Consider the following 57,671-nt stretch of genomic DNA (forward strand, 5'->3'; position numbering starts at 1 on the left):
TATTTTTCATTTTTCTGTAATTTCTCGATTAACTTTTGACGAGTTTCTGCAGAAATATCATCCAAACCATCAACAAAAGCAATCAGTGCTTCTTCGCCAAATTGACCAGTGAAACTGCTCATTGTCTGATTTAACAGAGATAGTAAGACATTTTTCTGTCTAACTGCTGGTTTATAGACGTGGGTTTTTCCTTCCAGTTTTCGTTTCAGTAAACCCTTGTCTACCAGGCGGGTCATAATAGTTTGGATGGTGTTGTAAGCAATCTCCCGATTCTGGTCCAAGCACTCGACAACATCTCGGGCAGTGCAATGCTGCCTTTTCCAAATACAACCCATTACTTCCTGTTCCAATGGTCCCAATGAGACATTTTTCATATTTACAAGTGTAGGACTTTATAGTTAATTATTCAATAGGAATGAAGACTTCTTTTGTATATCGCCACAAACTGATAGAAAGTTTATTGCTATTTTATTTTTCCTTTATTAGACTGTAGCTATTAGAAAGTAAAGGCCTAACGAAACAATCGGGGCTAGTTCCGGAGACAATCAAAGTATCAAGAGTCTTATTTATAGATAAAACAGCTATGTCAGACATAACAAGACTAATCGAACCATTTGAATTAAACCATGGCTTTGGAGAGAACCCTGCAAATTATGTCCGCTTTGGACTGAAAGGGCATAATGGTTGGGACTTAAAGACGAAGTTTCCAGATAACACCTCAAGGTTTTAGAAACATTTTGTCTTCTTGGCCATCCAAATTTTATGTTCAAGGCAACGAAGGGAATGATGGCTTCGGTCTGTACTTTGAAGTAATTATCCAGCTATATAACACTTATAAATTAACTTATGCGCACTGTAAGTCTATTGAGAGTTTTGAGAATAGAAACGAAGGCGACCCGATGGCTATTAGTGACAATACTGGCAACAGTACCGGAAGTCACCTGCACCTAACAGTGAAGCGAGGGCAACTCTCAAACGGTAAGTTCACAAGTGATAACTATAACAATGGATACTTTGGAGCAATTAACCCACAAGAATTCTTTGACGAGTTAAGAAAGTATAAAGTTGTAGCTTTCTGGTCAGTTGTTGTTAATACAGTCAGAAAATGGCTAACAGCAGATGAATATATTGAGAACTAATTTTCTATGAGCAATAAACCAGTTGATACCGTCAGTATGCTAGAACGCGTTGCTAAACTCGAAGAACGAGTTGGACGTAGTTTTTCGTTTCCTATTTAAAGGTTTGGAAAAACTGCAAGATTTCATTCGAATTAAAGTTTGATCAAACACTATACGAGCATGAAGTTGTCGGAGTTATTTTCAGAGCAAAAGATTTAGATAACTATTTTATGATCGAGATTAGAGGAGATAATCCTAACGGCTCATCTAAGCCTAAATCTTTAACTCCGCATATAAGGTTTAAATCCGGTTGGAAAGCAACTATAGATAAAGAAATCGTTCAATTCGATTTTAAAAAGTTTAGAAAAATTGAAATTCATATTTATGAAAAAGAGGCAAAGTTCTTTAATAAAAAACTTTTCTGGAATGGTAGGTTTCAGAGCGCATTGTGACGGCCAAGGAGGTATTGTTCGTAATCTATAAATAGAACCCCTACTTGACTGATTAAAGATCTTATAATTGGAGATAGTTTTTGATACCAATATGGCTCTTTAGTGTAGTGAGTTGTAAAATTAAGTCTGGAGTAACTAAATTTCGTAGGTTCAAGCGAAATACGGTTACCCGCTTACGTATTACATATCTTTGTTTTACGTGTAACTGGGTTATTTTGTTTAAAACCGGGTTTTAAAATAAACGGAATTTACTCTAACCCGAGGGTTGGGGTAGGGCTTGTTTTGGCTCTATTAAAAACTGGGTTTTTAATAAAATATCTTGTATAAATGGTGGCTGACCCTAACTCACTAGTTATTTTAAAACCGGGTTTTAAAACAAAGTTTGGGCTGTATATAAGCTACACGTAACCCCGGGGTTGTAAATAAGATTATGGTGAATAGGTCTTTCCATAGCATCCTTTGGACTTGATGTATTCTTTGGCTTCGGCGGCTTTTTCTGAACAGAACCATTCTTCGTCAATATCTAGCTGCACAATAGTGACGGAGTATACACCACACCCAGGAAACATATAGGTCTTTTGATGAACCTGCCTGATTAATATTAACCTTGATAGCGCACTTTGGATCAGGTGTCACCTTCTGACTACAAACTTCAGAATATAACCCAATCTTACCTTGTCTAGCTATATCTCCTTCTTCTCTTAAGTGTTTAGCTTGAGTAGTATAAGTACTGGTAACCCTCCCATATCCCTCTCTTGCCATAACCTCATTAATCAACTTATCACCCACATGCACCAAAGCAATTGACCTCTCATGTGATCCTCTAAAAATCTCACTCAATTTCACCCTCTTACCTCCTACCAGCTCTTCCAATCTATCCTTTGCTTCTTCCCCATAACAAAACTCTAACTCAGGAGTGTTAATATCAGCTAGTCTCACCTTTAATCCATCGGTGGTCTCAAAAGTATCTCCATCAATAATCCTTGCAACTTCTAATGTATTTTGCTCACTTCATAATTTGTTATTGTTAAATAGCAATCCCAAATTAAGAAAAGCTGAAACCAATAGAACAAGCCATATAATTATAGTCTTGCTTTTCTTTTTCCTTGCCACTTAAGTTAATTATAGCTTTATTATTCTTTCTGTTCCTAGTACTTTCACGCTATTGCTATCTTCTACAGTAATTGCTTCGCCGTCTTTTAGGAGATAGAGTCTACGGCCCGCTTTCCAGTGGAATTTGATTTGTTCTAGTTGCTCTTCTCTGTAATGAGGGTAGATCTCAAAATCTATTAGGCCTAAGCCTGGGAAGATGCTTGCACCTATCTCTGGATCATCAAGGAAGAGCTCTGAGGTGTACTGGGTTTGGGAACAGACCATGCTACCAGCACTGGACCCAACATAAATAACTCCCTTACTAATAAGTTTGGGAATTAGCTTATTAAGCTCGAGCCTTCGGAGCCAGTAAAGCAGGTATCCTGGCATGCCTCCTGCCATCCAGATAAGATCTGCTTGTTTTAGCTTAGATGCTACGTCTACCTTGTGGTAGTTTTCTAGTTCTAATATCTCCAGGCTTTTGGATATAGATTTTGCAACAGTAATTGATTCACTAGTTTTCCAACTACCCCAAAACTCTCCATTGGCGGCTGTAGGGATATATGTAATATGTTTGCTTGATAAATCACCGGCAAACTCTTTAAGTTTTTTTATACTATCAGGATGCTTTGCAGTAGATGCGAGAAAAAGCTTCATTTTGAAATTTTATCACACCAAAATATTTGGTAAAATGCGGGTATGACCCAGAAATATCCATCTAACCAAGAGTTAGCTCAGACTTTGGGTAATGTGGCGGCTGTTTATGAGATTATGGGAGAGAGTTTTTTTAAGATCCGGGCGTATAAGAATGCGGCGGACGCTGTCGAACAATCAAACGAAGAGATAAAGGATATCTGGGAAAAGGGAGCTCTCCAGAAAGTGCCAGGAATAGGAGCGAGCATCGCCCAACATATTGATGAGATTTTTAAAACGGGTAAAAGTCGCCATATAGAAATGGTGTTAGCAAAGGCACCAGTGACAGTATATAAATTACTGGAGTTACCAGGTGTGGGACCTAAAACAGCTGGTAGGCTAGCTTTTGAGCTAAAGCTTTCCAATCCAAAAACACTTTTTGCCGATCTAAAGTTGGCAGCTGACAATAACCTCATAGCTGGGCTTGAAGGCTTTGGCCAAAAATCCCAGGATGAAATCATTGAATCAATAAAACGCTTCAAAAAGACAAGTAAGCAAGAAAAAAGAGTACTTACATCAGATGCTTTAGCACTTGCTGATAGATTTGTTGAATATATGAGCAGTTGCCACGAGCTATCAGAAATTCAGGCTTTGGGCTCTTTAAGAAGACAAAAAACTACGGTTGGAGATCTAGACTTTGCTGTGGTAACAGATATACCCGGGAAAGTTGTAGAGCATTTTACAAGCTGGGGAGAGGTTCAAAAAATCTTGGCAGCAGGGGAAAATACTGCTAGGATTATTCATGTATCTGGAACCCAGATAGATATTAAAACAACCACTAAAAGTATGTATGGCTCAATGCTGCAGCACTTTACTGGATCTAAAGAGCACAACGTAGCTTTGCGCGAATATGCCCAGAAAAACAATTTATCTTTATCTGAAAAAGGCATAAAAGACTCTAAAAGCAAGCTTACAAAATTTAGTAGTGAAAAGGGGTTTTATAATTCCTTAGGGATGGATTTTATTCCCCCTGAAATGAGAGAAAATAGAGGAGAGATAGAGTTGGCTTTAGCTCATAAGTTGCCAAAATTGGTTGATCAAAAAGATATTAGGGGAGATCTGCATATACATTCTAATTTTCCAATTGAGCCTAGTCATGATCTTGGCAAGGATTCGATGGCTAGTATTATTAAGCAAGCGGAAGAGCTAGGATATAAATATATAGCTTTCAGTGAACATAACCCCCAAAAAGGACTATCTAATGAAGAAAAACTAAGACTAATAGTTAAGAAAAAAGCAGTAATAGATAAACTTAATACTGATATAGTTGTTCTAAACTCGCTGGAGGTTGATATTTTGCACGATGGGACACTGCCGCTTGACAATAAGGCTCTGATCCAACTGGATCTAGTGATAGTCTCACTCCACTCAAGTTTCAGGCAAAACAAAGAAGATATGACGAAAAGAATTCTCAAAGGGTTGTCGCATCCTAAAGCTAAGGTCATGGGTCATCCCACAGCTCGGCTGATTCAGCAAAGAGAAGGAGTGGATGCAGACTGGAGCAAGGTATTTAGATTTTGTGCTGAAAATGGCAAAGCTCTGGAAATAAACGCTAGTGGAGACAGACTTGATTTGCCTGAAGACCTGGTAAAGGAAGCAAAAGAATATGGAGTGATGTTTGTGCTAGGAACAGATGCGCACGAAGCGGCAGGCTTAATGAAGATGCCCGCAGCTATCTCAGTTGCACGCAGAGCCTGGTTAGAATCTAAAGATATAATTAATACCTGGCCAGTAGATAAGTTTAAAAAATGGTTGTATGATGAGAAGAGTTAGGGAAGGATGTGATATGAAATGAATACAGGATTATATATATTTATAGCAATAGTTGTAGTGGCAGGATTCGTCTGGAGTCTATACAATGGACTTGTTACCGTTAGAGAAAGAATCAAAGAAGCATGGAGCGGTATTGATGTTCAACTAAAGCGTAGAGCAGATCTGATTCCTAACCTTGTTGAAGCAGTGAAGGGATATGCAAAGCATGAAAGCCAAGTCTTTGAGAATGTGACAAAAGCACGCTCAGCGATCATGGGAGCAACAACACCAAAACAAGCAGCAAATGCTGATAATATGTTAACAGGTGCCCTAAAAAGCCTATTTGCAGTAGCAGAAAACTACCCAACATTAATGGCTAGTACGAGTTTTCAGAATTTACAGCGACAGCTCGAAGACACTGAGGATAAAGTGGCATTTTCACGCCAATTTTATAACTCAAACGTCTTAGACTTTAATACCAAAATTAAAGTGTTTCCAAATGTATTAATTGTTGGAATGCTTGGATTTACTGCGGTTGAGTTTTTTGAAGCAACAGAAGTAGAGCGAGAAAACGTTAAAGTTAAGTTTTAAGTCACAGGCTCATAAATAGTGAATATACACCAGCAAATTGCAGGTAATAAGCGTAAAACATACATCGTGATGGTGTTATTTGTGCTGTTTATATCAACTATGGCCTATGTATTTGGGGAGGCAGGAAGTGGCTATGGTTGGATCTACGGAATAATTGCCTTAGTGTTTTCTGTATTTGGGAGCTTTGGTAGTTATTTCTATAGTGATAAGGCTGTACTGGCTCTTTCTAATGCCAAACTAACGGATAAAAATCGTGACTATGATTTCTATACAGCTGCAGAGAATATGAGGATTGCTTCAGGTCTTCCCATGCCAAAGCTATATGTCATTGAAGATCAGGCTCTAAACGCCTTTGCTACGGGTCGGGATCCTGAGCATGGTGTAGTTGTAGCAACGCGTGGATTGCTTCAGCGTTTGGATCGCTCAGATATTGAGGGAGTGGTAGCTCACGAAATGAGCCATATTAAGAACTTTGATACGAGGCTCATGATGATAGTTGCCATTTTGGTTGGTTCAGTAGCGCTTCTAGCTCATTTTTTTATGCGCAGTATGTTTTGGGGTTCTGGAAACAGGGATAAAGGAAAAGGTGGAGGGATAATGATTGTGCTTGCAATAGTTTTTGCAGTATTAGCGCCCATTATTGCTACGCTTATTCAGTTAGCTATCTCGAGAAGACGTGAGTATTTGGCAGATGCATCAGCCGCTAACATGACTAGGAATCCTGAGGGATTAGCAAGTGCTTTGGAAAAAATATCTGTTGATCACGCTGTTTTGCAAACTGCTACTTCTGCAACAGCTCATCTTTTTATTTCCAATCCATTTAGATCAAAAGAAGCGCGCTCCTGGTTTACTAATTTTTTCAATACCCATCCACCTATTGAGGAGAGAATCAAGATTTTACGGGGAATGTAGTTAGAGTGAGGGAATTATTTCGTCAGATAACTGCCCACAAAATCCACATTTAGCAACTAGTGGCTCAATTGATGAACCAATGAGTCTTTCGTCAATTCCAGCTTGTCTTTCTAAAAGCGTAAGTCTTATTAATTGATTTGAACCGAGACAGTGCTCTCCTAGGGGGTTATTGTGTTCAGGTATAATGTACGCAGTATTTGAACATTCTGGTTCAGAATATTCAGCACAGAACTCAGGACTAACACTTACTGGTCTTAATTTGAAACCCATTCAGAGTATTATATAACCAATTCTGGAGTTATGGCGTTACTAGTGTATTAAAGGCTAAGCCTTCCATTTCATGAAGGGCTTAGCCTTATACTCGCATATTTTGTTAGATTATGAATGGTTATTTGTAGCACTCTAGACAAATGAGTGCTAATATGTTATAGTTTTTTTTATGGAACCAAATAAGTTTACACAAAAGTCGCAAGTTGCTTTAGCCCGTGCCCAGGAACTTGCACGTGAATACAAGCATAGTGAAATTAATGATCTGCACTTATTAGCTGGCTTGTTAGGTGAAGGAGAAGGGGTTATAGCTGAGATTTTTACCCATCAGAAAATAGCTATTAATAAAGCGTTACAAGAAGTTATGGCTGCTATTGGGGACCTTCCAGCACTTTCTGAAGCACAGGATGTTAGTGTTATATCTCCAGCGCTGCGAGATGTTTTAGCAGAGGCGGAATCATCCTCTAAAAAAATGGGCGATGAATATATCTCCCGAGAGCATCTTTTACTGGCAATAATGGAAAAAGGGGCAAATGGTCAGCTCATGCTTAATAAACTAGGTCTTGAGATAGATGCTGTTAAAGAGGCGCTTGAGGCAGTGCGGGGATCACAGAAAGTAACAACTGCCGACCCTGAGGGCACATATAATGTGATTGAGAAATATACAACTGATCTAACAAATTTAGCTCTGAACAATAAACTGGATCCAGTAATTGGTAGGGATGAGGAAGTTAGACGGCTTATGCAGGTTTTAGCAAGGCGAACTAAAAATAATCCAATTCTTTTGGGTGATCCAGGGGTTGGTAAGACCGCTATAGTTGAGGGAATGGCGCAGAGAATAGCTACGGGTGATGTTCCAGATGTGCTTAAAGGAAGACATATTATTGCGTTGGATATGGGAACTTTGCTGGCAGGAGCTAAGTTTAGAGGAGAGTTTGAGGAAAGACTTAAAGCTCTACTAGCTGAAGTTGAAAAAGGGAAGGGCAAATATATTCTTTTTATTGATGAGGTGCATACATTGGTGGGCGCTGGAGCAGTAGAAGGAGCAGTTGACGCATCCAATATGCTCAAGCCAGCCTTAGCTCGTGGTGGATTACATGCGATTGGAGCAACCACAGTTAGCGAATATCGAAAGTATATTGAAAAGGATGCGGCACTAGAGCGCAGGTTCCAGCCTATTAATGTAGGAGAGCCCACAGTTGAAGATACTGTAGCAATACTTCGAGGTCTTAAGGAGAAATATGAACTTCATCATGGAATAAAAATAACAGATGAAGCTGTGCTGGCAGCAGCGACTTTATCTGATAGATACATAGCAGATAGATTTTTACCAGACAAGGCGATTGATCTTATTGATGAGGCAGCTGCAAGGCTTAAAATTGAAACCCAGAGCATGCCTGAGGAACTGGATAAACTGCAACGCAAGATTACTCAGCTAGAGATTGAATACCAGGCAGTAAAGAAAGATAAGGATAAAAGCGCTAAAGTAACAGAAATAAACAAAGAATTAGCTGATCTAAAAGAAAAACAGCAGGGTTTGTCAATGCGCTGGGAGGCACAAAAAACGATTATTTCGGGTGTACAGGAACTTAGAGAGCAACAGGATAAATTGCGTATTGAATTAGAAAATGCTGAGCGTGATGTAAAGCTAGAGGAAGCAGCTGAAATTAAGTATGGCAAATTGCCAGAACTAGATAAAAAGCTTAAGGAAAAAGAAGCAGAGTGGAAAAAGATTCCTGAAGATCAACGCCTTCTGCAAGAAAATGTCACCGAGCAGGATATTGCCAGAGTTGTTTCCCGTTGGGTAGGCGTACCTGTAACAAGGTTGTTAAAATCGGAGGCAGATAAACTTGTTAACCTTGAACAGGAATTACAAGAGATTGTTATTGGGCAGGATCACGCACTGACTCAAGTAGCAAAAGCTGTTAGGAGAAGCAGAGCCGGTATTAGTGAAGAAGGGAGACCAGTAGGGGTATTCTTATTTTTGGGTCCCACAGGAGTTGGTAAAACTGAAACTGCCAAAGCATTAGCTGAAAAATTATTTGGAGATGAAAAATTGCTTACAAGAATAGATATGAGTGAGTATCAGGAGTCACACACAGTAGCGAGATTAATTGGAGCACCTCCTGGATATGTTGGGCATGACGAAGGTGGACAGCTTACAGAAGCAGTAAGGCGAAAACCTTATTCAGTTATTCTGCTAGATGAAATAGAAAAAGCAAATCCTCAAGTATTTAATGTTTTTTTGCAGTTGTTTGATGATGGAAGACTTACAGATAGTAAGGGTAGAACCGTGGATTTTTCTAATACGATTATTATTATGACTTCGAATATAGGGAGTGATCTTTGGAAAGAAGGTAAAAATGCATCTGACTTTGAAAGTGAAGTAATGGAAAAAGTTAACCATACTTTTAAACCTGAGTTTATTAATCGTATAGATGCGATTATTCTCTATAACAGCCTATCTAAAGAAATGCTCTTTAAAATAGTTGAGGTAAAGCTAAAAGCTGTCTATGCGAGACTAGCAAAGCAGGGAATAACGGTAGAGATAACCATGGCAGCTAAAAATTACCTCTCTGAAAAAGGGTTTGATGAAACGTATGGGGCCAGGCCCTTAGCAAGGCTGATAGAAAATGATATTCTTGATGAGTTGGCTCTGCAGATTGTTGATGGAACCATTAAAGAGGGTGACAAAGTAAAAATCGACTCTAAGGATGGAAGAATCGTATTCTCTTAGATAAATAACATATGAAGATCGGATCTTTATGTGAACTTGTTCGGTGGGGGTAAAGAGGGTACAATATGGGCATGAAGGCTAAGATAACTCCTGATGAAGTAAAGCATATTGGAGAGCTTGCGAACCTTAAGATAGCTACAAAAGATCTAGAGAAATACGCGAGTGATTTAAGTGAGGTTATTAGTTATGTTTCTAGAGTTCAAAAGGCTGATGTTAAGGGAGTTTTGCCAACAAATCAGGTTACAGGGCTATCTAATGTGTTTAGGGAAGATGTTGTTGATTCCTCAAGAATGCTTACACAAAGCGCGGCTTTATCTAATGCAAAGAGAAAACACGATGGATATTTTGTAATAGATTCAATCTTCTAATATGCTTCTTGACGAAACAATATCAAATCTATCAAAAAAACTAAGATCTAGAGAGCTTTCTTCGGTTGATTTGGTTAAAGATGCATACAAAAATATAGACAAATATAATAGCAAGATTAACTCCTTTATAACACTGCAAGATAAGAATGATGTTTTAAAAGAGGCTGAATTATCTGATAAAAATAGAGATATAGATTCCTCTCCCTTAAATGGTATCCCATTTGTGATGAAGGATTCTTATGTAACTTGTGGGATTAGGACTACTTCTGCATCTAAAGTCTTGGAGGATTATGTACCACAATACAGCGCTACTGTTTATCAGAAACTTCTTGATTCTGGAGCAATATTAATAGGAAAAAACAATATGGACGCATGGGGACACGGTGGAACAAATGAGAATTCTGATTTTGGGCCTGTCAAAAACCCTTGGGATGTTTCGCGCGTAGCTGGGGGATCTGGAGGAGGAACAGCTGCTTCTGTATCTATCAGAATGACTGCTTTTGGGATTGGAGAGGATACGGGAGGTTCAATCCGTAACCCGGCAGCCTGGACAAATACGACTGGTTTAAAGGTAAGTTATGGGCGTGTGTCCAGATATGGCTGCATTGCTTATGCTTCTTCTTTTGATACAGTTGGACCAGCGGCAAAAACAGTTGAAGATTGTGCTTATGTTTTGCAAGAAATAGCTGGTGTTGATTCTAAGGATGCAACTAGCTCACCAGTAGAAGTGCCTAACTATTCTAAAGATTTAGCTAAAAGCATTAAAGGAATGACAGTCGGAATCCCTGAAGATTTTTTTAGTGAGGGATTAGATCAGGAAATTCACAAAGCTATAGATGAAGCTGTAGAAGTATATAGAAGTTTGGGGGCCGTAATTAAAAAAGTAAAGTTTTCGCTACTAGATTATGCAATACCAGTCTACTACTTAATTGGTCCCAGTGAAACTAGTTCTAATTTGGCCCGCTTTGATGGCCTGCGTTTTGGAAATGGAAGAGATAAATTTACAGATGAAACAAGTAGAAGAATAATGATAGGTACCTACAGCCTATCTTCTGGTTATTATGATGCATATTACAGACGAGCTCAGTGCGTTCGAACACTATTTATTAAGGAATATGGCGAGATGCTTTCTAAATGTGATGTACTTTTGGCTCCAGTGACGCCATATGCTCCAACAAAAATAGGAGAATTGGTAAGCGATCCTTTACAGAATCTTTTGGTAGATATTTACACAGTAACTACAAATCCTGTAGGTATACCGTCTCTTGCCTTGCCCTGTGGATTCGATACTAATAAATTACCAATAGGTATGCAGATTATGGGATCAATGTTTAGTGAAGATTTGTTACTAAGGATGGGGCACGCTTATCAAATGGAAACAGATTGGCATAAAGTTAAACCGCCAATACTGGATAAATAAGATGACTAATAGCAAATATACACCAATAATAGGGTTGGAGATACATATTGAGCTGGGGACGGCGAGCAAGATGTTTTGTGGCTGTAAGAATGATCCCTTTGGGGCAGAAAAACCCAATATTTACACCTGCCCAGTTTGCCTTGGTTTGCCGGGAGCGCTACCTGTACCAAATAAAAAAGCAGTTGACTGGGTGATAATGTTAGGTCAGGCCTTGGGTTGTAAGATCGCTAAAAATTCAAGGTTTGACCGAAAGAATTATTTTTATCCGGATTTACCAAAAGGGTATCAGATTAGTCAATACGATGAGCCACTGGCAGTGGGTGGTGAACTTGCTGGTGTACATATAACCAGAGTTCATTTGGAAGAAGATACGGGAAAATTAATACATGCAACAGTTAAGAATAAGAAAGTTAGCCTTGTGGATTTTAATCGGAGTGGAGTAGCATTGGTAGAGATAGTAACAGAACCAGATATTAGAAGTAGTGAGCAAGCAGTGATGTTTTTGAAACGATTGCGCCAGATTGTGCGTTACTTAGGTATATCTGATGCAGATATGGAAAAGGGGTCGATGAGGATAGAGCCAAATATCTCTCTTTCCAGGTATGTCAACTCAGTACATTCCAGGAATGTACAGGAATTGCCTAATTATAAGGCGGAGGTGAAGAATATTAATTCGTTTAAGTTTGCAAAAAAAGCTATTGATTATGAATTAAAACGACATGAGGAGATTCTAGAAAAAGGCCAAACACCAAAACAAGAAACCCGTGGCTGGGATGAGAAGAAAAATATTACTGTTTCACAGAGACTTAAGGAGGAGGCGAATGATTATAGATATTTTCCCGAGCCAGACATTCCTCCTATGAACTTTGCTAAGCCCTACCTGGATAGAATAAGAGCAGAGATTCCTGAATTGCCAGATCAAAAATTTAACAGATATATTAAAGAATATGGGCTTTCAGAATATGATAGTGAAATATTGTCTGTAAATCGAGAAGTAGCATTATGGTTTGAAGAGTCTGTTGCTGCATATGTTCAGACTGTTACCTCGGGGATAAAACAGAAGAAAAATGTGCAACCATCCGCTTATGCAAAAGTCATTGCAAACTGGATTACCGGAGACTTGGCTAATTTGCTTAAAAAAGATAAAGTTAAGATTGGTGAGATAAAGTTATTGCCTGCACACTTAGCGGAGTTGCTTTATCTTGTAGATAAGGGTGAGATATCTTCAACAGCAGCTAAAAGAGTATTTATCAAAGTATATAAAACCGGTGAAACTCCCTCTAATATAGTTAAAGAACTAGATTTGGGAATTGATCAGAATAGTTCTGCTCTTAAAAAAATAGTTGAGGAAGTAATGAACACAAATTACAAAGCAGTTGAAGAGCTTAAGGCCGGAAAAGGGGCAGCTATCGGCTTTTTAATTGGGCAAGTGATGCAAAAAATGAAAGGCAAAGCTGATGCAATAACAGTGAGTAAGCTAATTAAGGAGTTATTGGTAAATAAGTAATGAGTAAATTTGTCCATCTACATGTCCATAGTGAATATTCCCTTCTTGATGGCTTGGCTAAACTTCCAAAATTAATAAAGAGAACCAAGGAACTTGATATGGATGCTGTTGCTTTAACAGACCATGGCGCTATGTATGGGGCGTATAATTTTTATCGTGAAGCAACAAAGGCAGGAATTAAGCCAATCATAGGATGTGAGGTTTATCAGGCGGAAGGATCAATTTATGATGAACCGCCACCGGGTAAGAAAAAAGATAGATATCATCTGTTGCTTTTGAGCAAAAACGAAACAGGATACAAAAATCTTATGAAACTGACGTCAATAGCTCACCTTGACGGATTTCATTATAAGCCTAGAATCGACCTAGATGTTTTAGCAAAATATAGTGAGGGTTTAATCTGTCTCTCAGGCTGTCTGCAAGGTCTTTTAAACCAATATATATTGCACGATGAAGATAACAAAGCAGAAGAGCTTGTGCAGAAATTCATGAAGATATTTCCAGAGGACCATTATTATCTTGAGTTGCAGAGGCACCCGGGAATTACTGAGTTAAATAAGGTGAATGATAAACTTCTGGATCTATCGAGAACCTATGGCATTCCTGTTGTTGCGACTAATGACGTTCACTATCTTAAAAAAGAGCATGCAGAGGCTCAGGAGATTCTGCTGTGTATTCAAACCCAGAGTACCATGCTCGAAAAAAATAGACCACTTTCGATGATAGATACACCAGATTTTTATATGAAATCCGCTCTTGAAATGCAAGAGCAGTTCCAAGATATACCTGAGGCGATAGAAAACACTGTAAAAATTGCAGAAATGGTAGATATTAAGATTAAAGAGGGTAAATTGATTCTACCTCCATTTGAGGTGCCAGATGGCTCAAAACCTAGAGATTATTTGCGAAAAATAAGCTTAGAAAAATTACCATCTAGATATACCAATGCTAGTGAGGAAGTAAAAAAAAGACTGAAATATGAGTTAGAGGTGATTATTAGCAAGGGATATGCAACTTATTTCCTGATTGTGGCAGATTTTGTGAATTGGGCTAAAAAGCATGGCATCGCAGTTGGTCCAGGTCGTGGGTCGGCGGCTGGATCATTAGTTGCCTACTTGCTTGGAATAACTGCTCTGGACCCAATTGATCTCGAACTGCCTTTTGAGAGATTTTTGAATCCTGACCGCCCATCCTCGCCAGATATTGATTTAGATTTTGCGGATAATAGAAGGGATGAGGTTATTGAATATGTTGTTAAGAAGTATGGAGAAGATCATGTAGCGCAGATAATCACATTTGGGTCCATGGATGCTCGACAGGCAATTCGTGATGTAGGTCGGGCACTAGGAATGCCATACTCTGCGCCTGATCGAATTGCTAAATTGATTCCACCAAACTTTCAGGGATTTAAAAAGACAATTGACGACGCACTTGAGGAGTCTAAAGAGCTTAAGATGGCGTATAGTAGTGAAGATGAAACCAAAAAATTACTTGATTTAGCTAAGCAACTTGAAGGTGTATCTAGACACGCATCGGTGCACGCTGCCGCGGTTGTTATAGCAGATAAGGATTTGACGGAATACACACCACTCCTTCGAGAATCAAAAGGAAATAAGATTATTACACAGTACGATATGTATGCTTTGGATATCAATGCTGATTCAGACGGGAGAGCTATTGGGCTACTTAAAATGGACTTTTTAGGTTTACGGACCTTAACAATTCTCCAAAGTACAGTTGAGTACATTCAACAGACTCGGGGGAAAACACTCGATGTATATAAATTGCCAATAGGCGATAAAAAAACATATGAAATGATCTCAAGCGGTGAAACGACGGGAGTATTTCAACTTGAAAGTAGGGGAATGAGGCAATTAGCAAAAAAGCTAGAACCAAATAAGTTTTCGGACATATCAGCTATGGTTGCTTTGTATAGGCCTGGACCTATGCAGTGGATTAATGATTTTATTGCTGGCAAGCAAAATCCAAATAAGATTAGGTATCCGCATCCAGATTTAAAATCTGTGCTATCTGAGACATATGGTATTGCCGTTTATCAAGAGCAATGTATGCAAATTGCCAATCAGCTAGCTGGATATAGCATGGTTGAGGCAGATGCATTACGTTATGCCATCGGTAAGAAAAAGAAAAAAGCTATGCAGAAAGAAAAGATTAAGTTTATTGCTGGCTGCCAAAAAAATGGCTACAACAAAGAGGTGGCAGAAAAAATATGGTCTCTGATTGAAAAATTTGCTGCGTACGGCTTTAATAAGCCACATTCTGCTTCCTATGGACTTATTGCTTATCAGACAGCATATATGAAGACTCACTACCCTGTGGAGTTTATGACTGCTGTACTTTCCGCAGAGAGTCGAGCAACTTCTGGCCCGATTAGAGATGAAAAAATGGCACAAGCGGTTAAGGAATGTAAAAGAATGAAGATCAAGTTATTAACTCCAGATGTCAATAAATCAATGTCTGACTTTGCGATTGAGAATAATAATTCAATTAGATTTGGATTATCTGCTGTTAAAAATGTTGGCCGCGCGGCAATTGAGGTGTTATTGGCTGCAAGAATAAAAGGAGAGGATTTCAAATCACTTAGTGATTTTACACGTAAGGCTGACTTGTCTAAAGTTAATAGGAAGACAATAGAGAGCTTGATTAAAGCTGGGGCGATGGACAAATATGGCAATAGAATGGCGTTGCTTTCAGCTCTACCTGAAATTATGGCTAAGACTAATAGTTATAAAAAACAACAGGCATCTGGCCAATCAATGCTTTTTGGTGACGTGGCAGTTGAGGAAAATGATAACCTGCTTGATCTAGGAGAGCTAGACAGAAACCAACAATTGGTTCTGGAGAAAGAGATGTTGGGGTTTTACTTATCTGATCACCCTCTGAGCTTATATAGTGAAGCTTTGAGTAAGTTGGTGACACATAGCATAGCGGAAGTAGGGGAGGAGTTAGTGAATGAAAATATTAAAATTGGAGGAATTGTCTCAAGTCTTAAAAAAGTATATACACGGAAAGATAACAAAGAAATGGCGTTTGGAAGAATTGAGGATGAATCTGGAGCTGTGGATTTTGTAGTTTTTCCTAAATCATTTGAGAGGTATAAGTCTATTTTTGATTCTGATGGAATATTGGTAATTGCTGGTAAGGTAAATATGAGAGATGAAGGAATAAATGTAATGGTGGATAAAATCAAGACCCTGTAGACTTAAGTAAGGTTAAGCCTTACATTAAAAATGGCACGTAATATAAAATTTATGACAGGCAATTTTTATCATGTGTATAACCGTGGTGTTCGTAAATCTGATATATTTCTAAAAAATCAAGACTACAAAAGATGGGAGAAGCTTTTATATTGGTGTAATAATTATGACTACTCATATAGTAGGTATCTATCAAGACTGTTTCAAATTAAGAGAAAAGGTGGTTCTGTTGAGCAACTTAACGAATTAGTTAGAATGCATAAGCTAGATACTCCACTTGTGGATATCCATGCGTTCGTGGAGATGTCAAACCATTTTCACCTACTTTTACGACAGATAAGTGATGATGGAATAGCTAAATTTATGCAAAAGCTAGCTACTGCTTATGCAATGTATTTTAATTTAACAGTGGGTTTTAAGGGAGCTGTATTTGAGGGAAGTTACTGTGCGGTTGAAGTGCTATCTGATGCCCAGCTTATGCAATTATTTCGATATATTCATCTTAACCCTCAAGCTGCCGGACTAGTAGACATCGAGAATCTTTTGAGTTATCAGTGGTCTTCGCTTTCCAGCTATTGTTCGGGTTCAGATGACAAAGCGCTAACCAAAGATTTCTTCTTAGGTTTATTTAAAAGTAAAGATGATTTACTCGAGTTTATTGTATCAGCAGCGGTTGAAGGTAATCATGAATTGTTGAAAGATGTAGTGATAGATGATCACTCATGAAGGCCGTTAATTCAACCTCAAGTAAGGCTTAGCCTTACTTGAGGTGTTGTGGGAAATTATATGCTGAGTTTGGTATAATGAAATCTTCTTGACTAAGAAAGATTACATACATATAATAGACGTAGATAAGGGTAAAAGAAGTAGGGAGGTTGGAAAAAAGTCGGACGAGTCTCTAAATAGAGCTATGACACTTGCGTCAGAGCTTGGGATTCAGATAGCTTTTCCGATAGTGTTAGGCGTAGGACTGGGTTACTGGATAGATAAAGTACTGGGTAACAATCAACCTATATTTACACTATCTCTTTTATTTTTTGGAATAGTAGTAAGTTTTTATACGTTATTTAAAAAAGTTAAAACTTTATAATGGAAAAGGAAATACATATTAGTCTTCCCGCACAAACATTATTTCATATTGGTGGGTTACCCGTAACTAACACTTTGCTGATAACCTGGGTGGTAATGTTCTTTCTTATAGTTTTTTCATATAGAGTAAGTAGGAATCTAAAAAATAAACCAGGAAAGCTTCAGATGGTTGTTGAAATTGTAATAGGTGGTATATATGGATTGTTTGAAAAGATTACGGGTCACAATACAGCTAAATTCTTTCCGCTTTTAGCTACAATCTTTTTGATAGTGCTATTTTCAAATTGGACTGGTTTGCTACCAGGAATGGAATCGATATTTACCACAGTGATTGAACATGGACATGAGATTCATATTCCTATCTTGCGTGCTCCATCGACTGATTTAAACTTTACTCTCGCACTGGCGATTTCTGCAGTAGTCTTTATTCAGTTTTTTGGTTTGAGAAATTTGGGTATTAATTATTTGAGTAAATTTATTGATTTTAAAAACCCAATTAACTTTTTTGTGGGCATATTAGAGATAATATCTGAATTTGCTAAGGTTGTTTCATTTGCTTTTCGTTTATTTGGCAATATATTTGCGGGAGAAGTTCTTTTAATTGTAATAGCTTCTTTAGCTCCTCTTTTGGCACCGTTGCCCTTTTTAGCACTGGAGTTGTTTGTAGGCTTTATACAGGCGATTGTGTTTTCTATGTTAACAGCTGTATTTTTAAATGTGGCAGTGAGTAAACATTAGGGGTTGATAAAATGATATCAACAATGTATAAGTATATTTTAAATAAGAGGGAGGTGAATAAGTGTGGAATCTGATTTAAGTTCAATTGGTGCAGCGTTAGCTATCGGGCTTGGAGCTCTTGGTCCAGGGTTAGGTATAGGTATGCTTGGTAAAGGAGCAATGGAGGCTTTGGGACGAAATCCTGAGGCTGAAAGCCAAATTCGTACAAGTATGATTTTGGCAATTGCTTTTGCTGAGGCAATCGCAATTTATGCTTTAGTTGTTGCATTAATAATTAAATTCGTATAGGAATACTAGCTACCGGAGAAAGTTGTGCTTTGGCACAGACACGCTTATATAATAAACTATGCTTGAAAATATAGGAATAAATGGACGGCTGTTATCTTTTCAAATAATTAATTTTTTGGTACTTATTTTTATCTTAAATAAATTTCTGTATAAACCAGTTTTAAAAATGATTCAGGATAGGCAGAGTGAGATTAATAAGGGTTTAAGACTTACGGAAGATATGCAGATAAAGGAAGAAGGTTTAGTTAAAGATAGAGAGAAAGTGCTAAAAAGAGCTAGAGAAGAAGCTCAGGCTTTATTAGAGCAAAAAAAGCAGGAAGCAGTTAAGGTAAGAGAAAAGATTATAGCAGAGGCACGGCAAGAGAAGGAAGCTATTGTAGCTTCAGGAAAACGGGAGATTGAGGCAAATAGACGTGATATGGAAAAGAAACTGGAGCAAGATGTATTGGAGATTGCTTATGGTATGACAGAAAAAGTATTGCAGGACGTTCTTACAAAAAAAGATCATGAGGTAATTATCCATTCACAACTTAAAAAGCTTGGATTAATAAAATCTAAGAAATAATATATGTCAGTTGATAGAAAAGATAAATCGCAAAAACTTGTAAGTACACTTGTTGGCTTTTTGCACGAAAGAAACGAAGAAGTCCTACTAGCGGAAGTATCTAGTCAGCTTGATAAGTTATCCACTAAAGAGAGTGAGCGTGGCACAACAATTATCGCTACATCAGCAATAAAGTTAGATGAGGAAAGCAAGAAGCACATACAGAAGTTTTTTAAGGGAATTTTGGATAAACAGTATCCTGTTAAAAATATTGTAGATAAATCTACAATAGGAGGGGTTAGACTAGAATGGGGCGATCTATATTTAGACTTAACTTTATCGGGGAGGCTTGATTCAGTAAAGAGACAATTAGCAAGATGAAAAAAGATAATTCGAAAATTTTAGAACAGTTACAAAGTAGATTAAATAAGGTTGAGTTTCGTGAGCAGCCACAAAATACTGGTGTTGTTACGTCTGCGGGAGATGGCGCTATAACCATGAGTGGACTCTCTGATGTTTCCGCACTTGAAATGTTAGAAATGCAGCGAGGGCAAACTGCTTTAACGCTAAATCTAGAGCATGACAAGGTTGTGGGAATTGTTCTTGATGATTTTAGTGGTGTTAAGGTGGGAGACAAAGCAACAGCAACAGGTAAACTACTCTCTGTTGGTGTAGGAGAGGCGCTTTTGGGTCGAGTAATTGATCCATTAGGGGCGCCAATTGATGGCAAGGGTGAAATTAAAACAAAGGAGAGATATCCAATTGAAAAAGTTGCACCTGGTGTGATTTTTCGAAAACCCGTGGACACGCCAGTGCAAACTGGTATAAAAGCGGTTGATAGCATGATTCCGGTTGGTAGAGGACAGCGAGAGCTAATTATTGGAGATCGTAAAACCGGTAAAACTGCAATTGCGCTTGATACGATTATTAATCAAAAGAGTCAGGATATGATCTGCATTTATGTTTCGATTGGTCAAAAAACTTCCTCTACAGCTTTAACGATAGATATACTAAAAAAGAACAAGGCTCTAGATTACACAATTATAGTTGCAGCAGATGCGAAAGATCCTGCTGCCTTGCAGTACATTGCTCCATACACAGGTTGTGCTATTGGGGAGTATTTTATGGATAAGGGAAAAGATGTGCTTATCGTATACGATGATCTGTCCAAACATGCTTGGGCCTATCGTGAAATTTCCCTTATTCTAAAGCGTCCTTCTGGACGGGAAGCATACCCAGGCGATGTGTTTTATCTACATTCACGGCTTCTTGAGCGAGCTTGTAAAATGGATGATGAGTATGGTGGGGGTTCAATAACGGCATTGCCAATAATTGAGACACAGGCTGGAGACCTGTCAGCATACATTCCCACTAATGTTATTTCAATTACTGATGGACAGATCTTTTTTGACACGGATCTTTTCAATGCAGGTATTCGACCAGCTATTAACTCAGGATTGTCGGTTTCTCGTGTGGGAGGAGCAGCTCAGACTAAAGCAATGAAACAGGTAGCTGGTAAATTAAGGCTAGACCTAGCCCAGTACAGAGAGCTACAGGCTTTTGTGCAGTTTTCGACAGACCTGGATAAAGAAACAAAAGCTCGCATAGATATTGGAGCAAGAATGACACAACTTTTGAAGCAAAAACAGTTTAATCCATATTCAGTTGAAAAACAGGTCATAGTCTTTTGGGCAGGTATTAATGGATTTTTAAATGAAATAGAGATTGAGAAAATTACTGAGTTTGAAGAGGAATACCTTGGTTATATGGAATCTATGCATTCAAAAATTTTAAAAACTATTGCAAAGACCAAAAAATTGGATGAAAAGATTGAGAAAGAATTAAAAAAGGCAACCGAGGAATTTACCAATGGCTACATTAAGAGAGATTAAAAGAAGAGTAAAATCTGTTAAGAATATATCGCAGATAACTAGCGCCATGCAGATGGTTGCAGCAAGTAAAATGAAAAAAGCACAGCAAAAAGCAACGGGATTTGAGCCATACGCGCAGAGAATTTCTGAAGCGGTTAAAGAATTAGCATCTGGAGTGGATTCAGATTTGCACAGTTTATTATCTACTGGTAATCCAGAAGCAAGAGAATTAGTAATTATAATATCTACTAATAAAGGTCTTTGTGGAGGATTGAATAGCGGACTCTTTCGTGCAGTAAAAAAGTGGTATCTAAATTTAGATAAGAATGAATGCGTTACAGTGGGAAAAAAGGGGCAAAGTTTTGTGAGGTCAAACAGGGCTAAATTGGTGGCAGATTTTTCGGATGGTTCACCGATAAATAGTGTTTCTGCATTAGCTCACTATGGTGTTGAAGGTTTTTTAAGAGGAGATTATAGCAAAATAGTTGTTGTATACAATAAATTTGTAAATTCATTTACTCAAGAGCCAACCCGTTTTGAGCTTTTACCTATAACTTCCTTAGGTGAGATTAAGGAAAGGCTAGCTGATGAGAATAAATTTGCGGATTTTTTGGTTGAACCAAACCCAGTTAAAGTATTAGATGCATTGCTACCTGAATATGTAGAGAACATAATTAGAGCAGCTACACTTTCTGCTGAGGCAAGTGAGTATTCAGCAAGAATGATGGCAATGAAAAATGCAACTGACAATGCTGATGAATTACAGGTAAATCTAACACTGGAGTATAATAAGATGCGTCAAAGTGAGATTACAACTTCTTTGCAAGATATGATTACAGCTAGAATGACTACAGTGTAATATGGCAAAGCAAATAGAAAAACAAGTAGTGGGTAAAATAGTGCAAATTGTTGGTGTTGTTATTGACGTCGAATTTGACAAAGACACTGAGTTGCCATCGATTAAGTCAGCTGTAGAAGTTCTTTTAGCCGATGATAAGAGGCTGATATTAGAGGTTATGTTGCAACTAGACTCAAAAACTGTGCGTTGTGTGTCGATGGGCTCAACTGATGGACTTAAGCGTGGAATGAGCGTTATTGCTACAGGTGAGCCAATAACAGTTCCTGTTGGTAAGCAATCTTTGGGACGTATATTTGACGTTGTAGGGAATGCTATTGATGGAAAACCACAACCAAAAGGAAAGCGTTGGCCAATTCACCGCGAGGCACCTTCCTTAATAAGTCAAGATGTAAAACAGGATATATTAGAGACGGGAATTAAGGTTATTGATCTTATTGCACCTTTTGTTAAAGGAGGAAAAGTTGCTGTTTTTGGTGGTGCTGGAGTAGGTAAAACAGTTCTTATTCAGGAGCTTATAAGAAATGTTGCAACTGAGCATGGAGGAGTATCTGTGTTTGCAGGTGTGGGCGAGAGAACCAGAGAGGGTAATGATCTCTGGAGAGAAATGAAGGATTCTGGAGTTATTGATAAAACCGCTTTAGTATTTGGGCAGATGAATGAGCCACCTGGCGCTAGAATGAGGATAGCGCTGGCGGGTCTTACCATGGCAGAGTATTTTCGTGATGTGGAAGGCCAAGATGTATTGTTCTTTATAGATAATATTTTTAGATTTGCACAAGCAGGAAGTGAAGTATCGGCACTTTTGGGCAGAATTCCCTCTGCTGTTGGGTATCAGCCAACTCTAGCTTCGGATATGGCCGCTTTGCAGGAGAGAATTACTTCAACTGATAAAGGCTCAATTACGTCGCTACAGGCAGTGTATGTACCTGCGGATGACTATACAGATCCAGCTCCAGTAGCTACTTTTGCGCATCTAGATTCATCTTTGTCACTTGAGAGGTCTTTATCTGAGCAGGGACTATATCCATCTATTGATCCACTATCATCACAATCTAGAATTTTAGACCCTGCTATAATAGGTGAGGAACACTATAAAGTAGCGCGCGGAGTGCAGGAAGTTCTGCAGAGACATAAAGATCTGCAAGATGTTATTGCAATTTTAGGTATGGAAGAGCTTTCTGATGAGGATAAGATTATTGTATCTCGAGCCAGAAAAATACAGCGTTTTCTAACTCAGCCAATGTTTGTGGCGGCACAATTTACTTCTATGGAGGGTAAATATGCAACATTAGTTGAGACTATAAGAGGGTTTAAAGAAATCCTAGAAGGAAAACACGATGATAAAAATGAACAAGCGTTTTACATGAAAGGTAATATATCAGAAGTTAAGTAAGCGATTGTTATATTGTGTTATCACTATCAATTGTCACCCCAGAAAAAATAGCATTTGAAGGTGAAATCAAACAGGTAACTGTGCCTGGCGCTGATGGGCAGCTCACCATCTTGTCTAAACATGCCTCGCTCTTCGCTCAATTGATTGAGGGTGAGCTACAGATAATGGTAAGTAACAAGCCTATATATATGGCCATAGGTGGGGGCTTTGTTGAAGTTCATAAAGATAAGATGGTGCTGATGGTAACGAGAGCTATAAAGGAAGACGAGCTTAATGAAAAGGAAATTTTAAAAGCTAAGGCTCGAGCGGAAGAAATACTTAAAGACAAACTGGATCCTCAAGAATACCAGCAGACACATGCATTATTAAGAGCTCACTTAGTAGATTTAAGGGTATTGAAGCACAGTCGAAACCGAAGGTCTGCAAAAACGCAAAATATTTAAAGGCTAGGGGGTAAGTATAAACTGTATGATATGCATTGTAATATATGTTTAGACTGCAAGCAAAGAATTGGCATTCCGATAATCTACAAAAAAGAGAACAGACCAGCTGTCAGATTATTTGTAGGAGCAATTTATAAGAGAGGTATATAGGTAACATATAAGGACGGTCCTTATATGTTAAGTTTTTTTGCTTTCTGGGAGGCGAGATTTTTTCTTGTCTTTTATTCCTGATGTCTGGTGCTGTTTTAGATAATTTCAAGTAAGGCTAAGCCTTACTTTAAGATCAAAACTTAACGAATAAGTCCAATGAGTCACCAATAGGTAAACTATGAAACAACAGATAGGATAAGAAGCATACTACCGAACAATCGGGGATATAATTCCTGGATGAAAAAGGTTGTCTCAATGCATGCATTTGCAGACTCGGATACAGCTGTTTCATAGTTTACCTAGACCTTCAAAACTAAGTCATCAGCTAATGCTTTAAAAGTATCTCTATTTCTACAACAATGATAGAATCCATGAGGGCCTTGGTGATAAAACACCAGCAACTGTTCTAGGAAAGGAGATTAAAAGTCCAAAAGGTCCGTAGCCTAAACATGGGGTTGTGTAATATACATATAAATGGTATAAAAATGAGCAATGCTTAATGGTACTTTAGAGCTTGCAGATGGAACACAAATCCATGGTAGAAGTATAGGAGCACCGACATTTAGTTCTGGTGAAGTAGTTTTTACTACTGGAATGGTTGGATATCCTGAGGCTTTGACAGATCTTTCATACCGCGGACAGATTTTAGTTTTCACTTATCCCTTGATTGGTAGTTATGGCGTTAAGGACAAAACATATGAAAGTCAGGCAATTCAGGTAGAGGGGGTTATCATGTCAGAGGAGGTTAATAACTATAGCCATCATAGCGCTGTAAAAAATATAACTACATGGTTTGAGGAACAAGGTGTTCCAGCTCTATCTGGGATAGATACCAGGGCTTTAACTCTTAAGCTTAGAGAATCTGGAGTGATGGGTGGAAAGCTGTATTTTCATGAGGAAGATAAAAACAGAGAGATCGTAGATAATAACACTAGTAATCTACCAGCTGAGATTTCAGTTAGTAAGCCAATTACTTTAGGTAAGGGTAAGACTCATCTTGGACTAGTTGATTGTGGAACTAAGCAAGGCATCATAGACTCTTTACTTGCAGAGAAAGTAAAAATAACAATATTACCCTGGAACTGGAGTAGTTTAGAGGAATACGATGGAGTAGTTGTGGGTAATGGACCAGGTGATCCTAAGATGCTTACGGAAACTGTAGAAAATATTAGGTCATATATGAACTGCAAAAAACCTCTTTTGGGTATATGTTTGGGCAATCAGATAATCTCTCTAGCTGCAGGTGGAGATACATATAAGCTTGCCTTTGGCCATCGCTCACATAATCAACCTGTTTTGGATAGGTCAACTAATAAAGCTTACTTAACTACCCAAAACCATGGATATGCAGTTGATTCAAAAAAACTGCCTAGGTTGTGGGAAGAGTGGTTTGTAAATCTAAATGATCATACAAATGAAGGGATAAAACATAAAACACTACCCTTTATGTCTACGCAGTTTCACCCAGAAGGTAGACCAGGACCTGAAGATACTAACTGGCTATTTAGATATTTTGTGAAATTATGTTAAAAATTTTAATACTCGGTTCAGGAGCGTTGCAGATTGGCCAAGCTGGTGAATTTGATTACTCAGGATCTCAAGCTATAAAAGCTGTAAAAGAGGAAGGTAACAAAGTCATCTTAGTTAATCCAAATATCGCTACTATTCAGACCTCGAGAGGTCTTGCTGATAAGGTATATTTTTTACCAGTTACCCCAGAGTTTGTTACTAAAGTTATTATAAAGGAAAAACCTGATGCGGTTATGTTAGCATTTGGTGGTCAAACAGCCTTAAATTGTGGGCTAAAGTTGTATAGGCAGGGAGTATTTAAGAAACATAATGTCAAGGTGCTTGGAACATCTCTTAAAACAATTGAAATAACAGAGGATAGAGAGCTTTTTAAAAGAGAGATGAAGAGACTTAAGTTAGATGTGGCTATAAGCTCTACCGTAAACTCGATTAAACAGGCCCATAAAGTAATGCAAAATATGAAATATCCGGTCATGTTGCGTTCTGCTTTTGCTCTTGGTGGACTTGGTTCTGCAGTTGTTTACAATAAGCAGCAACTAGATAAACAGCTAAAAATTGCACTTTCACAATCCAAGCAAGTTTTAGTTGAGGAGTATCTGGGTGGTTGGAAGGAAATTGAGTATGAAGTAATACGAGATGCTAATGGAAATAAGGTGACTATATGCAATATGGAGAATATGGACCCTATGGGAATCCACACTGGTGAGTCGATTGTTGTTGCTCCTTCTCAAACATTAACTAATGACGAATATTTTGGACTTAGAAGAGTTAGTTTAGACTGTATTGAGGGATTAGGGATAATTGGTGAATGCAATATTCAGTTTGCTTTTAACCCCCACCCCAAAAATAGTAAGCTGGATTATAGAATTATTGAGGTTAATGCAAGGCTTTCGAGATCTTCTGCCTTGGCTTCAAAGGCAACTGGTTATCCTTTGGCATTTGTAGCTGCAAAAATTGGATTAGGTAAAACACTTCCCGAAATTAAGAATGCTGTGACTAAGACAACTACAGCTTTTTTTGAGCCAGCGCTCGACTACTTAGTTGTAAAAATTCCACGATGGGACTTGAATAAATTTGATAGAGTGAATGAGCTGTTGGGTTCTGAGATGAAGAGTGTTGGGGAAGTAATGGCAATCGGTAGGACATTTCCCGAAGCAATTCAAAAAGCAGTGAGAATGTTGGATATTGGTTATTCGGGGGTCATTCCAGATAGCGATCGAACTATAAATTATGAGCAGGAACTTGCTAATCCCACGCCTGAGCGATTATTTCTAATATCACAAGCTCTTATGAAGGGTATGTCTCCTGAAAAGATAGCTAATTTAAGCAAGATTGATATATGGTTTATATATCAAATTCAGCGAGTTGTTAAGTACTATATGAAGATGAAATCAAGTAAACAAAGAACTCCAGAGCAGATAAAAACTGCAAAGAAACTTGGCTTTTCAGATAATGAGCTGGCAAAAATATTTAATTTAGGCGAGGATAAGATTCGTTTATATAGAAAAAAGCATAGTATTTTGCCTGTAATTAAAAAAATAGATACACTGGCAGGAGAGTTTCCGGCAGAGACTAATTATCTCTACATGACTTATAATGGAAATAGTAATGATGTAGCTAGAACTAATAGGAAATCGGTGGGAATATTGGGTGGAGGACCATATAGAATAGGATCGTCAGTAGAGTTTGATTGGTGTGCGGTTAGTGCCTGCTGGGAATTTAAGAAAAGAGGATATTCAACAGTAATGCTAAACTGTAACCCCGAAACTGTCTCCACTGATTACGACATTAGCGATAGGCTGTATTTTGATGAGCTGACTTTTGAGAGAGCTCTAGATATAGCAGAATACGAAAATATACCACTTGTGGTATCGGTTGGGGGACAAACGCCTAATAATCTAGCTTTGAAGCTTAAAAATGCGGGTATCAGCGTACTTGGTACTTCACCAAAAGATATAGATAGAGCTGAAGATAGACATAAATTTTCAAAACTTCTGGATAAAATTAAAGTTTTGCAACCTGCTTGGGCAGAGGTTAAGAGTCGTTCTGCGGCTGTAACTGCAGCTGATAAAATTGGTTATCCAGTGTTAATGCGCCCTTCATATGTTTTATCTGGTCAAGCAATGTTTGTTGCGTTTAGCGAAGCTGAGTTAAATAGTTATCTAGATTCTGAAAGTGTGAAAGAGGTTGGTTATCCTCTTACAATGAGTAAGTATTATTTAGGTTACAAGGAAACAGATGTGGATGGAGTTGCGAGTTGCGGAGGTCTTTTAAGAACTGTAATTTTAGAACATGTTGAAAATGCAGGTGTTCATTCAGGTGATGCATCTTTAGTATATCCATCACCAACTCTGCCCTTAAATATTCAACAAAAGATAGTTCGCCAGACAGCAAGAATTGCTAAGGAGCTTCGAATAAATGGTCCATTTAATATACAATTTTTGGTGAGCAATCAGGACATTCGTGTTATTGAGTGTAATCTTAGAACATCTAGAAGTTTCCCTTTTTCTTCTAAAGTTACTAATTCTAATTTAATCTCTTTTGCAGTTAAAGCAATGATTGAAAATAAAGTAGGTAGAGGCAAGGATGATATTGTTCTGTCTCAGAAAGCTAATTTTACAGCTGTTAAGGTTCCTCAATTTTCCTTTTCCAGACTGCGCGGAGCAGACCCTGTCTTAAAAGTTGAGATGGCTTCTACAGGTGAAGCTGCAAGTTTTGCTTCTAATTTACATGAAGCCTTTTTAAAAGCTGTAATTTCTACAGAGGTTAAGCTTCCCTCTAAAGCAGCTTTATTGTCGCTGGGTGGATACCATGCAAAGAGGAAATTTTTAACTCCAGCTCTGTTGTTGCAGCAGATTGGCTTTAAGTTGTATGCGACTGGCAAAACCTGTGATTTTTTAGCTGCTAATGGGTTAAATGTAACTTGTGTATATAAGATATATGAGAAAAAGCAACCAGATGTTCCAGCCACCATTATTGGCGGGATGGTTGATTTAGTTATTAATACAAGTGAGATGCCAGACGTTGGTATGGAAAAATTTAAGAAGCAGACCACTGATGGATATCTTATTAGAAGAGCTGCAATTGACCATGGTGTTCCCTTAATTACAGACTTACATAACGCCTGTTTATTTGTTGAGTCACTGGCATTGATGAGAAATAAAACATTTGAAATTAACAGCTGGGATGAGTATCTTGACAATGCCTTAACAAAGAGTTAAAAGCAATATGACAATGTTAAAAATTGATGGGAATTTTAAAAACAAGCATATTCTTTCTGTGGAACAGTTTAGTAAATCTGATATTAAATTACTCTTCACTGAAACCGATAGCATGAAAAAGTTAGTTGTGACTAAGGGGGGCAACAACAAGTTACAGCATAGGATCATGACGGCACTTTTCTATGAGCCTTCGAGTCGTACATTTAGCTCGTATATTGCAGCAATGGAGAGATTGGGTGGTGGTATTATCCCCATTCATGGAATTGAAAACTCATCAGTTAAAAAGGGAGAGACTCTAGAAGACACAGTTCGTGTATTTAGTAGCTATAGCGATATAATTGTTATTCGGCACCCAGAGACGGGTTTGGTAGCTAGGGCAGCAAAGTCAAGCCAAGTTCCTGTTATAAATGCAGGTGATGGCGCTGGTGAACATCCAACTCAGGCATTACTAGACCTTTATACAATTTCAAGCCACTTTAGCTTACATAAGGAAGTTACAATAACTATGGTGGGAGACTTAAAATATGGAAGAACTATCCATTCTTTATCAAAACTGCTCTCTCTATTTTCAAAAGTTAATATAATATACGTCTCTCCAGCAACTCTAAAAGTCCCCAAAAAGATTTTGGATTATATTAAGGAAACTAAGATATCTTTTAATGAAATAACAGATTTTAATGAAGCAATTTCTCAAGCTGATGTTTTATATATGACAAGAATTCAGAAAGAAAGATTTAGAAATATAGCTTCCTACAACAAGGTTAAGAATAGTTATATATTGAATATTAAGCGACTTGAAAAAGCAAAAAAGAAGATGATCATTATGCATCCCTTACCAAGAATAAATGAGATAACACCGGGTGTTGATGATGACCCTCGTGCGGTATATTTTACGGAAAGTGTTGCAAATGGTATGTATCTTCGAATGGCACTATTGAAGCTGGCATTAACTAAATGAAGTTAGATTTGCTTAACCAACCTGTGCGCGCTGGGTTTAGTTGCTATTATTTTACCCATGCTATATAGGAGCTTACCACGTAGAAATGTAGCATATGGCCTTCCAATAAGTTCCATTCCTTCATATGCTGACCATTTGAGCTTTGTAAACAAATCCTGTTTTTGAACTTTCCATATATTATTAACATCAATTACAACTAAATCTGCATCATTTCCTATTTGGATACCAGATTTTTGAGTAAATCCAAAGAAGTTTGCGACATTTGTTGATCCCATATTTGCTAGTCGCATGAGTCCCTCTTCAAGTGTATTTTTTCCAAATTGCCTAATCCAGCCCGTGATAAACACCGCAACTGATTCTTGTACTCCTGGAGTACCACTTGCGGCTTTCCATATATCACCCTGCTTTTCATCTAGCGTATGAGGCGTGTGTTCAGAACAATACCCGTCGATTATACCTTTTCGAACCATCTGCCACAGCTTCGCATTTGTCTTGAGGGAGCGGATTGCGGGGGAGACTTTGATAAGCGTGCCCAGTTTTTCATAATCATCAGTTGTAAAAAATAACTGATAGCCGGTAACTTCTCCTCCCACATTTATTCCTTTTAATCGTGCTTTTCTTATTTCTTCAAATTCCCCTTGTGTACTTGCATGAAGAATCCATAATTTTGTCTTATATTTCACAGCAAGTTCTACTGCAATTTTTGCAGCTTTTATGACAACTGCTTCATTTCGTGCTTGGGAATAAGCAAACATGTCAGTACGACCACTTCTTTGTAGAGCTTGTTCCTGCTTCGTTACAAGACTTTGATCCTCAGCATGAGCTAGAACGGGAAATCCTCTTTCGGCAGCTATTTTCCAAATCCTTGCCTGATCTTTTTTGTTTGTAACTGTTGTTGGTGTTGTTTGGTGTCCAGCCATAAACACTTTTACCCCTACTATTTCACTGGTATCAACTTTCTCTAGCTCTGGTATGTCCTTGACAGATGTACCGAAATTGATAGCAAAATCGCAATATGATTTTTTACTATACCTAGCTATCTGCTGGTGAAGAAGTTTGACGGTAGTTATAGGGGGATTTGTGTTGGGCATATCAAATACAGTTGTAAAGCCACCGGCGAGAGCTGCACGTGTACCATGGCTGATATCCTCTTTATGCTCAAATCCTGGCTCTCTAAAATGACCATGCGTTTCGATGAACCCTGGCATCACGTAGTTACCATTTACATCATAAGAAGATTTTGAACTGGAAAATTTATTGGAGATATTGGTAATTTTTCCATTTGAAAAAGACACTGTGCCATGAATAATCTTATCTTGAGTAATTATGCGCGCATTGGTGATAGATGAATATGTGGTCAAATTTTTACTGTCTTACTCAATGTTGTCGTTAAGGAGATGCCTACTTTACGTACTATAATATTTTTCTCTTGTTTTTTACTCATTTTTGAATAGTCGTCTCGAAAGTGTGCACCACGGCTCTCCTTACGCATGACTGCAGTGGCAATGATAATTCTAGCAAGCTTGACCATTTCGATCGTCTCTAATGTTTGAGCGAGTGACTTTTTTGTTGCCGTCAATTTTGCTGTCTCTTTTAGTAGCTTAGATACTTCGTGTTTTGCTATCTTTAAACCTTTGTCATTTCTCACGATGCCAACATACTCCCACATGATCGCTTTTAATTTGTCTTGAACTGTTTTGTAGCTTACCCCTTGTTTGCGATTTAATAGATCTTCAACCTTTTTAATCTCAGCTGTAATTTTTTCATTTGACAATTTTTTATGCTTTTGTCCCAAACAATATTCACTAGCGCGAATACCGACGCGTCTACCAAATACTTGACCTTCTGCTAGTGAATTCCCCCCGAGTCGGTTTGCCCCGTGAATGCCACCGGTTACTTCACCTGCACCAAAGAATCCGGGTATATTTGTCTCACCCCATTCATTGATGCGAATACCTCCCATCATATGATGAGCCGTTGGTGTAATTTCCATTTTTTCGCGACTAATATCTACACCAACTTGTTTAAAATTATCATAAACATCAGGTATAAGCTTTTTTATTTGTTGCAACCCAAGTTCACGTACATCCAAGTAGACTCCTCCATGCTTAGTCCCTCTTCCTTCTTTTATTTCTGTATAAATTGCACGTGTTACTTCATCTCTTCCTGCAAGTTCCATAAGTTTTGGCTGATATCTCTTCATAAACCGTTCACCTTTTGAGTTGTATAATTTACCTTTATGGCCACGGACCTTTTCGGTAATTAACTTGCCACGAACTGATGAGGGATGTGCCATACCCGTGGGATGAAATTGAACAAATTCCATATCTACAAGATCAACACCACTATCATATGCCCAGGCATATCCTTCGCCGGTATTACTTGGCTCATTTGATGTAATCTCATAGAGCATGCCTGCGCCACCTGCTGCAACCAGTATGGATTTGGCAGAGAAGTATACAGGGCTGTTATCTTTAAGATTCAACGCTAAGGCGCCATATACTCCTTTCTTGTCAGCAAATATTTTAGTAACAAAGTGATTAGCAAAGAAGGGAAGCGAGAGAGATTTAACTTTATTGGATAGTCCATGCATCATTTCACGGCCAGTGTAGTCTCCAGCGCATAAGTTAAGTGGTGCAGTCTGCTTGCCTCCAGCCCAGGTATAAAACGATCCGTCAGGTAGGCGATCAAATTTAACCCCATATGATACAAGATCGTGAATTCGATCTGGCATTTCATGGGTAAAGATACGCACTAATTTTTGATTATTTATGTACCATCCACCTTTGACTGTATCCTGGAAATGAAGTTCGGGCGTTGCAGGATCTTTAAGTGCCACATTAAGTCCGCCCATGGCCTTATCTGTATGTGCATGTCCAAATGGCTCTTTAGAAACAGCAGTAATTTTAATGCCATACTTAGCTGCTTCGATAGCCGCGCGCATCCCTGCACCACCTGCACCAATTATAAGAAGATCTGTCTCAACAGTGTCCCAGCTCTTTTTCATATCTAAGAGGTATAGTATCATATGTATACAAGTGAAATGAAATTTATAGAAAAGTATAAAAAAATAGTTAGAAAAAATAATTCTGTGCTTTGTGTGGGGTTGGATAGTGATATAGGTAAATTGCCAGATAAATATAAAAATAAGCAGTATCCCCAGTTTGCATTTAATAAATGTATCATAGATCAAACACATGACTTGGTTTGTGCGTATAAACCCAATTCTGCTTTCTATGAAGCTAAAGGTGTTGAGGGAATGGCTGAGCTTAAAATGACAGTAGATTATCTTAAAAGTAAGTATCCAGATATAGTTACTATTTTAGACGCTAAAAGAGCAGATATAGGAAATACGAATAAAGGGTATGTAGAATATATCTTTGACTACTTAGGATTTGACGGCGTGACTGTTAATCCCTATTTAGGTCAAGAGGCTTTGGAGCCTTTTTTGGATAGGCAGGATAAGGGAATAATAGTTCTCTGCAAAACATCAAATCCTGGTAGCGGTGAATTTCAAGATTTACGGACTGATAAGAAGAAGCTATACCAGGTTGTGGCTGAAAATGTTGTTAATGATTGGAATAAAAATAGCAACTGTTTATTGGTGGTGGGAGCTACGTATCCAGCGGAACTAACTAAGATTAGAAAAATTGCTGGTGATATGGTATTTTTAATTCCAGGGGTTGGAGAGCAAGGTGGAGATGTTGAGAAAACAGTTAAAGCTGGAATAAATTCAACAGGTGATGGAGTGATAATAAACTTAGCCAGAAAAATTATCTTTGCAGATAATCCCAGAGAAACAGCAACAAAACTAAGAGATGAGATAAATGTTTATAGATAAGTTACAATATATAGCATGTTAGCAGAAGAAATTTCAAGATTGTTGTTCAAAATTAATGCTGTTAGTTTTAAGTTTGACCCACCATATACATTTACTTCTGGACTGAAGAGTCCTATTTATCTGGATAATAGACTTATTATTTCTTATCCTGAAGTTAGGAAGCAGATTATAGACTACTATGTTCAGGTTATAAAAGATGATATTGGATTAGATAATGTTGACTGGATTTCTGGAACTGCTACAGCAGCAATACCACACGCAGCATTTATTGCGAATGAATTAAATCTGCCAATGGTTTATGTGCGTTCGGTTGCAAAAAAACATGGAAAAGGTGAGCAGATTGAGGGTTATTTAAAAAAAGAAAGCAAAGTTGTGGTAATTGAAGACCATATTTCAACAGGTAAAAGCTCCATAGACAATGCTCTCTCAATTAGAGCAGAAGGAGGAATAGTAGAGTATTGTTTGGCTACTACTACATACGAAACAGATATTTCTCAACAAAACTTTGAAAAAGCAAAAGTTAAACTAATAACACTCACTACTGGTAGACTAATTGCGGAAACTGCATTTAAGGAGGGATTAATTAGTAAAAAAGAGAAAGAGTCTGTTGATTTGTGGTTTGAGGATCCTCCGGCCTGGGCTGGGAAAGTAAAGTAAGGCTAAGCCTTACTTTACTAGATTTACGCCTTCCCTATTTCTAATTAAGTCTGTGCAAGGGGTTCCCCCTTGTTTTAGTTTCTTTTGCTTTCGGGGAGGCGGGATTTTTTCCGATCTTTTATGTCTGAGGACTGGATTTCTTTCAGATAACTAAACTCTTTTCCAATTTCGGTTAATGAGTAGCCAAGTTTTAACATTGTTTCTTTAAGGAGAGTTAGAGCTGCTTCAAATTCAGGCTGTACAGCCACATCTGCTCCTAACTTATACATTTGCCTAATGTGCTCTTGGTAATGTACACGGGAGTATACAGGTGCTTGATTGTTAAGATTCTTAGCATTTAGGAGAATCATTTCTTGAGAGAGCCTATCTGGGACTGTAGAGATAATCGCTTTGGCAGATCCAGCTTGGGCATATTCAAGAATATCTATGTCTGTGGGATCACCGTAAATAGCTGTGTAGCCTTCGCGCTTGGCTCGAGTTACAGCATGGTAGTCTCTGTCTATAATTACAAAATCTATTTTCAACTTTCGCAGCGCTTCGGCAATGTACAAGCCTACGCGACCCATACCCAGTAATATAATATGATTATGTAGTTTCATGTCTTCAACTTTTGCTAAATCGCGGTCTGCTTTTTCATGAATGTGAATGTATAGAGTAGGAAGTGCAAACTTAATGCCTGCTTTTAAGGCAGCATAGATACGATGTTTTTGAGCGATGATGATTGGAGCTAAGGCAATAGATAGCAATACAGATGTTATTGCAGTAACAAATGTAGTTTCGGATATGAGATTGTTGTTCTGACTTTGATGGAGAATAATAAAAGAAAACTCTCCGACGTTGGCAAGGTAAAGCCCAATAAAATAGGAGATACGGGAATGATAGCGGAGAATCATAAATATAACGGAAATAATTACAAATTTGAGCAATATAAGAATTGAGGTGAAGAGAATAATAGTACCGATGGTATTTGAAATGATACTTAGATCGATGGAAATTCCTAGGTACACAAAGAAAAAAATTGTAAATAAATCCCGAAGTGGTCTGATCTGAGAAAAAACATGGTAGTGTTCGAGGGTTTGACCGACCAGCATGCCAGCAATAAATGCAGCTATGGAAGCTGAGAGGCCAAGCGTGGAAAATAGCGCAACGATTACAAAAATCATAAAGATTGTAAATAAGTTAAGGAGTTCTCGGGAAAGACCAGCAACTTTGCGATAGAGAAAGGGAATAATTTGTCGTCCAAACACAAAAACAGTGGTCAATACAACTCCTGCCTTAAGTAGAGAAATACCAATTTCAACTAATGATTGGGTAAATGTAGGCGCAGCTCCGTATGAGGAAAGAATCGTCATTAAAGGTATGACAGCCAGATCCTGCAGGATTAGGACGCCTAGAACCAACTCACCAAACACAGTATCTTCAGTACCCTCATCCTGAAGTAATTTAGCAATAACTGCTGTTGAAGATAATGAAAAAGCCAAGCCAATTACAACTGACTCAATTGGCGAGAAACCAAACAATACAGAAAGAATTAATACAGCTAAAGAGGTAAATATGATTTGAGCTATTCCACCTATGGTGATAAATTTTGCTGATTTTCGTAGTGATCCTAGATGGATCTCTAAACCAACTGTAAAAAGCAGCAGAATAACTCCTATATTGGCTACATTGGTGATTGTAGCACCTCTGACATAGTCACCCATAATTAATCCTAGAATAACTCCTCCAACTATATAGCCAATAATAGATGGTAGTTTTAACTTATGTGCAACATATCCCCCAACAAGCGGAAAGACTAAAAAGGCAAGTAAATTTCCAACTAGTGGTAGTGCTAATTCACCCATACAAACTATATTAGCACATAATATACAGCAGGTATTGTTTGTTGACTATTTTGTAAATTATTATTAGAATGAGGCATGCGGACAAAATATGTTTTTGTTTCGGGTGGTGTAATATCAGGGCTTGGTAAAGGTATAATCGCGGCCTCCGTTTCTCTCCTTCTGGAATCTGCGGGATATAAGGTAACTCCGATTAAATGTGAAAACTATTTGAATGTTGATGCGGGTACAATTAATCCTATTGAGCATGGAGACCCTTTTTTGTGTGAGGATGGTACTGAGGCAGATATGGATATTGGTACTTATGAAAAGTTTCTTGGGAAAAACTTAGGCAAAGAAAACTTCATGACACTTGGTCAGGTATATCAGAGTGTTATTGAAAGAGAGCGAAAATTTGAGTATGAAGGAGAAGATGTTGAAGCTATACCACACCTGACTGATGAAATTCAGAAAAGATGGATTGACGCTGGAAAAAAGACTAAAGCTGATGTAATTGTTATTGAGCTAGGAGGCACGGCAGGAGAGTATCAAAACTTGTTTTACTACGAAGCAAATAGAATACTATCATTAAAAAACCCTGGAGACGTTGTTCATATACATGTAGGCTATATGCCATGCCCGCCTCATCTGGGGGAACCAAAAACAAAGCCCATACAGCTATCAGTTAGAACACTAAACTCCATGGGTATTCAACCAGATTTTATTGTAGCTAGAGCTGAAAAATCGATGGATAAGAGAAGAAAAGATAGATTTGCATTATTTTGTAATGTTCACCCGGAAGATGTTATATCAGCTCCTGATGCAGATACAGTCTACAGAGTACCACTAATGCTTAAAGAGCAAGGTATGGATATGCGCTTATTAGACAAGCTTGGCTTAGAAAAGAAAAAAGGTGATCTCTTGGAGTGGACTAAATTAGTTAATAGAATAGGAGAGATCAAAAAGAGTGGCAACAAAGTTAATATAGGAATTGTTGGTAAGTATTTTGGCACGGGGGAGTACCAACTTCGTGATTCCTACGCGGCGCTTTTTGATGCTTTGCAGCATGCTGCTTGGCACCATGGATATGAACTCAACACTAAATGGATAAGTGCGCAAACAGTAGAGAAGAAAGGAATGGGGACCCAAGTAAAGGGTGTTGATGGAATTCTGGTGCCGATTGGCTGGGGAGAAAGAGGTGCTGAGGGAATGATTGAGGCAGCAGGATACGCAAGGGAGCAAAAAATTCCGTATCTAGGATTATGTTATGGAATGCAATTGGCAGTAGTTTCTTTTGCTAGAGATGTTGTGGGCTTGAAAAATGCAAATACCACAGAGAACGTGCCAGATGCGGTTGATCCAGTAATACATTTAATGCCAGCACAGAAAAAGTTTATGAACCGGAGAGCTTATGGTGGAACAATGAGACTTGGTGGTTGGGATGCTACCATTAAAAATGGCACTAGAGCTTATTGGGCTTATGATAAGTACGATGGATTTATTAATAAAAAAACAGAGTTAACGAGTGAAAGACACCGACACCGCTATGAATTTAATGATAAATATGCAAATGCAATGGAAAAACATGGGTTGGTTATTTCTGCAAGGTCGGTTGTAGAAAATTTGGCTGAAATAGTTGAGCTGCCAAAAGATAAACACCCTTTTTATATGGCAACGCAAGGACACCCTGAATATAAATCTCGTCCAAATAGACCTCATCCAATATTTATCGAGTATATAGAGGCGTGTATTAATAACAAGTAATGCAAGAAAAGTGTGGGATAGTTGGAATTGCGTACAAAAAGCCTTCAAGATCATTTGAATTTGCACTTCTTGCAGCACGCGGAGTGCAACACAGGGGACTTCAAGGAGCTGGGTTGGCGCTTAATTCAAAGGATGGGTTAAAGGTGTATCGTGGCACGGGAACAATTGATGAGGTGTTTACTAGTGATGTAGCACTTGATTTTGATGTTCCCAATAACTGGATTATAGTCCACTGTAGATATGGTACTTATGGAGATTATGATCAGACTAATTTACAGCCATGTATTGCTAGCTCCCCAAAGGGTGAAAAAGTGGCAGTTATTCATAATGGCCAATTTGCTGGGTTAAGTGAATTAAAAAGTAAAGTAGAAAAGCTAAATAAAAAGATATATTCTAATGATACAAGTGATACTTATTTATTTACCCAACTCCTGGCAGGATCTAAAGGTAAATCTTGGGATGAGAAAATAGTTAACAGCGCTGACAAATGCAGTGGGGCATATAGTCTACTAATTGGGGTAGGAAAGGATCTTTATGCAGTAAGAGATAAGCTAGGTATTCGGCCACTGTTTATAGGAAAAATATCCGGGGGCTTCATGGTGGCTTCCGAGACGCATGCGTTTAATAAGGTTGGTGGCAACGTTGAACGAGAAGTAGGAAGGGGAGAAGTTATTAAGCTCAATAATCAAGGGATACGTACTTTAGTAAAGAAAGGCAAAAAATCACACTTTTGTGATTTTGAGTTTGCCTATTTTAGTCGTCCAGATTCACTGTATTCAAGTGGTGAAGATTCTAATGTTAAAGACTGGAGCTCTTTTGGAAGTTTTCGAGAAAGATGTGGAGAGAAATTAGCTGAGGAAAAACCTATTCTAAATTCAGATTTTGTTGTTGGTGTTCCCTCTTCTGGAGTAAGCCTAGCAACTGGCTATGCGGCAAAATTAGGGTTGCCTTACAGACAGGCTATAATTCGCGATCATTTTGACCCCTTTGGCGCACAAAGATTATTTATGCGTGATGATGATATACAAAAAATTAGTAGTAGAGTATTAGGAAAATTATCCATTTCTCCAGATTTAAAAGTATGGAAAGATAAGATTGTAGTTATTGGTGATGATTCAATTGTAAGAGGCAATGTGTCTAAGAAAGTTACAGAAACTATATTTTGTCTTGGAGCGAAAGAAGTTCATTGGATTATCGGCTTCCCCCCACTTATGAATCCTTGTCATCTGGGAGTAAGTATTAGAAGTGACGGTGAGTTGGCTGCACCAAAATATGGAGGAGACCCAGTCAAAATAGCTAAAAAAATTGGCGCCACAAGTGTAAACTATATCTCAAATCTAGGATTTGTTGAGGCAAAATATCCTGGTGTAAAAGTTATTCTTCCTAAGAACAAGAATGAAATATTTGTAGCAAATGGTGGGTGCGGAGGCTGCATTACAGGGTTATACCCAGTAAGTAAAAATGGTAAATACTACAAAAATAGGTAAAAAAATATTGATAGTTGGCAGCGGAGGTAGAGAGCATGCTTTAGGCTGGAAACTAGCTCAATCGCCACACGTTAAAAAAATATATTTTACTCCAGGAAATGGCGGAACGGCAGAGATAGGTGAGAATATTGATATTACTGCAGATAACATCTTGGGTCTTTTGGAGTTTGCAAAACTAAATCAGATAGATTTGACTGTCGTGGGACCAGAAGACCCACTTAGCTTAGGGATTGTAGATGAATTTCAGAAAGCGGACCTTGCAATATTTGGTCCAAGCAAGGCAGCGGCAAAACTTGAGTCTTCAAAAAGCTGGTCATCTAAGTTTGTAGAAAAATATGGCATTCCGGCTCCTAGATACAAAGTATTTGATTCACATCAGGATGCTATAAAATTTGTAGATTCTTGTAATTGGGGTGATTTGGTAATTAAGGCAGATGGATTGGCAGCAGGAAAGGGAGTTGTTTTACCTAGTACAAAAGATGAGGCAAAACAGACAATTGTGGAGATGATGCGGGAAGGTAAATTTAAGGAAGCGGGCCGAACAGTCATTATTCAGGAGAGGTTGCGGGGCATGGAGATTTCGGTTATTGCAATATGTGATGGAAAAGATATTAAAGTTATGCTACCCGCCAAAGACCATAAAAGAGTTAATGACGAAGATGAAGGACTAAATACTGGTGGAATGGGTGCATATGCGCCAGTTCCTTTGCTTAATAAAACAATGCTAGATAAGATTAAAAAGGAGATCTTGGTTCCAACTGTTGAGGGAATGATTAGTGAAAAGAGGCCACTTGTAGGAGTATTATATGCAGGGCTTATGCTAACTAGCAGTGGCCCAAAAGTTCTTGAGTACAATGTGCGTTTTGGTGATCCCGAGACTCAGCCTCAGCTAGTAATGCTAAAGTCAGATTTATTTGAACATTTAGCGGCCTGTGTAGAAGGTAAGCTTAAAGATGAGAAAATAACTTTTTTTGATGGCTACGCGGTTACGGTTGTATTGGCTTCGGGAGGTTATCCAGGATTTTATACAATGGGTCAGCTTTTGCATGGATTAGATCAAGAATTGCCTAGAGATATAGTGGTGTTCCATGCGGGTACCAAGCTAACCCAAGGTCAACATTTTAGTGTTGGTGGAAGGGTCTTAAGTGTTACAGCTCGCGGGGAAAGTCTAGAAAAAGCAGTAAGGCAAGTATATAAGGTTATTGATGAAGGGTTAGTGTATTTTAAGTCAATGCACTATAGAAAAGATATTGCTAGGAAGGCTTTACAACCAAAAAAATAAGACTAGTAATTCTTATTTCTGGCAGTGGAACAACAATGGAGAACATTATTAAGGAAACCCAAAATTCAAACCTAGGCAATGTTGAGATTGTGGGGGTAATTTCAAGTGATAAAGCAGCGGAGGGTATAAAGAGGGCAGAAAAATTGGGTGTTAATGTAGAGATAATAAATCAAGAAGAAAATGATTTTGAACAAAGATTATTAATACAACTAAATAAATGGAAGCCAGATTTAATTAGCCAAAATGGTTGGTTGCCACTTACCCCAAAGAGTGTGCTAACACAATATGACTGTAAGATTATTAATCAACATCCTGCTCCACTTGATCCAGAATTTAAAAATGGTGTTAGTTATGATTTTGGAGGTGCGGGGATGTATGGCATAGTTCCGATTGCAGCACTTGTTAAATTTAGAAAACTTGTACATGAATTACAAGCAGTAGGTCATACAAAGAGACATATTCCTATCGAGTCAACTGTTCATCTTGTAACAGAAAATTTTGATGAGGGCGATGTAATTGCAAGACAAGAATTAGTAGTTAGTGACGAAGATACGCCCGAAGAACTGCAAAAGAAACTTTTGCCTATTGAACACAAAAATGTTATTAAAGCAATTAAAGATATAGCCAGTGGCCATATGGAAATTCAAAAAAGAACAAAGCCATTTATACGAGAAAACGAAAGAAAACTTCTCATACAGGCTAAGAAAGAGGCAATGGAAAAATATTTAAATCATAAATGATAAATCGGATCGAAATTAGCTCATCTGTCCAGGATGCGGGAGCTGGTATATTGCTTGCTAAACTTCATAAATTAGGTTTTGCGATCAAAGTAAAGGCTGTCACATTATCCCAGATTTACACAGTGGATGGTAAGCTGGGCAAAGTACAGCTAGATCTTGTAGCTTCTATGCTTACTAATCCCGTAACCCATAAAGTTGTTATTAATTCGGTAGGGGAGATTAAAAAATTTAATTGGGCGTTAGAGATTGGTTTTTTGCCGGGTGTCACAGATAATGTTGCAAAGACAACTAGGGAGGCAATTGAAAATTTGCTAGATATACGGTTTGGTGAGAGTGAAGATGTTTATAGCTCCAATATGGTCTATATTTCAGGCAAGTTAACACGACAAGAAGTTGGATCAATCGCAGCTAATTTGGCCAATCCTCTGATTATGAGAATCCATATTAAAAGCTATAAGGAGTTTAGAAAAGATAATGGTATGGAAGAACAAGTTCCAAGAGTTAAGCTTGATGCAATGCCTAGTGTAATTGAGGTTGATCTTGATGTCAGTGATGAGGAATTAGTTGAAATAGGCAAGGAAGGAATAATGGGGAAAAAGGCAAGAAGAGGGCCACTGGCGCTGGATTTAGTATATATGCGTGAAATTCGTGACTACTTCAGAAAACTTAGGAGGAAGCCAACGGATGTAGAACTGGAATCAATAGCGCAGACATGGTCTGAACATTGTAAGCATACAATATTCGCCGATCCAATTGATGAAGTAAAAAATGGGCTATATAAAGAGTTTATTCAAAAAGCTACAAAAGAGATACGACTGCTCAAGGGTAAGGATGATTTTTGTGTATCGGTATTTACTGATAACTCGGGAGCGATTAAGTTTGATAAGAATTATTTAGTAACGGATAAAGTAGAAACTCACAATAGCCCTTCAGCTTTGGATCCGTATGGCGGAGCAATTACAGGTATAGTTGGTGTAAATAGAGATACGATTGGATTTGGACAGGGGGCTAGACCCATTGCGAATAGGTATGGGTTTTGTTTTGCTGATCCAGGTGACATCGCCCCATTGTATAAAGGAAAAAATAAAACGCAAAAAATGCTATCTCCAAAATTCATCATGGAGGGGGTTATTGAGGGTGTGAATGTAGGTGGGAACTGTTCTGGTATTCCAACACCGCTTGGATTTTTACAGTTTGATAGCCGTTATAAAGGTAAGCCACTCGTATTCGTGGGAACCGTTGGTTTAATTCCTACTACGATTAAGGGAAAGGCGTCATATAAAAAGAGGGCAAAGCCAGGAGATTATATTGTGATAATTGGAGGAAGAGTAGGGAAAGATGGTATTCATGGGGCTACATTTTCATCCGAAGCTTTGGATACGGGTAGTCCTGCAACAGCAGTACAGATCGGTGATCCCATAACTCAAAAAAAGCTTTCAGACGCTGTGGTAAAGGAGGCAAATAGGCAAAAACTATTTAATAGTATTACAGATAATGGAGCAGGAGGTATTTCGTGTTCAGTAGCCGAAATGGCTAAAGAGTGTAGTGGTTGTGAAGTGAACTTGGATAAAGTACCCCTTAAATATCCCAATTTGTCACCGTGGGAGATCTGGATTTCAGAATCTCAAGAGAGAATGACACTTGCAGTTCCCCCAGTTAAGTGGCTTAGATTTAAAAAACTTATGGAGAGTAGGGGAGTAGAAGTTGCTAATATTGGTAAATTTAGTAGTACTGGAATGTGCACCGTTTGGTACAAAGACCGAAAAGTAATGGATTTAAGCATGGATTTTTTACATGATGGTCTACCAATTAGACCTATGCAAACTAGCTTTATAAGAACAAGGTATAAAGAACCAAAAATAGCTCATAATAAAAACTTAAATAAAGAAATATTACAGATGTTGGGAAGGGTAAATTTGACAGGGTTTGAATTTATTTCTACACAGTATGACCACGAAGTACAGGCAAGCTCGGTTCTTAAGCCTTTGCAAGGGAAGGGAAGAGTAAATGGAGAAGCAGCGGTAATAAAACCTGTTTTTAATTCTGATAGAGGAGTAGTGTTATCGCATGGGCTTTGCCCTTCGTATAGTGATATAGATACATATCATATGGCAGCTTGTTCTATAGATACAGCTGTTAGAAATGCGGTAGCGGTGGGCGCTAATATTGATTACTTGGCATTACTGGATAATTTTTGCTGGTGTAGCTCAAGTGATAAAGCACGGCTAGGACAGCTAAAAAGAGCAGCTGAGGCTTGTTATGATACGGCAGTTTCTTATGGCACCCCGTTTATATCTGGTAAAGACAGCATGTTTAATGATTTCAAGGGTTATGATGATAAAGGTAATCCAACCATAATCTCTATCCCCCCTACTTTACTTATATCCTCTATTGGTGTCATTGAGGATATATATAAAGTAGTAAGCTTAGACTTTAAATTTGCTGGTGATTACGTCTATTTACTTGGAGAGACAAACGATGAGTTGGGTGGCAGTGAGTATTATTCGATGCTTGATGAGATCGGAAATAATGTGCCAAGGGTCGATGCCGCAAGAAACAAGAGGCTTTACAGGGCATATTACAGAGCCATACAGAAGAATTTAATTTCTTCTGGCTTGGCAATTGGTAAAGGTGGACTTGGTGTTGCACTGGCTAAAAAAGCTATTGCTGGTCAGCTGGGAGTTAAAGTTAGAATTAGTGATTTGCTAGGTAGAGACATAGATAGAATCTATACAGCTTTATTTAGCGAGAGCCAAGGAAGACTTTTGGTGAGCGTAAACCCAGAAAACGCAGCTGAGTTTGAAAAGGAAATGTTAGGTCAGTCAATTGTTAAACTCGGTGAAGTAACCAAAAATAGTAATTTTGTTGTTAAAGACATAGTTAATCTAGATTTGGATAAAATGACAAAAGTATATAGGTCAAGTTTTAAAGGATATTGATGAAACCAAAAGTATTAGTATTTTCTGGCTATGGTTTAAATTGTGAAGAGGAGACAAAATATGCTTTTGATTTGGTTGGAGCAGACGCTACTATTGTTCATATTAATGATCTTATTGCCAACAAAAAACTGCTAAATAAATACCAAATATTGGCATTTCCAGGGGGCTTTGCCTATGGAGATGATACGGGAGCAGGTAATGCATATGCAAATAAACTCAAAAACAACCTGTGGGAGGATTTAGTCAGGTTTATTAATAGAGACACACTTACAATTGGAATCTGTAACGGTTTTCAGATTATTGCTAACCTTGGTTTGCTGCCCGCAATAAATAATAAATATGGCGAAAGACAAATAGCTCTATTGGCAAATGATTCAGTAAGATATATCGTTCGCTGGGTGGACCTTAAAGTAGAAAGTAGCTCTCCTTGGCTTAATGGAATTAAGGAACTATCTATTCCTATTGCTCATGGAGAGGGAAAGTTTTATGCAGAAAGCACTCTCTTAGATAAGTTAGAAAGTGAAGGTCAAATTGCATTAACATATACAAATGGTCCTATCTGTGAGCACTTTGAGTATGATGCAAATCCCAATGGCTCTCTTCGGGATATTGCAGGTGTTACTGATCCAACTGGTAGAATACTTGGGTTAATGCCACATCCAGAGCGCGGAATGTTCTTTACTCAGCTTCCCCACTGGACATATCTAAAAGAGCAACATTTGAGAGAAGGTAGGAAGTTTCCAAAATATGCAGACGGCCTAAAGATATTCAAAAATGCTGTGAAGTGTTTTAAATAAGTGTCAAACGTCCAACGTTTGACACTTATTGTGTGAATTCTTTTAGGCTTCCGATGGTGTTGAAGTTGTGTTTGATAAATTCCATATTTAGTAATTTATTATCCTTTAAATCTATGTATACGGGCCATGAAGACCATATATATTTGTGTAGATTTTCCTTTTCAATTAACTCGGCAACTAATGGATTAAGATGAATGTATCTAATTAATTGAATTAGTTGCTCATCTGTTAGAACAATGACTGACTTTGCATTGCTTTCGAATACAGATCCCTTGAAATCATGTTTAGTATTTAGGTACTTTGAGTAACTTGTTAGCAGTCTGTGAATGTATTCTGATATGCCATCGTCTCTAAGCTGTTTAAGTACTAAGTGAAAATGGTTTGGCATTTCAACATATGCTAGAATATCAACTGGCGCAGATTTATATTTGTTGTTATGTTCGTATTTCTCCATTATTTCCTCTTCTGTACGACCTAATTTTTTACCCCGGTTTACTTCGCGTATAAATAAACTATATGAATAGTCGTAGGTCTTACACCAGAATAAAAGTTTCTCCCAGCGTTGATAGTCAGCATTGTTCATATATATTAGTGATTTGCGCACTCCACGACTGTATATGTGATAGATCTGATCAGTTATAAATTCATTTTTATGTTGCATATTAATTAAAACATTATCATTAAATGTGTCAAACGTCCAGCGTTTGACACTATATATTGTTATAATGTAGCTGATGTTTGGTAATAGAATAGGTATTGTGGGTGGGGGACAATTAGGGAGGATGCTGGGATTTGCTGCTAAGAAAATGGGGTTTTATGTTATGGTAACTGATCCAACTCCCAATAGCCCTGCGGGGCAGGTAGTAGATCATCAGATAGTTGCGAATTATCAGGACGAGAAAGCTATTAGAGAGTTAGGAGAAAACTCGGATTTTCTTACTTTTGAGATAGAGCTAGCAAATGCAGAAATATTAAAAGAGCTATCAGATAAAGGTTTACAGATTAATCCATCTGCAAAAACATTGGGTATTATAAAAGATAAGCTGGAGCAGAAAAAATTTCTACAAAAAGCAAAAGTACCAACAGCTAAGTTTATGGAAGTTAAATCTCGGGAAGATATTATTAAGGCAGGAGCGAAATTTGGTTATCCACTGATGCTGAAAGCTAGATTTGATGCCTATGATGGAAGAGGCAACGCAGTTATAAAAACAAAGGAAAATATTAATCAAGCTCTGATAAAACTTGATGGTCGCAGATTATATGTGGAGGCCTGGGTGAAGTTTGAGAAAGAGTTGGCTGTAATGGTAGCAAGATCAACTAGTGGTGATATAAAATCATTCCCTGTTGTAGAAACTCTGCATAAGAATAATATTTGTCACTTAGTGTTTGCACCTGCGCAAGTGAAGGGAAAAATAATAAAAAACGCCCAGAAACTGGCTAAAAATGTTATGAAAAGTTTAGGAGGAGCTGGAGTGTTTGGGATAGAGATGTTTTTGACAGATAAAGGGCAAGTGCTAATTAATGAATTAGCTCCCAGAGTTCATAACTCGGGTCACTATACTATGGAAGGATGTGCGACTTCCCAGTTTGAGCAGCATATTAGAGCAATTACAGGAATGCCCTTGGGAGATACTAAACTTATTCATCCAGCTGTAGTAATGATAAACATTCTTGGTGAAAGAGAAGGCATTGCCCAACCCGATGGGCTGCATATGGTTCATAAGTTACCTGGTACCTCTGTGCATATATATGGAAAACTTGAGACAAGACCTGAGCGGAAAATGGGCCACATTACGGTAGTTGCAGATGATATAAATACTGCACATAAACTAGCACTAAAAGCTCGTAAATTTGTTAAAATATAAGAAATAATGAAAAGTAAAAAAACTTGCTTAATAGGAATAATTATGGGAAGTGATTCAGATCTTCTCGTAATGAGAGAGGCAGCACTTGTGCTAGAAGAGTTGGGAGTAGGGTATGAGTTAACTATAGTCTCTGCGCATAGAACACCAAGTAGAATGACTGAGTATGCCGCAGGTGCTGCAAAGCGCAATATAAAAGTAATAATTGCTGGAGCTGGAGGAGCGGCACACTTACCTGGAATGACTGCTGCCATAACTACACTACCAGTAATAGGGGTTCCTATTAAGACAAGTACACTGAACGGTATTGATTCACTATATTCAATTGTGCAAATGCCAAAAGGTATACCGGTTGCAACAGTTGCAATCAATGGGGCAAAGAATGCGGGTATTTTAGCGGCACAAATTATTGCAACTGGAGATAAAAAACTACATAATTTGATTGGGAAATTTAGAAAAGCCCAAGAGGATGAAGTTCTTGTAAAAGCAGAAAGACTAGAGAGGGTAGGGTTTAAGGAGTATGAGTAAAATACAAGATTCGATTCCGAATATTTTAGAAACAGTAAATATTAAAGGTGTGGGTAGCAAACATTCTGGTAAAGTTCGGGACTTTTATATATTAGGAGATAGGCGTATTTTGATTACAACAGATCGCCAGTCTGCATTTAACTATAACTTAGGATTAGTGCCATACAAGGGAGCGGTATTAAATCAGCTGTCTAAGTTTTGGTTTGATAGATCGCAGAATATTATTCCTAACCACATGATAGCAATTCCGGACCCTAATGTGATGATCGCTAAAAACTGTAAACCCATACCTATCGAGATGGTTGTTAGGGGATATATGAGTGGAGTGACCATTACCTCTATTTGGCATTCTTATCAAAAGGGTGAGAGAAATATTTATGGGATAGACTTTCCAAATGGTTTAAATAAGAATGAAAAACTTTCTAAACCAATGCTTACGCCTACAACTCATCCTGATCCCGAGAGTGGTAGCCACGATGATGAGAGACTAACTAGAGCTGAGATACTAGACAAGCAAATTATACCTACAGAGCAGTATCTCCAGATGGAGAAGGTGGCCTTAGAATTATTTAAGCTTGGTTCGGATGTATGTAAAAAAAGTGGATTAATACTAGTAGATACTAAATATGAGTTTGGAATCTATGAAGACAAGTTAATTCAGATTGATGAGATGCATACGCCTGATTCTTCGCGCTTCTGGATTGCAGATACTTATGAGGAGCGAATTAGTAAAGGCGAGGAACCAGATAACTTTGACAAGGAATTCTTAAGGCTCTATTACACCACTAAACTTGGTTATAAGGGAACAGGAGAGCCACAACAAATGCCAGAAGAGCTAACTATAGACTTGGCACAGAGATATATAGATGTGTACGAGAAGCAAACAGGTGAAAAATTTGAACTATTTGACTACCCAATAGAAGATAGAATTAGAGAAAATGTAGCTAAGTATTTAGCTAATAATCCTTAGGTGTCAACTCAACCCACTCCAGGAGTGGGTTTTAGGGAGTGTAGATTATATTTTTTGGTTCGATGATAACCTGCTTTTTGCCCTTTTTTACGTATCCCATATTAAGAAGATTAATTTTATGTTTTTTACAGATACGACTCATTCTGGTTTCTACATCTGTTGGTGCAAAGATAACAAACCCTAATCCCATGTTCCAGGTCTCATAAGCTTCCTCTTCTGACATATTTTCTAGCGCCTGCATATAAGCTAATACGCGAGGCTTTTTTGGCAGCTTGTTTATTAAGTAGGTGTAGCTCTTTTTATTGCGCATGACTTTTCTGAATGCACTACCGGAAATATTGCTCATGTAGTGAATATCTACTCCTGATTTCAGCATCTCTAGAACTGGTTTTACGTAGATTTGAGTTGGTTTTAGCAGCTCTTCTCCAAGCGTCTTATTGCCGAACCTAGTAAAGTATCCTTGAGGCAGTTTCTCAACTATACGCCTTGCGAGAGATAAGCCATTTGTATGAATTCCACTAGCTGTTAGTGCATAGATTCTATCTCCAGATTTCAGTTTTTTACCAAAAATTGCTGCTGATTTAGGCTTAATCATACCAATGGCAGAACCAGTGATACTGGATGTCTTAGGCGATATTATATCTGTCAAAGTAGGTGATTCACCACTGGGAATAGCTATTCCTGCCTCCATGCAGCCTTTACGTAATCCTTTGAATAATCCAGAAATGAATTCCTTGTCAGTGAATTTTTTATAATTACCCGCTGCTATTTCATCAGATAAGGCGATTGGTGTTGCACCTAGGCAGATCATGTCATTCATATTGGAAGCAATAAGATCTATTCCTAGTCCTTGATACAGTGTTGAAATTCGACCTTTGAATTTTCTCTTATCAGAGCGTATATCCTGAGCCATGTTATCTGCAATAAGACTTTTGGTGCCGATACCGTCTGTTTTAAAAGCGAGATAGAAGTCGTAATCTTTAAAATCCAATAATGCTGCGGGCTCCCCCAGACTTTCAGTAACTATATTAATCTTATTTTTTGCTAAATTATGCTGCGTTGCATTGAGAAGATCTATGAATCCTTGCTTAAATGGATCCTTTTTTTCAAAGCCTTCTATGTCTTTGTATCTTGTCATCGCGCTAATATTAAGCTTTTCTCATAGACATGTCAATCCAGTGATGATAAAATCAGTCAATCATGTCAATATTTGCACAGCACAATGATATTCAGTTTGCAGTAGGAGATACCATAAGGGTTAACTATAAAATTATAGAGAGAGTAAAAAAGGTTGGTACTGCAAAAAGAGAAGTAAAGGAAGAAGTTCACGAACGTATTCAACCATTTGAAGGGATCGTGGTAGGAATTAAAGGTGGAAGTGCAACGAAATCGTTTACTATACGCAAAATTGCAAGTTATAATGTTGCAGTTGAGAGAATTATTCCAATTTCTTCACCTTGGTTAAAAAGTATTGAAATTGTAAGCCAAGGTAAAGTAAGAAGAGGGAAGCTAGGGTACCTTCGAACCCGCACGGGAAAATCTGCTACATATATTAAACCAAAAGTTGTTGAAGAAAAGAAAATAGTTAAGAAAGCTAAATCTACAAAAGTTGCTAAAACAGCAAAAAAGAAATAAGGTAAATTATTCTACAGCTAAGAGTTCTACTTCAAAGAGTAATGGTGAGTTTGGAGGAATTGGCCCTTGACCAGTCTCTCCGTATGCAAGATCTGAAGGTATTGTTAGCTTGCGCGTTCCTCCTACTTTCATACCCTGAACCCCTTGATCCCATCCTGGAATTACCTGGCCTACGCCAAGAGTAAAGCTAAATGGAGCTCCTCGATCCAGTGAACTATCAAACTTGGTTCCATTAAGTAGTCTTCCAGTGTAATGTACAGAAATTGTAGCTCCGGAAGTTGCTTCCGCACCACTGCCAACTACAATATCTTCTGCTAGTAATTCTGTAACGACTGCGGTATTGGAGTCATCTGGGCTTGTGGAAACTGGTTGTGATTCAGAGATTGCTTGAGGTACGCTGAGACCAATATCCACCTGTTTGTCTGTATTTGTATTCTTTTTCATTATATATAATCCCCCAATAATAACTACTATGATAATGAGTATTGTTATACGCAAACCAAACTTATCATCATCCATTATTTTGTTATTTTAACACACATAGCTCTAAATGATATGGTATACTTTGTTTTGTAGTATGAACGTACAAACACTTCAGGTTTATTCCAAGGAGAATGATGGCGAACTTTTTCAGGTTATTGAAAGTTTAGCTATGGCTGGCAAAAAAATAGCTAAAGATATAAATAGAGCTGGCTTGATAGATTTGTTAGGTCTAACGGGAGAGGTAAATGTTCAAGGTGAAGAAGTTAAAAAATTAGATGAGTTTTCTAATAAAGTATTTGAAGAAGAGCTAGGCAAATCTGGAGCTGTAGCAGGGTATGCTTCTGAGGAAAACGAGGGTGTTGTGGACTATAGTAATAGTGGGCAATATATAGTAAGTGTTGACCCACTGGATGGATCTTCCAATATTGATGCAAATGTTAGCGTAGGTAGTATATTTTCAGTTTTGAAAAGAATAAGTAGAGATAAGGTTAGTGAGGTTGATTTCTTGCAAAAGGGGAGTGAGCAAGTTATGGCAGGGTATTTCCTATATGGGTCGAGCACAATGCTAGTGTATTCTACAGGTAGTAGGGTAAATGGCTTTACCAAGGACCCGGATACTGGCGATTTTATACTATCACATGAAAACATTAAAACCCCAGAGGAAGGCATTGTATATAGTATTAATGAAAGTTATTCGCTAAATTGGGATAGTAAGTTAACAAAATATATTGAACTTCTGAAAGGTAAGAAATATAAAGCAAGATACATTGGATCTTTGGTTTCGGACTTTCATCGCAATTTATTATATGGAGGAATATACGTATACCCAGCTGATAGTAAAAATGTTGACGGAAAGTTAAGACTTGTTTATGAATGCAATCCTATAGCGTTTGTAGTTACTCAAGCTGGGGGGAGAGCAACTAATGGTGATGAAGATATTTTAGATATAATCCCTACAAAAGTTCATCAAAGAACACCATTTTATGTAGGAAGTAAGGGAGATATTGAATTATGGAAGGAGGTAGATCAAAAGTAAACATGGATAAACAGAAATTAGAAGATATAGCAAAAAAAATAGTAGCAAAGAGTAAAGGAATTTTAGCAGCAGATGAAAGCTCTGGTACCATTAAAAAAAGATTAGATAGCATTAATGTGGAGTCTACTGAAGATAGCCGCAGAAACTACAGACAACTTTTGTTTGAAGCTTCTGGAATTGAGAACTATATTAGCGGTGTGATTCTTTTTGACGAAACAATAAGACAACAAACAGATGCTGGAAAGAAACTGATTGAGATTTTGAGTGATAAAAACATAATCGCTGGTATTAAAGTAGATATGGGGGCAAAAGATTTAGCTTTCTATCCTGGTGAAAAAATAACTGAGGGTTTAACTGGTTTGAGAGAAAGATTAGCTGAATATAGTGAATTGGGAGCTGGTTTTTCCAAATGGAGAGCTGTTATTGAACTGGGAGACGGCATTCCAACCGACGCGTGTATAGATGCTAATACTCATGCACTAGCAAGATATGCAGCTTTATCACAAGAAGCAGGCATAGTTCCCGTTGTGGAACCAGAGGTTCTAATGACTGGAACTCACACAATTGAGGAGCACGCTGAAATAACAAAAAAAACACTACAGATAGTGTTTAAGGAGCTTAATAAGTATAGGGTACATATTCCAGGAATGCTTTTAAAGCCAAATATGATAGCAACTGGCCTTGATGGAGATATACAGTCGACGTCTCAGGAAGTAGCAGAGGCAACTTTAGCAGTCTTTAAGGAAGTTTTACCAGATGAATTACCAGGAATAGTATTTTTATCAGGGGGTTTATCTCCGGATAGTGCAACTGCGCATTTGGCAGCAATTAACTCAAGAGGAGATCAGCCATGGGAATTAAGTTATTCGTTTGGAAGAGCGCTGCAGGGAGAAGCATTAGATGTGTGGCAAGGTAAATCAGAAAATACTGAAGCTGCACAAAAAGCATTAATTGAGAGAGCAAAAAAAGTGTCTCAGGCACGAGACGGTATTTAGGTAGTCTTCTTTTAGAGATAGCTTATTGATTTAGGTGTGGTGCTCTAGTAAAATGAGCTTATGTTTGGGTCGCTAGCTCGTTTGGCAGATCCGCCAGCTGGCGGACTTTAAGCTATGTTCTATGTATACGTTGCTAGAAACATATCTACAGGTAAGAAGTATATTGGTCAAACAATAGATCCTGCCAGTCGTTTAAAAAGGCATAATAAGAGCCTTTCTTCCAAGAAAAGTGGTTACATTTATAAAAACAGGGGACCTTGGGTGATAGTATACGCGGAAATGTATAAATCTAGAATGGAAGCGGTTACAAGAGAGAAGCAGTTAAAGACTTATAGAGGCAGAGAGTTCATTAAACGTGTTATAATTTGAACTCAATGGGTCGCTAGCTCAATGGCAGAGCAGTAGCCTTTTAAGCTATTGGTTCTGGGTTCGAGTCCCAGGCGACCCACAAATATTGGAGTTGTGGGGTCGCTAGCTCGTTTGGCAGATCCGCCAGCTGGCGGACTTTAAGCTATTGATTCTGGGTTTCCGCCGGTCGGCGGACAGGCGAGTTTTAAGGCGACCCACAAAAAATGAGTACATGGCGTGTTCGTCTAGTGGCCTAGGACGCTACCCTTTCAAGGTAGAGACCACGGGTTCGAATCCCGTACACGCCACAGATTCTTATTTTTTGTAGGATTTGTTGTAACAATTTTCAGCTTTTGTAAAGCCAGCTAGCTCTGCTTCTTTCTCTGAACAAAACCAGTTTTCACCCAAATCTAGCTCTACTACAGTGTTATTATATGGTGAGCAACCTGGGAAGTAATATAGCTTTGCACTTGCATTTCTTGAGCTTATATTTCCTTTAATTAAACATCCTTCTCTTGTTGAGGTTTTTTGAGTACATTTTCCGTGAATTCCAAGTTCTTGATCCTTGGCTACGTTCATTATTTGCCTCAACCTTTTAGCTTCGCTGGTATATTCACTATCAACACGAGCATAGCCTTCTTTGACAAGTATCTCGTTTATAAGCTTGCCGTCCTCATAAACCAGTGCTAATTGACGTTGGTTTGAGTCGCGTCTTTGGTCCATTAGTCTTATACGTTTTCCTTCTACTAGTTCCTCAAGTCTTTGTTTAGCTTTATCACCCAAGCATAGTCCTAGGGCTGGGGTGTCTATGTCAGCAAGTCTAACTTTAAGCTGTGTATCAAGCATGAATGTGTCTCCATCTATTACATCCTGCACAAGATAACTAGCTTCAAGTTTTGCCTGGTGTAGCTGGGTATTTAGCAGATAAACTGCTATGTATAAAGGAAGGGTACTTATTCCAAGTAGGATGATAATTTGCTTATATCTTTTATTAAGCATCTCTTTTGTATAGTATATCAAATTAAAGTAAAAATTGATGCGACTCTTCTGGGTAGATTGCTACAAAAAAATGGTGGCTGACCCCATTTCTCTAATTAAACCTATTTAGGCCGAGGTCTTTGCTGATAGTAAAGCTTCGCTTAAAATACCAGATACTTGCTGATAACCAGATTATGTTTAGTACGATGCTAGCTAGAATATAATGAACTGGAACAAAATGACCATTCAGGATTTCTCGCATAGATTCTAGGATGTATGTTGTGGGGATCATCCAGCTGACTGGTTGAATAAATGTAGGTAGCTTATCTACTGGGTAGAATATTGCGCTAAGTGGCAGAAGAAAACCTGGTAAAGTCCAGATTACAGTTTGTACTTTTGGTCCCCAGCGGAGCACTATTCCAGCAGAGATAAATCCGATACTCCAGCCGGTTATGGAAGCAAGTAGGTAAAAAATTGGTAACCACCAACCCAGCACTAAGACATTAACAGTATAAAGAAAAAGAACGGCTGGGATTATGAATGCTAATGTTATGAATGTTTTACCGACTGAGAGCAGGAGGACTGTGATAATCCATTCCAATACCGTAAGTGGGGTAGAGAATATATTTACGAGGTTATTATTCCATATCTCATCCATGAGATTTCGAGATATTTCTGCTTGGGATCGCCAGATTACATTCCAGAGCACCAGACCTAGAAGTATTGCAACAATTAGGTTTTGGGTGCCTGAAGTAGATGATAACCACTGACTTGTTACTCCCCAGAGCACAATATCTACCAATGGCCAATAGATCATGTCTGATAGAAGATCAAAGTCTCTTTTTAGCGGATAAAGGTGTCGAAGAGCTAGTCCTGAGATTCTAGTTAGTGAAATTTTCATGTTAGATACTTTTAGCTAAGAAATAATCCTCTAGTGTTGGCTTATCTATGCTTATCTGGGTATACTGAATTCCAGACTTTGCAAGCTTAGATAGGAATTCAGCGATCTGGGTCTCTTCTAGAGTAATAGCTACCTCACGATTGTCTGATTCAATTTCTAACCCTTGTTCCTTTGAAAAATTAATTGTTCTTTTAAGTCCATCTTTAATAACAAGATGCATTTTGCAAGTGGTAATGGTTTTAGCAAGATTTTCAGGTGTATCAGTAGCTATTATATTGCCTTGCTTTAAGAAGACAACTCTGGCGCAAAGATCAGTTACTTCTTCCATGTTGTGTGAAGTGTAGATTATACTCGTTCTAAATTCTTCCTGTTGCTTCCTAATAAAAAGCCTAACTTGATGAGCTATGTCTGGGTCAAGGGAGGCAGTTGGTTCATCTAGGAGAACTATTTTGGGATGTGGAATAAAAGCTTTTGCCAACATAATACGAGTAATTTGCCCAGCAGATAATTGATTCATGGTTTTGTTTTTTTGATTAAGAACTCCAAAGAACTTGAGGAAGCGTGTAGTGCGGTCATTAAATGTTGCTCCTGTTACTCCAAAAAGCCTGCCATAAACTTTAAGATTTTCCCAAACGGATAATCTCCAGGGGAAGCTAATATATGTACTAGCGAAGGTGACAGACTGGAGAATTTCACTGCGGCTTTGTGCAAAATCCTTGTCAAAATAACTAATTTCCCCACTGGTAGGAGTAAGTACACCTAATAACATTGCAATTGTGGTAGACTTGCCGGCTCCATTTGGTCCAAGCAATCCTAATATCTCACCATCTTGGAGCGAGAAACTAATTTTATTAACTGCACAGAAAGGTTTGCCTTTTTTTTCAGTAGGCTTGTACACTTTTGTCAGATTTTGGACATTAAGTACGTTTTGCATAACAGATAATTATATCATCGGTACCTTGCGTTTGAATAGTAGATAATATCTACGTGGATTTAGGAGAGGCCGTAGATATTAAGGTTGGAGTGTGAAAAAGTAAGCTGTTAGTTTTCTCCGAACCAGATGACTATTTCTCCCGCTGCGGCACCAAAGCCCAGTCCATTTCCTCTGACAAAGCCTGTGTCTAAGGCTCCGTCATCAAGAATTTTATCTATCATGATTATAGAACTTACACTGGAATTGCTCCTGTGCTATCTGATGAGTCTGTGCCTGGAGCATCGTCGTCAAAGACAACTGCACCCTCGAGAATACCGTCACTATCCAGATCATAGCCACCTATCCAGCCGATGTGACCTCCCCAGGTGTGCGCGTCCTGCCACTTTCCTGCATACGGACCATCCCAGCCGGCAACACCTATGTCTGTAGTAAATGGATTAAGCGCTGTTGTTAATCGGTAGTCTGGTGGCCATATTCCTGTATCTATTTGGTACCTCAGAGCCATGTCCCGAATTTCTCTAGCGTGGCTAATTCCTTGAGTTACTCTTCCTCTCTCCATCGCACTAGAGAATACAGCCAGTCCTGCAGCAGCTAGCAGACCAATAATAGCTATTACAACCAATAATTCTATTAGCGTAAACCCTCTATGAATAAATCTAGTCATAACTAAATGATAACAGATTGTTATTTGAATAGCATATAATTGCATCAATGGAACTTGAGGAAGCGGTGGATATTAAGGTTAGACTTGAGAATATTATAAAGACTTTGGCAATCGAGTATATTAATCCGGATAGGATTTTTTGCTTTAGAAGTCATAAGTCCAAAGCAAATGCTAGAGCGAGAATCTGGAGCATGCCGAGAATCTGGCAGATGGCCCTTAAGATCAAATCCTGCTATGTAATAGAGGTTTTATCTGAAAAATTTGACAATATTTCCTATGATGATCAGACAAAAATCCTTATACACGAGTTATTACATATACCTAAAACTTTCTCGGGAGCACTAAGACCTCATAAGGGCAGATATATGACTGTGGGCCATCGTGAAGTTGATAAATTATATAAGCTGTTCAAGAAAAACTTATGATTAGATTTATTCACGGAGATAACCAGTTAGAGTCAAGAAATAGACTTAGTGAGCTGATCCAAGAAGCAGGAAATAAAGAAGTGGTTAAGTTGAGAGAGGTTAATTTAACAACTATAAAACAAGCTCTTGAATCTAGTTCTTTGTTTGCTGAGGAAAGAGTTGTTGTAGTTGAGAATATAATTTCAGGAAGAGTTGATAAAAATGTTTTAGATTATCTAAAGAAAGGCTTGTTTGAAAGTGACCTTTTTATTTGGGAAGGCAAGAAAATGGACGCCAGAAAGTTAGGATGGGTAAAAAAGAAGGGAAGGTTAGAAGAATATAGTTACCCAAAAGTGTTATTCAAGCTGGTGGAGGTAGTCGGGGCTGTTAGTAAAGGCGAAGTACTTGAGCTATTTAATGAAACGACTAGTCGAATGCCTGTTGAGCTTGTGTATTTTATGTTAGTTAGGCAGCTAAGGTTATTATTGCTAATTTCTCATAATGGGGTTGATGCAGCTATTAAGGAAACAGCAAGTCTACAGAGCTGGATGATAGGTAAGTTTAAAGCTCAGGCAAGTTCGATAGGGCAAGAGAGATTAAAAAAACTATATAAGCAAATTTTATATATTGACTACCAGCAGAAAAGTGGTCAAGCAAATTTAAGCTTAAAGCAAACACTTGACATCTGGCTCTCGCAATTGTAATATTTTCATACATCATATGAAAGTACCAGATAACATCTTTCGTGGATACGATATCCGTGGACTTGCGAATACTGAACTTACCAATGAGAATGTTGTGGCAATTGCCCAAGGCTATGCAACTTATCTGATTGGTAGAAGAATTTACGATACTATTCTTGGAAGAGACTGCAGACTATCTAGTCCCAGGATACATGAAATCGTCGTTAGAGAGCTAATAGAGTCAGGAATAACAGTTTATGATATTGGAATGACTATTTCCCAGATGACATACTGGGCTAGCTATTATTTCCGAAGCAAGGGTCTAATGATGATTACCGCTTCCCACAATCCAAAAGAGTACAACGGCTTTAAGCTAGGAACTGGTTTTTCAGAGACCATGGTTACGGAGGAAATAATTGCTTTTAAAGATATTGTACAAAAAGGAAAATTTAAGAAGCTAGATAAAAAAGGTGAACATATAGAGAAAGATGTGTTCAAGGAGTATATGGAGGATTTATTTAGAAGAGTTCCACCGCATACAATTGGTAAATTTAAAGTAGTCGTGGATTCCTTAAGTGGTAGCACAGGGCCATTTTTACCTGAGATACTCCGGATGGCAGGGTGTGTGGTGGTAGAGAAAAATACAGTGCCAGATGGAAATTTTCCAACAGGAACACCAGATCCTACTGAAAGTGAGCATTTGGAAAGATTA

Annotated in this window: 55 protein-coding genes and 2 tRNA genes (1 of these 57 running past the window's edge); 43 read left to right on the plus strand and 14 right to left on the minus strand. The window is 38.1% G+C overall.

Annotated elements, in window-relative coordinates; all coding sequences use genetic code 11:
• A partial coding sequence (locus tag CO050_02630) for a hypothetical protein (GenBank protein ID PJC31459.1) occupies positions 1 to 374 on the minus strand: 374 nt, incomplete at its 3' end.
• 363 nt (positions 375 to 737) lie between these two features.
• Between CO050_02630 and CO050_02635 the strand changes: the two genes are divergently transcribed.
• Positions 738 to 1,139 carry a hypothetical protein gene (locus tag CO050_02635; protein ID PJC31460.1) on the plus strand — a complete coding sequence of 134 codons (402 nt, stop codon included), beginning with the start codon at positions 738 to 740 and terminating at the stop codon, positions 1,137 to 1,139.
• A gap of 209 nt (positions 1,140 to 1,348) precedes the next feature.
• Positions 1,349 to 1,570 (plus strand): hypothetical protein, encoded by a 222-nt coding sequence (locus CO050_02640; GenBank protein PJC31461.1) that lies wholly within the window; start codon positions 1,349 to 1,351, stop codon positions 1,568 to 1,570.
• Positions 1,571 to 2,086: 516 nt separating this feature from the next.
• On the opposite strand, the gene CO050_02645 is transcribed toward CO050_02640, so the two are convergent.
• Both CO050_02645 and CO050_02650 read right to left on the minus strand, forming a co-directional pair.
• Complete coding sequence (locus tag CO050_02645; protein ID PJC31462.1) at positions 2,087 to 2,551, minus strand: hypothetical protein; 465 nt, start codon at positions 2,549 to 2,551, stop codon at positions 2,087 to 2,089.
• 141 nt (positions 2,552 to 2,692) lie between these two features.
• Complete coding sequence (locus CO050_02650; GenBank protein PJC31463.1) at positions 2,693 to 3,319, minus strand: hypothetical protein; 627 nt, start codon at positions 3,317 to 3,319, stop codon at positions 2,693 to 2,695.
• Between the two features lie 42 nt (positions 3,320 to 3,361).
• On the opposite strand from CO050_02650, the gene CO050_02655 reads away from it, so the two are divergent.
• From CO050_02655 to CO050_02665, 3 genes are all read left to right on the plus strand, one after another.
• Positions 3,362 to 5,128 carry a hypothetical protein gene (locus tag CO050_02655; GenBank protein ID PJC31464.1) on the plus strand — a complete coding sequence of 589 codons (1,767 nt, stop codon included), beginning with the start codon at positions 3,362 to 3,364 and terminating at the stop codon, positions 5,126 to 5,128.
• Positions 5,129 to 5,146: 18 nt separating this feature from the next.
• A complete protein-coding gene (locus CO050_02660; protein ID PJC31465.1) occupies positions 5,147 to 5,698 on the plus strand; it encodes a hypothetical protein in 552 nt (183 codons plus the stop codon).
• Between the two features lie 69 nt (positions 5,699 to 5,767).
• Entirely contained in the window at positions 5,768 to 6,610 is an 843-nt protein-coding gene (locus tag CO050_02665) for a zinc metalloprotease HtpX (GenBank protein PJC31466.1), read from the plus strand.
• Here the strand turns inward: CO050_02665 and CO050_02670 are convergent, their stop codons facing one another.
• A complete protein-coding gene (locus CO050_02670; GenBank protein ID PJC31467.1) occupies positions 6,611 to 6,880 on the minus strand; it encodes a hypothetical protein in 270 nt (89 codons plus the stop codon).
• Between the two features lie 169 nt (positions 6,881 to 7,049).
• Between CO050_02670 and CO050_02675 the strand changes: the two genes are divergently transcribed.
• The 18 genes from CO050_02675 (at position 7,050) to CO050_02760 (ending at position 29,211) form a co-directional block, all read left to right on the plus strand.
• Entirely contained in the window at positions 7,050 to 9,614 is a 2,565-nt protein-coding gene (locus CO050_02675; protein PJC31468.1) for a type VI secretion system ATPase TssH, read from the plus strand.
• Positions 9,615 to 9,679: 65 nt separating this feature from the next.
• On the plus strand, positions 9,680 to 9,982 hold the full coding sequence (locus tag CO050_02680) for an Asp-tRNA(Asn)/Glu-tRNA(Gln) amidotransferase GatCAB subunit C (GenBank protein PJC31469.1): 303 nt from the start codon (positions 9,680 to 9,682) through the stop codon (positions 9,980 to 9,982).
• A gap of 1 nt (position 9,983) precedes the next feature.
• Positions 9,984 to 11,402, plus strand: a complete 1,419-nt coding sequence (gatA, locus tag CO050_02685) for an Asp-tRNA(Asn)/Glu-tRNA(Gln) amidotransferase GatCAB subunit A (GenBank protein PJC31470.1) — start codon at positions 9,984 to 9,986, stop codon at positions 11,400 to 11,402.
• A gap of 1 nt (position 11,403) precedes the next feature.
• Positions 11,404 to 12,909 (plus strand): Asp-tRNA(Asn)/Glu-tRNA(Gln) amidotransferase GatCAB subunit B, encoded by a 1,506-nt coding sequence (locus tag CO050_02690; protein ID PJC31471.1) that lies wholly within the window; start codon positions 11,404 to 11,406, stop codon positions 12,907 to 12,909.
• Positions 12,909 to 16,130: a DNA polymerase III subunit alpha gene (locus CO050_02695; GenBank protein PJC31472.1), complete on the plus strand. Its 3,222-nt coding sequence runs from the start codon at positions 12,909 to 12,911 to the stop codon at positions 16,128 to 16,130. Before CO050_02690 ends, CO050_02695 begins: the two co-directional genes overlap by 1 nt.
• A gap of 30 nt (positions 16,131 to 16,160) precedes the next feature.
• A complete protein-coding gene (locus CO050_02700) occupies positions 16,161 to 16,853 on the plus strand; it encodes a hypothetical protein (protein PJC31473.1) in 693 nt (230 codons plus the stop codon).
• Positions 16,854 to 16,941: 88 nt separating this feature from the next.
• Entirely contained in the window at positions 16,942 to 17,217 is a 276-nt protein-coding gene (locus tag CO050_02705) for a hypothetical protein (GenBank protein ID PJC31474.1), read from the plus strand.
• A complete protein-coding gene (atpB, locus tag CO050_02710) occupies positions 17,217 to 17,954 on the plus strand; it encodes an ATP synthase F0 subunit A (protein ID PJC31475.1) in 738 nt (245 codons plus the stop codon). The genes CO050_02705 and atpB overlap by 1 nt, the downstream gene beginning before the upstream one ends.
• Before the next feature lie 63 nt (positions 17,955 to 18,017).
• A complete protein-coding gene (gene atpE, locus CO050_02715) occupies positions 18,018 to 18,242 on the plus strand; it encodes an ATP synthase F0 subunit C (protein PJC31476.1) in 225 nt (74 codons plus the stop codon).
• A 58-nt stretch (positions 18,243 to 18,300) separates the two neighbouring features.
• Entirely contained in the window at positions 18,301 to 18,807 is a 507-nt protein-coding gene (atpF, locus tag CO050_02720) for an ATP synthase F0 subunit B (GenBank protein ID PJC31477.1), read from the plus strand.
• A gap of 3 nt (positions 18,808 to 18,810) precedes the next feature.
• A complete protein-coding gene (locus tag CO050_02725) occupies positions 18,811 to 19,167 on the plus strand; it encodes a hypothetical protein (protein PJC31478.1) in 357 nt (118 codons plus the stop codon).
• Positions 19,164 to 20,678, plus strand: a complete 1,515-nt coding sequence (locus CO050_02730) for a F0F1 ATP synthase subunit alpha (protein PJC31479.1) — start codon at positions 19,164 to 19,166, stop codon at positions 20,676 to 20,678. The genes CO050_02725 and CO050_02730 overlap by 4 nt, the downstream gene beginning before the upstream one ends.
• A complete protein-coding gene (atpG, locus tag CO050_02735) occupies positions 20,656 to 21,516 on the plus strand; it encodes an ATP synthase F1 subunit gamma (protein ID PJC31480.1) in 861 nt (286 codons plus the stop codon). The genes CO050_02730 and atpG overlap by 23 nt, the downstream gene beginning before the upstream one ends.
• A gap of 1 nt (position 21,517) precedes the next feature.
• Complete coding sequence (locus CO050_02740; protein ID PJC31481.1) at positions 21,518 to 22,909, plus strand: F0F1 ATP synthase subunit beta; 1,392 nt, start codon at positions 21,518 to 21,520, stop codon at positions 22,907 to 22,909.
• Between the two features lie 11 nt (positions 22,910 to 22,920).
• The gene (gene atpC / locus CO050_02745; GenBank protein ID PJC31482.1) at positions 22,921 to 23,352 is read left to right on the plus strand and encodes an ATP synthase F1 subunit epsilon; all 432 of its coding nucleotides are present in this window, start codon (positions 22,921 to 22,923) and stop codon (positions 23,350 to 23,352) included.
• 642 nt (positions 23,353 to 23,994) lie between these two features.
• The gene (locus CO050_02750) at positions 23,995 to 25,032 is read left to right on the plus strand and encodes a carbamoyl-phosphate synthase (glutamine-hydrolyzing) small subunit (protein ID PJC31483.1); all 1,038 of its coding nucleotides are present in this window, start codon (positions 23,995 to 23,997) and stop codon (positions 25,030 to 25,032) included.
• Positions 25,026 to 28,253: a carbamoyl phosphate synthase large subunit gene (locus CO050_02755; GenBank protein PJC31484.1), complete on the plus strand. Its 3,228-nt coding sequence runs from the start codon at positions 25,026 to 25,028 to the stop codon at positions 28,251 to 28,253. Before CO050_02750 ends, CO050_02755 begins: the two co-directional genes overlap by 7 nt.
• Positions 28,254 to 28,266: 13 nt before the next feature.
• Complete coding sequence (locus tag CO050_02760; GenBank protein PJC31485.1) at positions 28,267 to 29,211, plus strand: aspartate carbamoyltransferase; 945 nt, start codon at positions 28,267 to 28,269, stop codon at positions 29,209 to 29,211.
• 2 nt (positions 29,212 to 29,213) lie between these two features.
• On the opposite strand, the gene CO050_02765 is transcribed toward CO050_02760, so the two are convergent.
• Together CO050_02765 and CO050_02770 are read right to left on the minus strand one after the other, a co-directional pair.
• Positions 29,214 to 30,572, minus strand: a complete 1,359-nt coding sequence (locus CO050_02765) for a hypothetical protein (GenBank protein PJC31486.1) — start codon at positions 30,570 to 30,572, stop codon at positions 29,214 to 29,216.
• Complete coding sequence (locus CO050_02770; protein PJC31487.1) at positions 30,569 to 32,239, minus strand: fumarate reductase subunit A; 1,671 nt, start codon at positions 32,237 to 32,239, stop codon at positions 30,569 to 30,571. Before CO050_02770 ends, CO050_02765 begins: the two co-directional genes overlap by 4 nt.
• A gap of 15 nt (positions 32,240 to 32,254) precedes the next feature.
• Here CO050_02770 and pyrF point away from each other — a divergent pair, with 15 nt between their 5' ends.
• Both pyrF and pyrE read left to right on the plus strand, forming a co-directional pair.
• The gene (gene pyrF / locus CO050_02775; protein ID PJC31558.1) at positions 32,255 to 33,052 is read left to right on the plus strand and encodes an orotidine-5'-phosphate decarboxylase; all 798 of its coding nucleotides are present in this window, start codon (positions 32,255 to 32,257) and stop codon (positions 33,050 to 33,052) included.
• A 15-nt stretch (positions 33,053 to 33,067) separates the two neighbouring features.
• Positions 33,068 to 33,709, plus strand: coding sequence for an orotate phosphoribosyltransferase (pyrE, locus tag CO050_02780; GenBank protein ID PJC31488.1), 642 nt, complete (start codon positions 33,068 to 33,070; stop codon positions 33,707 to 33,709).
• A gap of 74 nt (positions 33,710 to 33,783) precedes the next feature.
• Here pyrE and CO050_02785 read toward each other — a convergent pair whose 3' ends face one another.
• On the minus strand, positions 33,784 to 35,553 hold the full coding sequence (locus tag CO050_02785; GenBank protein ID PJC31489.1) for a hypothetical protein: 1,770 nt from the start codon (positions 35,551 to 35,553) through the stop codon (positions 33,784 to 33,786).
• A 75-nt stretch (positions 35,554 to 35,628) separates the two neighbouring features.
• On the opposite strand from CO050_02785, the gene CO050_02790 reads away from it, so the two are divergent.
• The 6 genes from CO050_02790 to CO050_02815 are packed head-to-tail and all read left to right on the plus strand — an operon-like array spanning position 35,629 to position 44,538.
• Positions 35,629 to 37,293: a CTP synthase gene (locus tag CO050_02790; GenBank protein ID PJC31490.1), complete on the plus strand. Its 1,665-nt coding sequence runs from the start codon at positions 35,629 to 35,631 to the stop codon at positions 37,291 to 37,293.
• Entirely contained in the window at positions 37,293 to 38,780 is a 1,488-nt protein-coding gene (locus tag CO050_02795; protein ID PJC31491.1) for a hypothetical protein, read from the plus strand. The genes CO050_02790 and CO050_02795 overlap by 1 nt, the downstream gene beginning before the upstream one ends.
• Complete coding sequence (locus CO050_02800) at positions 38,755 to 40,062, plus strand: phosphoribosylamine--glycine ligase (protein ID PJC31492.1); 1,308 nt, start codon at positions 38,755 to 38,757, stop codon at positions 40,060 to 40,062. The genes CO050_02795 and CO050_02800 overlap by 26 nt, the downstream gene beginning before the upstream one ends.
• 35 nt (positions 40,063 to 40,097) lie before the next feature.
• Positions 40,098 to 40,802: a hypothetical protein gene (locus tag CO050_02805; GenBank protein ID PJC31493.1), complete on the plus strand. Its 705-nt coding sequence runs from the start codon at positions 40,098 to 40,100 to the stop codon at positions 40,800 to 40,802.
• Entirely contained in the window at positions 40,799 to 43,741 is a 2,943-nt protein-coding gene (locus CO050_02810; GenBank protein PJC31494.1) for a phosphoribosylformylglycinamidine synthase, read from the plus strand. The genes CO050_02805 and CO050_02810 overlap by 4 nt, the downstream gene beginning before the upstream one ends.
• A complete protein-coding gene (locus CO050_02815; GenBank protein ID PJC31559.1) occupies positions 43,741 to 44,538 on the plus strand; it encodes a phosphoribosylformylglycinamidine synthase in 798 nt (265 codons plus the stop codon). The genes CO050_02810 and CO050_02815 overlap by 1 nt, the downstream gene beginning before the upstream one ends.
• A gap of 25 nt (positions 44,539 to 44,563) precedes the next feature.
• Here the strand turns inward: CO050_02815 and CO050_02820 are convergent, their stop codons facing one another.
• Positions 44,564 to 45,199, minus strand: a complete 636-nt coding sequence (locus CO050_02820) for a hypothetical protein (protein ID PJC31495.1) — start codon at positions 45,197 to 45,199, stop codon at positions 44,564 to 44,566.
• Between the two features lie 73 nt (positions 45,200 to 45,272).
• On the opposite strand from CO050_02820, the gene purK reads away from it, so the two are divergent.
• The 3 genes from purK to CO050_02835 are packed head-to-tail and all read left to right on the plus strand — an operon-like array spanning position 45,273 to position 47,898.
• Positions 45,273 to 46,403 (plus strand): 5-(carboxyamino)imidazole ribonucleotide synthase, encoded by a 1,131-nt coding sequence (gene purK, locus CO050_02825; protein ID PJC31496.1) that lies wholly within the window; start codon positions 45,273 to 45,275, stop codon positions 46,401 to 46,403.
• A gap of 6 nt (positions 46,404 to 46,409) precedes the next feature.
• A complete protein-coding gene (gene purE, locus CO050_02830; GenBank protein ID PJC31497.1) occupies positions 46,410 to 46,928 on the plus strand; it encodes a 5-(carboxyamino)imidazole ribonucleotide mutase in 519 nt (172 codons plus the stop codon).
• Entirely contained in the window at positions 46,921 to 47,898 is a 978-nt protein-coding gene (locus tag CO050_02835; GenBank protein ID PJC31498.1) for a phosphoribosylaminoimidazolesuccinocarboxamide synthase, read from the plus strand. The genes purE and CO050_02835 overlap by 8 nt, the downstream gene beginning before the upstream one ends.
• A 31-nt stretch (positions 47,899 to 47,929) precedes the next feature.
• Here CO050_02835 and CO050_02840 read toward each other — a convergent pair whose 3' ends face one another.
• Entirely contained in the window at positions 47,930 to 49,036 is a 1,107-nt protein-coding gene (locus tag CO050_02840) for a hypothetical protein (GenBank protein ID PJC31499.1), read from the minus strand.
• A 62-nt stretch (positions 49,037 to 49,098) separates the two neighbouring features.
• On the opposite strand from CO050_02840, the gene rplS reads away from it, so the two are divergent.
• Complete coding sequence (rplS, locus tag CO050_02845; protein PJC31500.1) at positions 49,099 to 49,533, plus strand: 50S ribosomal protein L19; 435 nt, start codon at positions 49,099 to 49,101, stop codon at positions 49,531 to 49,533.
• Between the two features lie 6 nt (positions 49,534 to 49,539).
• On the opposite strand, the gene CO050_02850 is transcribed toward rplS, so the two are convergent.
• Positions 49,540 to 49,977 (minus strand): peptidylprolyl isomerase, encoded by a 438-nt coding sequence (locus CO050_02850; GenBank protein PJC31560.1) that lies wholly within the window; start codon positions 49,975 to 49,977, stop codon positions 49,540 to 49,542.
• Positions 49,978 to 50,083: 106 nt separating this feature from the next.
• On the opposite strand from CO050_02850, the gene CO050_02855 reads away from it, so the two are divergent.
• The 5 genes from CO050_02855 (at position 50,084) to CO050_02875 (ending at position 52,703) form a co-directional block, all read left to right on the plus strand.
• Complete coding sequence (locus CO050_02855; GenBank protein PJC31501.1) at positions 50,084 to 51,052, plus strand: class 1 fructose-bisphosphatase; 969 nt, start codon at positions 50,084 to 50,086, stop codon at positions 51,050 to 51,052.
• Positions 51,053 to 51,054: 2 nt separating this feature from the next.
• Positions 51,055 to 52,047 (plus strand): fructose-bisphosphate aldolase class I, encoded by a 993-nt coding sequence (locus CO050_02860; protein PJC31561.1) that lies wholly within the window; start codon positions 51,055 to 51,057, stop codon positions 52,045 to 52,047.
• Between the two features lie 114 nt (positions 52,048 to 52,161).
• On the plus strand, positions 52,162 to 52,416 hold the full coding sequence (locus CO050_02865) for an endonuclease (protein ID PJC31502.1): 255 nt from the start codon (positions 52,162 to 52,164) through the stop codon (positions 52,414 to 52,416).
• A 7-nt stretch (positions 52,417 to 52,423) separates the two neighbouring features.
• Positions 52,424 to 52,498: transfer RNA gene (locus CO050_02870), tRNA-Lys, on the plus strand.
• A gap of 131 nt (positions 52,499 to 52,629) precedes the next feature.
• Positions 52,630 to 52,703 (plus strand) — tRNA-Glu (locus tag CO050_02875).
• Positions 52,704 to 52,710: 7 nt separating this feature from the next.
• On the opposite strand, the gene CO050_02880 is transcribed toward CO050_02875, so the two are convergent.
• The 4 genes from CO050_02880 to CO050_02895 form a co-directional block, all read right to left on the minus strand.
• Complete coding sequence (locus tag CO050_02880; GenBank protein ID PJC31503.1) at positions 52,711 to 53,394, minus strand: hypothetical protein; 684 nt, start codon at positions 53,392 to 53,394, stop codon at positions 52,711 to 52,713.
• A 91-nt stretch (positions 53,395 to 53,485) separates the two neighbouring features.
• Positions 53,486 to 54,274, minus strand: a complete 789-nt coding sequence (locus CO050_02885; protein PJC31504.1) for a hypothetical protein — start codon at positions 54,272 to 54,274, stop codon at positions 53,486 to 53,488.
• 1 nt (position 54,275) lies between these two features.
• Complete coding sequence (locus CO050_02890; protein ID PJC31505.1) at positions 54,276 to 55,208, minus strand: hypothetical protein; 933 nt, start codon at positions 55,206 to 55,208, stop codon at positions 54,276 to 54,278.
• A gap of 232 nt (positions 55,209 to 55,440) precedes the next feature.
• A complete protein-coding gene (locus CO050_02895; protein PJC31506.1) occupies positions 55,441 to 55,917 on the minus strand; it encodes a hypothetical protein in 477 nt (158 codons plus the stop codon).
• Positions 55,918 to 55,919: 2 nt separating this feature from the next.
• Between CO050_02895 and CO050_02900 the strand changes: the two genes are divergently transcribed.
• The 3 genes in view from CO050_02900 to CO050_02910 are tightly spaced (at most 16 nt apart) and all read left to right on the plus strand, a layout consistent with a single transcriptional unit that may run on beyond the window.
• Positions 55,920 to 56,297 carry a metallopeptidase gene (locus CO050_02900; GenBank protein PJC31507.1) on the plus strand — a complete coding sequence of 126 codons (378 nt, stop codon included), beginning with the start codon at positions 55,920 to 55,922 and terminating at the stop codon, positions 56,295 to 56,297.
• Entirely contained in the window at positions 56,294 to 56,980 is a 687-nt protein-coding gene (locus CO050_02905; protein PJC31508.1) for a hypothetical protein, read from the plus strand. The genes CO050_02900 and CO050_02905 overlap by 4 nt, the downstream gene beginning before the upstream one ends.
• Before the next feature lie 16 nt (positions 56,981 to 56,996).
• Positions 56,997 to 57,671: the beginning of a phosphomannomutase gene (locus CO050_02910; protein PJC31509.1), read on the plus strand. The gene runs 744 nt beyond the window's last position; only the first 675 of its 1,419 coding nucleotides appear in the window; the start codon lies at positions 56,997 to 56,999; its stop codon lies beyond the right edge, outside the window.

It is taken from the genome of Candidatus Roizmanbacteria bacterium CG_4_9_14_0_2_um_filter_38_17, from assembly GCA_002788855.1.
Classification (GTDB): Bacteria; Patescibacteriota; Microgenomatia.

Coding starts and splice junctions, on each gene's coding strand:
- CO050_02640 (PJC31461.1), top strand. CDS start 1,349: ATGATCGAGATTAGAGGAGATAATCCTAACGGCTCATCTAAGCCTAAA.
- CO050_02650 (PJC31463.1), bottom strand. CDS start 3,319: ATGAAGCTTTTTCTCGCATCTACTGCAAAGCATCCTGATAGTATAAAA.
- CO050_02655 (PJC31464.1), top strand. CDS start 3,362: ATGACCCAGAAATATCCATCTAACCAAGAGTTAGCTCAGACTTTGGGT.
- CO050_02660 (PJC31465.1), top strand. CDS start 5,147: ATGAATACAGGATTATATATATTTATAGCAATAGTTGTAGTGGCAGGA.
- CO050_02665 (PJC31466.1), top strand. CDS start 5,768: ATGGTGTTATTTGTGCTGTTTATATCAACTATGGCCTATGTATTTGGG.
- CO050_02670 (PJC31467.1), bottom strand. CDS start 6,880: ATGGGTTTCAAATTAAGACCAGTAAGTGTTAGTCCTGAGTTCTGTGCT.
- CO050_02675 (PJC31468.1), top strand. CDS start 7,050: ATGGAACCAAATAAGTTTACACAAAAGTCGCAAGTTGCTTTAGCCCGT.
- CO050_02680 (PJC31469.1), top strand. CDS start 9,680: ATGGGCATGAAGGCTAAGATAACTCCTGATGAAGTAAAGCATATTGGA.
- gatA (PJC31470.1), top strand. CDS start 9,984: ATGCTTCTTGACGAAACAATATCAAATCTATCAAAAAAACTAAGATCT.
- CO050_02690 (PJC31471.1), top strand. CDS start 11,404: ATGACTAATAGCAAATATACACCAATAATAGGGTTGGAGATACATATT.
- CO050_02695 (PJC31472.1), top strand. CDS start 12,909: ATGAGTAAATTTGTCCATCTACATGTCCATAGTGAATATTCCCTTCTT.
- CO050_02700 (PJC31473.1), top strand. CDS start 16,161: ATGGCACGTAATATAAAATTTATGACAGGCAATTTTTATCATGTGTAT.
- atpB (PJC31475.1), top strand. CDS start 17,217: ATGGAAAAGGAAATACATATTAGTCTTCCCGCACAAACATTATTTCAT.
- atpF (PJC31477.1), top strand. CDS start 18,301: ATGCTTGAAAATATAGGAATAAATGGACGGCTGTTATCTTTTCAAATA.
- CO050_02725 (PJC31478.1), top strand. CDS start 18,811: ATGTCAGTTGATAGAAAAGATAAATCGCAAAAACTTGTAAGTACACTT.
- CO050_02730 (PJC31479.1), top strand. CDS start 19,164: ATGAAAAAAGATAATTCGAAAATTTTAGAACAGTTACAAAGTAGATTA.
- atpG (PJC31480.1), top strand. CDS start 20,656: ATGGCTACATTAAGAGAGATTAAAAGAAGAGTAAAATCTGTTAAGAAT.
- CO050_02740 (PJC31481.1), top strand. CDS start 21,518: ATGGCAAAGCAAATAGAAAAACAAGTAGTGGGTAAAATAGTGCAAATT.
- CO050_02750 (PJC31483.1), top strand. CDS start 23,995: ATGCTTAATGGTACTTTAGAGCTTGCAGATGGAACACAAATCCATGGT.
- CO050_02755 (PJC31484.1), top strand. CDS start 25,026: ATGTTAAAAATTTTAATACTCGGTTCAGGAGCGTTGCAGATTGGCCAA.
- CO050_02760 (PJC31485.1), top strand. CDS start 28,267: ATGTTAAAAATTGATGGGAATTTTAAAAACAAGCATATTCTTTCTGTG.
- CO050_02770 (PJC31487.1), bottom strand. CDS start 32,239: ATGATACTATACCTCTTAGATATGAAAAAGAGCTGGGACACTGTTGAG.
- pyrF (PJC31558.1), top strand. CDS start 32,255: ATGAAATTTATAGAAAAGTATAAAAAAATAGTTAGAAAAAATAATTCT.
- pyrE (PJC31488.1), top strand. CDS start 33,068: ATGTTAGCAGAAGAAATTTCAAGATTGTTGTTCAAAATTAATGCTGTT.
- CO050_02785 (PJC31489.1), bottom strand. CDS start 35,553: ATGGGTGAATTAGCACTACCACTAGTTGGAAATTTACTTGCCTTTTTA.
- CO050_02790 (PJC31490.1), top strand. CDS start 35,629: ATGCGGACAAAATATGTTTTTGTTTCGGGTGGTGTAATATCAGGGCTT.
- CO050_02795 (PJC31491.1), top strand. CDS start 37,293: ATGCAAGAAAAGTGTGGGATAGTTGGAATTGCGTACAAAAAGCCTTCA.
- CO050_02800 (PJC31492.1), top strand. CDS start 38,755: ATGGTAAATACTACAAAAATAGGTAAAAAAATATTGATAGTTGGCAGC.
- CO050_02805 (PJC31493.1), top strand. CDS start 40,098: ATGGAGAACATTATTAAGGAAACCCAAAATTCAAACCTAGGCAATGTT.
- CO050_02810 (PJC31494.1), top strand. CDS start 40,799: ATGATAAATCGGATCGAAATTAGCTCATCTGTCCAGGATGCGGGAGCT.
- CO050_02815 (PJC31559.1), top strand. CDS start 43,741: ATGAAACCAAAAGTATTAGTATTTTCTGGCTATGGTTTAAATTGTGAA.
- CO050_02820 (PJC31495.1), bottom strand. CDS start 45,199: ATGCAACATAAAAATGAATTTATAACTGATCAGATCTATCACATATAC.
- purK (PJC31496.1), top strand. CDS start 45,273: ATGTTTGGTAATAGAATAGGTATTGTGGGTGGGGGACAATTAGGGAGG.
- purE (PJC31497.1), top strand. CDS start 46,410: ATGAAAAGTAAAAAAACTTGCTTAATAGGAATAATTATGGGAAGTGAT.
- CO050_02835 (PJC31498.1), top strand. CDS start 46,921: ATGAGTAAAATACAAGATTCGATTCCGAATATTTTAGAAACAGTAAAT.
- CO050_02840 (PJC31499.1), bottom strand. CDS start 49,036: ATGACAAGATACAAAGACATAGAAGGCTTTGAAAAAAAGGATCCATTT.
- rplS (PJC31500.1), top strand. CDS start 49,099: ATGTCAATATTTGCACAGCACAATGATATTCAGTTTGCAGTAGGAGAT.
- CO050_02850 (PJC31560.1), bottom strand. CDS start 49,977: ATGAAAAAGAATACAAATACAGACAAACAGGTGGATATTGGTCTCAGC.
- CO050_02855 (PJC31501.1), top strand. CDS start 50,084: ATGATATGGTATACTTTGTTTTGTAGTATGAACGTACAAACACTTCAG.
- CO050_02860 (PJC31561.1), top strand. CDS start 51,055: ATGGATAAACAGAAATTAGAAGATATAGCAAAAAAAATAGTAGCAAAG.
- CO050_02865 (PJC31502.1), top strand. CDS start 52,162: ATGTTCTATGTATACGTTGCTAGAAACATATCTACAGGTAAGAAGTAT.
- CO050_02880 (PJC31503.1), bottom strand. CDS start 53,394: ATGCTTAATAAAAGATATAAGCAAATTATCATCCTACTTGGAATAAGT.
- CO050_02885 (PJC31504.1), bottom strand. CDS start 54,274: ATGAAAATTTCACTAACTAGAATCTCAGGACTAGCTCTTCGACACCTT.
- CO050_02890 (PJC31505.1), bottom strand. CDS start 55,208: ATGCAAAACGTACTTAATGTCCAAAATCTGACAAAAGTGTACAAGCCT.
- CO050_02895 (PJC31506.1), bottom strand. CDS start 55,917: ATGCAATTATATGCTATTCAAATAACAATCTGTTATCATTTAGTTATG.
- CO050_02900 (PJC31507.1), top strand. CDS start 55,920: ATGGAACTTGAGGAAGCGGTGGATATTAAGGTTAGACTTGAGAATATT.
- CO050_02905 (PJC31508.1), top strand. CDS start 56,294: ATGATTAGATTTATTCACGGAGATAACCAGTTAGAGTCAAGAAATAGA.